At 70.9% G+C, this 55778-nt stretch carries 56 protein-coding genes and 1 pseudogene (2 of these 57 only partly in view); 19 read left to right on the forward strand and 38 right to left on the reverse strand.

Translation table 11 applies throughout. The features are described from left to right. From miaB to OB08_RS08490, 14 genes are all read right to left on the reverse strand, one after another. On the reverse strand, positions 1-773 hold the 5' portion of the coding sequence (miaB, locus tag OB08_RS08425; RefSeq protein ID WP_461473999.1) for a tRNA (N6-isopentenyl adenosine(37)-C2)-methylthiotransferase MiaB. It extends 778 nt beyond the left edge of the window; 773 of the gene's 1551 nt are visible here — the first part of the coding sequence; the start codon lies at positions 771-773; the stop codon falls past the left edge of the window. 47 nt (positions 774-820) lie between these two features. Beyond that, positions 821-1492: a regulatory protein RecX gene (locus tag OB08_RS08430; protein WP_461474000.1), complete on the reverse strand. Its 672-nt coding sequence runs from the start codon at positions 1490-1492 to the stop codon at positions 821-823. Between the two features lie 119 nt (positions 1493-1611). Then, a complete protein-coding gene (recA, locus tag OB08_RS08435; RefSeq protein WP_461474001.1) occupies positions 1612-2661 on the reverse strand; it encodes a recombinase RecA in 1050 nt (349 codons plus the stop codon). 249 nt (positions 2662-2910) lie between these two features. Continuing rightward, positions 2911-3132: a DUF3046 domain-containing protein gene (locus tag OB08_RS08440; RefSeq protein WP_461474002.1), complete on the reverse strand. Its 222-nt coding sequence runs from the start codon at positions 3130-3132 to the stop codon at positions 2911-2913. Between the two features lie 29 nt (positions 3133-3161). Next, positions 3162-3470 (reverse strand): helix-turn-helix domain-containing protein, encoded by a 309-nt coding sequence (locus OB08_RS08445; RefSeq protein ID WP_461474003.1) that lies wholly within the window; start codon positions 3468-3470, stop codon positions 3162-3164. Between the two features lie 168 nt (positions 3471-3638). Beyond that, a complete protein-coding gene (locus tag OB08_RS08450) occupies positions 3639-4100 on the reverse strand; it encodes a CinA family protein (RefSeq protein ID WP_461474004.1) in 462 nt (153 codons plus the stop codon). Beyond that, positions 4097-4669 (reverse strand): CDP-diacylglycerol--glycerol-3-phosphate 3-phosphatidyltransferase, encoded by a 573-nt coding sequence (gene pgsA, locus OB08_RS08455; protein ID WP_461474005.1) that lies wholly within the window; start codon positions 4667-4669, stop codon positions 4097-4099. The genes OB08_RS08450 and pgsA overlap by 4 nt, the downstream gene beginning before the upstream one ends. A gap of 26 nt (positions 4670-4695) precedes the next feature. Next, positions 4696-7377, reverse strand: coding sequence for a DNA translocase FtsK (locus OB08_RS08460; protein ID WP_461474006.1), 2682 nt, complete (start codon positions 7375-7377; stop codon positions 4696-4698). Between the two features lie 64 nt (positions 7378-7441). Further along, positions 7442-7936, reverse strand: coding sequence for a GNAT family N-acetyltransferase (locus tag OB08_RS08465; protein WP_461474007.1), 495 nt, complete (start codon positions 7934-7936; stop codon positions 7442-7444). Between the two features lie 115 nt (positions 7937-8051). After that, a complete protein-coding gene (locus OB08_RS08470) occupies positions 8052-9728 on the reverse strand; it encodes a ribonuclease J (protein WP_461474008.1) in 1677 nt (558 codons plus the stop codon). A gap of 79 nt (positions 9729-9807) precedes the next feature. After that, entirely contained in the window at positions 9808-10785 is a 978-nt protein-coding gene (gene dapA, locus OB08_RS08475) for a 4-hydroxy-tetrahydrodipicolinate synthase (RefSeq protein WP_461474009.1), read from the reverse strand. A 40-nt stretch (positions 10786-10825) separates the two neighbouring features. Continuing rightward, complete coding sequence (locus OB08_RS08480; RefSeq protein WP_461474010.1) at positions 10826-11590, reverse strand: SDR family NAD(P)-dependent oxidoreductase; 765 nt, start codon at positions 11588-11590, stop codon at positions 10826-10828. Positions 11591-11600: 10 nt separating this feature from the next. Then, entirely contained in the window at positions 11601-12122 is a 522-nt protein-coding gene (locus OB08_RS08485) for a dihydrofolate reductase (RefSeq protein ID WP_461474011.1), read from the reverse strand. Next, positions 12119-12928, reverse strand: coding sequence for a thymidylate synthase (locus OB08_RS08490; RefSeq protein WP_461474012.1), 810 nt, complete (start codon positions 12926-12928; stop codon positions 12119-12121). The genes OB08_RS08485 and OB08_RS08490 overlap by 4 nt, the downstream gene beginning before the upstream one ends. Before the next feature lie 108 nt (positions 12929-13036). On the opposite strand from OB08_RS08490, the gene OB08_RS08495 reads away from it, so the two are divergent. The 4 genes from OB08_RS08495 (at position 13037) to OB08_RS08510 (ending at position 15529) form a co-directional block, all read left to right on the forward strand. Then, the gene (locus OB08_RS08495) at positions 13037-13474 is read left to right on the forward strand and encodes a TlpA family protein disulfide reductase (RefSeq protein ID WP_461474013.1); all 438 of its coding nucleotides are present in this window, start codon (positions 13037-13039) and stop codon (positions 13472-13474) included. Further along, positions 13467-14078 carry a DUF4395 domain-containing protein gene (locus tag OB08_RS08500; RefSeq protein WP_461474014.1) on the forward strand — a complete coding sequence of 204 codons (612 nt, stop codon included), beginning with the start codon at positions 13467-13469 and terminating at the stop codon, positions 14076-14078. Before OB08_RS08495 ends, OB08_RS08500 begins: the two co-directional genes overlap by 8 nt. Positions 14079-14157: 79 nt before the next feature. Next, a complete protein-coding gene (locus OB08_RS08505; RefSeq protein ID WP_461474015.1) occupies positions 14158-14583 on the forward strand; it encodes an OsmC family peroxiredoxin in 426 nt (141 codons plus the stop codon). Next, positions 14576-15529, forward strand: coding sequence for a TIGR01777 family oxidoreductase (locus OB08_RS08510; RefSeq protein ID WP_461474016.1), 954 nt, complete (start codon positions 14576-14578; stop codon positions 15527-15529). The genes OB08_RS08505 and OB08_RS08510 overlap by 8 nt, the downstream gene beginning before the upstream one ends. 2 nt (positions 15530-15531) lie before the next feature. On the opposite strand, the gene OB08_RS08515 is transcribed toward OB08_RS08510, so the two are convergent. Both OB08_RS08515 and OB08_RS08520 read right to left on the reverse strand, forming a co-directional pair. Next, complete coding sequence (locus OB08_RS08515; protein ID WP_461474017.1) at positions 15532-15981, reverse strand: hypothetical protein; 450 nt, start codon at positions 15979-15981, stop codon at positions 15532-15534. Continuing rightward, the gene (locus OB08_RS08520) at positions 15978-16796 is read right to left on the reverse strand and encodes a 4-hydroxy-tetrahydrodipicolinate reductase (protein WP_461474018.1); all 819 of its coding nucleotides are present in this window, start codon (positions 16794-16796) and stop codon (positions 15978-15980) included. Before OB08_RS08520 ends, OB08_RS08515 begins: the two co-directional genes overlap by 4 nt. A 72-nt stretch (positions 16797-16868) precedes the next feature. Here OB08_RS08520 and OB08_RS08525 point away from each other — a divergent pair, with 72 nt between their 5' ends. Then, positions 16869-17342 carry a GNAT family N-acetyltransferase gene (locus OB08_RS08525; protein ID WP_461474019.1) on the forward strand — a complete coding sequence of 158 codons (474 nt, stop codon included), beginning with the start codon at positions 16869-16871 and terminating at the stop codon, positions 17340-17342. Between the two features lie 12 nt (positions 17343-17354). On the opposite strand, the gene OB08_RS08530 is transcribed toward OB08_RS08525, so the two are convergent. The 3 genes from OB08_RS08530 to OB08_RS08540 form a co-directional block, all read right to left on the reverse strand. Beyond that, positions 17355-17957 (reverse strand): histidine phosphatase family protein, encoded by a 603-nt coding sequence (locus tag OB08_RS08530; protein WP_461474068.1) that lies wholly within the window; start codon positions 17955-17957, stop codon positions 17355-17357. Positions 17958-18055: 98 nt separating this feature from the next. Further along, on the reverse strand, positions 18056-19096 hold the full coding sequence (locus tag OB08_RS08535) for an aldo/keto reductase (RefSeq protein ID WP_461474020.1): 1041 nt from the start codon (positions 19094-19096) through the stop codon (positions 18056-18058). A 278-nt stretch (positions 19097-19374) separates the two neighbouring features. Beyond that, positions 19375-21669, reverse strand: a complete 2295-nt coding sequence (locus tag OB08_RS08540; RefSeq protein WP_461474021.1) for a polyribonucleotide nucleotidyltransferase — start codon at positions 21667-21669, stop codon at positions 19375-19377. Positions 21670-22003: 334 nt separating this feature from the next. On the opposite strand from OB08_RS08540, the gene OB08_RS08545 reads away from it, so the two are divergent. Genes OB08_RS08545 through OB08_RS08555 form a run of 3 tightly spaced genes read left to right on the forward strand, consistent with a single transcriptional unit; the run spans position 22004 to position 23126 of the window. Then, positions 22004-22186: a DUF5302 domain-containing protein gene (locus OB08_RS08545; protein ID WP_461474022.1), complete on the forward strand. Its 183-nt coding sequence runs from the start codon at positions 22004-22006 to the stop codon at positions 22184-22186. A 14-nt stretch (positions 22187-22200) separates the two neighbouring features. Continuing rightward, positions 22201-22386, forward strand: coding sequence for a hypothetical protein (locus tag OB08_RS08550; RefSeq protein ID WP_461474023.1), 186 nt, complete (start codon positions 22201-22203; stop codon positions 22384-22386). Further along, positions 22383-23126: a YrhK family protein gene (locus OB08_RS08555; RefSeq protein ID WP_461474024.1), complete on the forward strand. Its 744-nt coding sequence runs from the start codon at positions 22383-22385 to the stop codon at positions 23124-23126. Before OB08_RS08550 ends, OB08_RS08555 begins: the two co-directional genes overlap by 4 nt. Before the next feature lie 27 nt (positions 23127-23153). Here OB08_RS08555 and OB08_RS08560 read toward each other — a convergent pair whose 3' ends face one another. Beyond that, complete coding sequence (locus tag OB08_RS08560; protein WP_461474025.1) at positions 23154-24605, reverse strand: cation:dicarboxylate symporter family transporter; 1452 nt, start codon at positions 24603-24605, stop codon at positions 23154-23156. Between the two features lie 147 nt (positions 24606-24752). Here OB08_RS08560 and OB08_RS08565 point away from each other — a divergent pair, with 147 nt between their 5' ends. After that, the gene (locus OB08_RS08565; protein ID WP_461474026.1) at positions 24753-26012 is read left to right on the forward strand and encodes a sensor histidine kinase; all 1260 of its coding nucleotides are present in this window, start codon (positions 24753-24755) and stop codon (positions 26010-26012) included. After that, positions 26009-26689 (forward strand): response regulator, encoded by a 681-nt coding sequence (locus OB08_RS08570; protein ID WP_461474027.1) that lies wholly within the window; start codon positions 26009-26011, stop codon positions 26687-26689. Before OB08_RS08565 ends, OB08_RS08570 begins: the two co-directional genes overlap by 4 nt. On the opposite strand, the gene OB08_RS08575 is transcribed toward OB08_RS08570, so the two are convergent. Beyond that, positions 26686-28659: a glycosyltransferase gene (locus OB08_RS08575; protein ID WP_461474028.1), complete on the reverse strand. Its 1974-nt coding sequence runs from the start codon at positions 28657-28659 to the stop codon at positions 26686-26688. The genes OB08_RS08570 and OB08_RS08575 overlap by 4 nt on opposite strands. 151 nt (positions 28660-28810) lie before the next feature. On the opposite strand from OB08_RS08575, the gene OB08_RS08580 reads away from it, so the two are divergent. Both OB08_RS08580 and OB08_RS08585 read left to right on the forward strand, forming a co-directional pair. After that, on the forward strand, positions 28811-29425 hold the full coding sequence (locus OB08_RS08580; RefSeq protein ID WP_461474029.1) for a DedA family protein: 615 nt from the start codon (positions 28811-28813) through the stop codon (positions 29423-29425). 32 nt (positions 29426-29457) lie between these two features. Continuing rightward, complete coding sequence (locus OB08_RS08585) at positions 29458-30273, forward strand: DNA/RNA non-specific endonuclease (protein WP_461474030.1); 816 nt, start codon at positions 29458-29460, stop codon at positions 30271-30273. Between the two features lie 3 nt (positions 30274-30276). Here the strand turns inward: OB08_RS08585 and OB08_RS08590 are convergent, their stop codons facing one another. From OB08_RS08590 to OB08_RS08600, 3 genes are all read right to left on the reverse strand, one after another. Next, positions 30277-30924 carry an FMN reductase gene (locus OB08_RS08590; protein WP_461474031.1) on the reverse strand — a complete coding sequence of 216 codons (648 nt, stop codon included), beginning with the start codon at positions 30922-30924 and terminating at the stop codon, positions 30277-30279. A gap of 1 nt (position 30925) precedes the next feature. After that, positions 30926-32125: an LLM class flavin-dependent oxidoreductase gene (locus tag OB08_RS08595; RefSeq protein ID WP_461474069.1), complete on the reverse strand. Its 1200-nt coding sequence runs from the start codon at positions 32123-32125 to the stop codon at positions 30926-30928. 158 nt (positions 32126-32283) lie between these two features. Beyond that, positions 32284-33165 carry an alpha/beta fold hydrolase gene (locus OB08_RS08600; protein ID WP_461474032.1) on the reverse strand — a complete coding sequence of 294 codons (882 nt, stop codon included), beginning with the start codon at positions 33163-33165 and terminating at the stop codon, positions 32284-32286. Between the two features lie 101 nt (positions 33166-33266). On the opposite strand from OB08_RS08600, the gene OB08_RS08605 reads away from it, so the two are divergent. The 3 genes from OB08_RS08605 to OB08_RS08615 all read left to right on the forward strand — a co-directional run bounded on the left by OB08_RS08605 (position 33267) and on the right by OB08_RS08615 (position 37746). After that, complete coding sequence (locus OB08_RS08605; RefSeq protein ID WP_461474033.1) at positions 33267-34475, forward strand: acyltransferase family protein; 1209 nt, start codon at positions 33267-33269, stop codon at positions 34473-34475. 53 nt (positions 34476-34528) lie between these two features. Beyond that, positions 34529-36652 carry a RecQ family ATP-dependent DNA helicase gene (locus tag OB08_RS08610; protein WP_461474070.1) on the forward strand — a complete coding sequence of 708 codons (2124 nt, stop codon included), beginning with the start codon at positions 34529-34531 and terminating at the stop codon, positions 36650-36652. Positions 36653-36726: 74 nt separating this feature from the next. Then, positions 36727-37746, forward strand: a complete 1020-nt coding sequence (locus OB08_RS08615; RefSeq protein WP_461474034.1) for an isopenicillin N synthase family dioxygenase — start codon at positions 36727-36729, stop codon at positions 37744-37746. Between the two features lie 123 nt (positions 37747-37869). On the opposite strand, the gene rpsO is transcribed toward OB08_RS08615, so the two are convergent. After that, on the reverse strand, positions 37870-38139 hold the full coding sequence (gene rpsO, locus OB08_RS08620; RefSeq protein WP_056121136.1) for a 30S ribosomal protein S15: 270 nt from the start codon (positions 38137-38139) through the stop codon (positions 37870-37872). 200 nt (positions 38140-38339) lie between these two features. Here rpsO and OB08_RS08625 point away from each other — a divergent pair, with 200 nt between their 5' ends. Together OB08_RS08625 and OB08_RS08630 are read left to right on the forward strand one after the other, a co-directional pair. Beyond that, positions 38340-39647 (forward strand): MFS transporter, encoded by a 1308-nt coding sequence (locus OB08_RS08625; protein WP_461474035.1) that lies wholly within the window; start codon positions 38340-38342, stop codon positions 39645-39647. Positions 39648-39730: 83 nt separating this feature from the next. Then, positions 39731-40726, forward strand: a complete 996-nt coding sequence (locus OB08_RS08630) for a DMT family transporter (RefSeq protein ID WP_461474036.1) — start codon at positions 39731-39733, stop codon at positions 40724-40726. A 21-nt stretch (positions 40727-40747) separates the two neighbouring features. On the opposite strand, the gene OB08_RS08635 is transcribed toward OB08_RS08630, so the two are convergent. From OB08_RS08635 to OB08_RS08650, 4 genes and pseudogenes are all read right to left on the reverse strand, one after another. Next, a complete protein-coding gene (locus OB08_RS08635) occupies positions 40748-41314 on the reverse strand; it encodes a YceI family protein (RefSeq protein ID WP_461474037.1) in 567 nt (188 codons plus the stop codon). 116 nt (positions 41315-41430) lie between these two features. Continuing rightward, positions 41431-41562, reverse strand: a pseudogene (locus OB08_RS08640) (helix-turn-helix domain-containing protein); the annotation flags it as partial. Positions 41563-41761: 199 nt separating this feature from the next. After that, complete coding sequence (locus OB08_RS08645) at positions 41762-42130, reverse strand: FKBP-type peptidyl-prolyl cis-trans isomerase (RefSeq protein WP_461474038.1); 369 nt, start codon at positions 42128-42130, stop codon at positions 41762-41764. Between the two features lie 185 nt (positions 42131-42315). Further along, complete coding sequence (locus tag OB08_RS08650; RefSeq protein WP_461474039.1) at positions 42316-43533, reverse strand: PrsW family intramembrane metalloprotease; 1218 nt, start codon at positions 43531-43533, stop codon at positions 42316-42318. A gap of 64 nt (positions 43534-43597) precedes the next feature. Between OB08_RS08650 and OB08_RS08655 the strand changes: the two genes are divergently transcribed. Further along, complete coding sequence (locus tag OB08_RS08655) at positions 43598-44461, forward strand: fumarylacetoacetate hydrolase family protein (protein ID WP_461474040.1); 864 nt, start codon at positions 43598-43600, stop codon at positions 44459-44461. Positions 44462-44515: 54 nt separating this feature from the next. Here the strand turns inward: OB08_RS08655 and OB08_RS08660 are convergent, their stop codons facing one another. The 5 genes from OB08_RS08660 to OB08_RS08680 form a co-directional block, all read right to left on the reverse strand. Further along, positions 44516-44974 (reverse strand): DUF4190 domain-containing protein, encoded by a 459-nt coding sequence (locus OB08_RS08660; RefSeq protein WP_461474041.1) that lies wholly within the window; start codon positions 44972-44974, stop codon positions 44516-44518. A gap of 123 nt (positions 44975-45097) precedes the next feature. Beyond that, positions 45098-46570, reverse strand: coding sequence for an aspartate ammonia-lyase (locus OB08_RS08665; protein WP_461474042.1), 1473 nt, complete (start codon positions 46568-46570; stop codon positions 45098-45100). A gap of 135 nt (positions 46571-46705) precedes the next feature. Next, positions 46706-47674, reverse strand: a complete 969-nt coding sequence (locus tag OB08_RS08670) for a phosphodiesterase (protein WP_461474043.1) — start codon at positions 47672-47674, stop codon at positions 46706-46708. A 32-nt stretch (positions 47675-47706) separates the two neighbouring features. After that, positions 47707-48039, reverse strand: coding sequence for a peptidase (locus tag OB08_RS08675; RefSeq protein ID WP_461474044.1), 333 nt, complete (start codon positions 48037-48039; stop codon positions 47707-47709). Beyond that, positions 48036-49331 (reverse strand): inorganic phosphate transporter, encoded by a 1296-nt coding sequence (locus tag OB08_RS08680; RefSeq protein WP_461474045.1) that lies wholly within the window; start codon positions 49329-49331, stop codon positions 48036-48038. The genes OB08_RS08675 and OB08_RS08680 overlap by 4 nt, the downstream gene beginning before the upstream one ends. Positions 49332-49521: 190 nt before the next feature. Between OB08_RS08680 and OB08_RS08685 the strand changes: the two genes are divergently transcribed. Next, positions 49522-51645, forward strand: coding sequence for a S9 family peptidase (locus OB08_RS08685; protein ID WP_461474046.1), 2124 nt, complete (start codon positions 49522-49524; stop codon positions 51643-51645). A gap of 99 nt (positions 51646-51744) precedes the next feature. Here the strand turns inward: OB08_RS08685 and OB08_RS08690 are convergent, their stop codons facing one another. The 4 genes from OB08_RS08690 to OB08_RS08705 form a co-directional block, all read right to left on the reverse strand. After that, entirely contained in the window at positions 51745-52695 is a 951-nt protein-coding gene (locus OB08_RS08690) for a hypothetical protein (protein ID WP_461474047.1), read from the reverse strand. A gap of 290 nt (positions 52696-52985) precedes the next feature. Further along, the gene (locus OB08_RS08695) at positions 52986-54014 is read right to left on the reverse strand and encodes an ATP-dependent 6-phosphofructokinase (RefSeq protein ID WP_461474048.1); all 1029 of its coding nucleotides are present in this window, start codon (positions 54012-54014) and stop codon (positions 52986-52988) included. A 90-nt stretch (positions 54015-54104) separates the two neighbouring features. Further along, positions 54105-55211, reverse strand: a complete 1107-nt coding sequence (locus OB08_RS08700; protein WP_461474049.1) for a hypothetical protein — start codon at positions 55209-55211, stop codon at positions 54105-54107. A gap of 111 nt (positions 55212-55322) precedes the next feature. Continuing rightward, positions 55323-55778, reverse strand: the 3' portion of a protein-coding gene (locus tag OB08_RS08705) for a DEAD/DEAH box helicase (RefSeq protein ID WP_461474050.1). Its footprint extends 1701 nt past the window's final position; the window shows 456 of its 2157 coding nt (coding positions 1702-2157); its start codon lies off the right edge, out of view; the stop codon is at positions 55323-55325.

Consider the following 55778-nt stretch of genomic DNA (forward strand, 5'->3'; position numbering starts at 1 on the left):
GGGCTGGTGAAGCGGATGCGCTCGAGGCCGGGGATCTCTCCGGCGGCGCGCAGCAGCTTGCCGAACGCCTGCCGGTCGCCGAACTCGACACCGTACGAGTTGACGTTCTGCCCGAGGAGCGTCACCTCCATCGCGCCGTCCTCGACGAGGAGGCGGATCTCGTTCAGGATGTCACCGGGGCGGCGGTCCTTCTCTTTGCCGCGGAGGCTCGGCACGATGCAGAACGTGCACGTGTTGTTGCATCCGACCGAGATCGACACCCAGCCGCTGTAGACGCTGTCCCGCTTGGTGGGAAGGGTCGACGGGAAGATCTCGAGGGACTCGAGGATCTCGAGCTCGGCCTCGCCGTTGTGCCGGGCGCGCTCGAGGAGGCTCGGAAGCGAGCCCATGTTGTGCGTGCCGAAGACGACGTCGACCCAGGGTGCCTTCTGCTGGACGGTGTCTTTGTCCATCTGCGCGAGGCATCCGCCGACGGCGATCTGCATGCCCTCGTGCTTGTCCTTGCGGGACTTGAGATGACCCAGCGTGCCGTAGAGCTTGCCCGCGGCGTTGTCGCGGACGGCGCACGTGTTGATCACGACGACGTCGGCCTCTTCGCCGGCCTCGGCGCGGACGTAGCCGGCGCTTTCGAGCGACCCGGACAGTCGCTCGGAGTCGTGGACGTTCATCTGACAGCCGAAGGTGCGCACCTCGTAGGTGCGAGCGTGGCCGTCGACGCCACGCGCGGCCTCGGAGGGCGCGATGTGCGTCGGGGTGTGGGACGGGGTGGTCATGATGGGTGCCATTCTACGAGCCGCGAATGTGACGCCGGCCCGGGGCGTCAGCGGAACCCGACTCCACTCGAGTGGCCCGGCGACTCGTCCAGCGCGGCGCGCGCAGCCCGGGAGGCGACCGAGCCGCCGTAGCCGCGACGGGCGAGCTGACCCGTGAGGCGGCGCAGAGCCGTGTCGCGATCGAGGCTGCCGAGTGAACGGGCCTTCGTGCGCGCGAATTCGAGCGCACGCTCGAGGTCGTCGTCGGGAAGGGCCGCGATCGCCGCGTCGGCGACATCGCGTGGGATGCCGCGCTTGGCCATCGTCTGAGCGATGACCTGTCGCCCCTGCCCTTTGCGCTCCACGCCGGCGTGAACGAGCTGTTCGGCGAGCGCCGCGTCGTCGAGGTACCCGTAGTCCTCGAGCGAGGCGAGTACCTGGTCGGTGGCGGCGGCGTCGAGCTCGTGCTCGCGCAGCACCGACCGAGCCTCCGACACGGACAGCGATCTGGTGCGAAGCTTCTTGAGCAGTGCCTTCTCGGCCGCGTCGACGCGCACCGCACGGTCGGGATCGTCGTCAGCGCTCGCAGGGCGATCGGCCGCCCAGGTCGGGTGCCACGAGGTTTCGGCGCCGTCGCCGTCGCTCTCGTCGGAGGGACCGGCGCTCCCCTGCGCCGGGGTGCCCTCGCACGGGCTTTCGTCGCCACTCCCGCTCCCGCCCGCGTCCGCACTGTCGGACACGACCGCACCGGCGCCATCTCCGCCTTCGGGGCGCCGTGTCTGCGGCCGCTGAGGGGCCGGTCCGCCGAACAGAGGGATCACGGGGGCGAGCTTCTCCCGCTCGCCCCCGTTCCCGTCACTCATGCCGGACGGCGCGCGGCCAGATCGTCGGCTGGCGCCTCGACGACCTTGGGCTGTCCGATACCGAGCTTCGCCTTGATCTTCGACTCGATCTCGGCCGCGACGTCTTCGTTCTTGATGAGGAAGTTGCGCGCGTTCTCCTTGCCCTGCCCGAGCTGCTCGCCGTCGTAGGTGTACCAGGCACCGGACTTCTTCACGATGGCGTGCTCGACGCCGAAGTCGATGAGGCTTCCTTCGCGCGAGATGCCGACGCCGTACAGGATGTCGAACTCGGCCTGCTTGAAGGGCGGCGCCATCTTGTTCTTCACGACCTTGACGCGCGTGCGGTTGCCCACCGCGTCGGTGCCGTCCTTCAGCGTTTCGATGCGGCGGATGTCGAGCCGGACCGACGCGTAGAACTTCAGCGCCTTGCCGCCGGCCGTGGTCTCGGGCGAGCCGAAGAAGACGCCGATCTTCTCGCGCAGCTGGTTGATGAAGATCATCGTGGTGTTGGTCTGGTTGAGACCACCCGTGAGCTTGCGGAGGGCCTGCGACATGAGGCGAGCCTGCAGACCGACGTGCGAGTCGCCCATCTCGCCTTCGATCTCGGCCTTGGGAACGAGCGCGGCGACCGAGTCGATCACGACGAGGTCGATCGCGCCGGAGCGCACGAGCATGTCGGCGATCTCGAGCGCCTGCTCACCCGTGTCAGGCTGCGACACCAGCAGCGAGTCGATGTCGACGCCCAGCTTCTGCGCATAGTCGGGGTCGAGCGCGTGCTCGGCGTCGATGAACGCGGCGATGCCGCCCGCGCGCTGCACGTTCGCGATCGCGTGGAGCGTCAGGGTCGTCTTACCCGACGACTCAGGACCGTAGATCTCAATGATGCGGCCGCGCGGGAGTCCGCCGATACCGAGGGCGACGTCGAGCGCGATCGACCCGGTGGGCACGACCTCGACGGGAGCGCGCTCGTCGCTGCCGAGCCGCATGACCGAGCCCTTTCCGAACTGCCGGTCGATCTGGGCGAGGGCCGACTCGAGGGCCTTCTCGCGGTCAACTGCTGAGGGCATGGCGTGCTCCTTATGCTCGCGTTCCGTCGCCTGTAGGCTGTCGCGCTCCGACCCCGGTGGGACGGATGCTGCGACAAGGCGTGAGGTGTCGTTCGACGTGGTTCACGCTAGGGGTGGGCTCCGACATTCCGTCTTCGCTCCTCTCCGACCGTGGAAAGACACGCTCTCGACACCTGCTGTGCGGGAGCCTACGCGGGTATCGAACAGACGTTCGACGACACGCCGCGCAGCGGCGGGCGTGCGACGGGTTCAGCGCTTGGGTTCGAGCCGGCCGACGCCGTAGCGCCGCTCGCCGGGAACATCCATCTCTTCGCACAGGGCGAGCCAGACGTCGCGCGGCGAATATCCGGCGTTCAGAGCCTGATCGGCGGTGAGCCCGCCGGCTCGGGTGAGGACGAGGTCGCTGATCAGCGAGCTGCCGTACGTTCCGAACTCATCGCGCACGGCGCGCTCGAACTCACTGCGCCTCATGCGTGTGCGGATTCCGGAAGGGTGCGCGCTCAGCGCAGCGACAGTTCGGCGTCGACGGCGGCGACGAGCTCGTCGGGGACGACGTCGGGGAAGGTCTGCAGACCCTCGAGGACCGAGATGCGATCGCCGACCTCGCGCATGATCGTCGAGATGGGCACATCGAGGGCTTCCGCGACCGACGCGAGGATCTCGCTCGACGCTTCCTTCTGCCCCCGCTCGACCTCGCTGAGGTAGCCGAGCGCCACGCTCGCGCGGCTGGCGACCTGCCGGAGGGTACGACCCTTCTGCTGGCGGAAATCGCGAAGCACTTCACCGATCTCTTGACGTACCAGGATCATTGTGGGCCCCCTCCTCACTTCTGATTCCGCTGTCCGGGTGTATGAGAGTACCGCACCGGATGATGCCAATCTAATCCCGCGAACTGGGGAATGGGTGGGAATCACCGAATGTAACCGAGAAGAAACACCGCGTGTTCCCGGGCGGGCGGAATCGATCGGATGCCGCGGTCACAGCGCGGCGAGGCACGCCTCCAGCGCGGCTACGGCGACGGCCGATCGGATCTCCGCGCGATCGCCCGGGAACGATCCGATCGACGAGGACTCGCCCTCGGGGGTGACGACCGCGATGCACGCCGTTCCGACCGGCTTGCCGTCCTGCGGGTCGGGGCCGGCGACACCCGTGGTGGCGATGCCGACGTCAGCGCCGAGCAGGGTGCGGACGCCCTCGGCCATCTGTGTCGCGACGCCGGGGTCGACGGCGCCCGTCGAGGCAAGGAGGTCGGCGTCCACGCCCAGCACGCTGCGTTTGACGTCGGTCGCGTAGGCGATCACTCCCCCGCGGAACACCGCCGAGGCACCGGGGACGTCGACGAGGGTCGCCGCGACCAGTCCGCCGGTCAGGGACTCGGCCACCCCGACGGTCCAGCCGCGCCGCCCGAGGGCCTCCAGCACGTCGGCGGAGAGCGTCACGCGGCGCCCTTCGCCCTGCGCGCGCCGCGGGCCTCGGTGACGACGTAGTCGATTCCGCTCGCCACGGTGAGGATCACGGCGATGGTCATGGCGACGCCGTTGACCCAGAAGATCCAGTCGCCCACGACCGTCCACAGCGGCAGGAGCGCCAGCGACAGGGCGATGCCCTGCGCGAGGGTCTTCAGCTTGCCCATCCACGCCGCCGCCACGACGTGGTCGCTCGCGACGATGAGACGGTGGATCGTGATGCCGATCTCGCGGACGAGCACGAGGACCGTGATCCACCAGTCGAGTTCGCCGAGGATCGACAGGCCGATGAAAGCGAACCCGGTGAGCACCTTGTCGGCGATCGGGTCGAGGAGCTTGCCGAGATCGGTGACGATCTCGTATCTGCGAGCGAGGTAGCCGTCGATGCCGTCGGTCGCGATGGCGACGATGAACAGCACCGCGGCCCCCCAACGCAGCGGTCCGTCGGCGCCGCCGTCGGCGAGCAGCATCCACAGGAAGACGGGTGCGCAGAGGATGCGCACGATCGTGATCGCGTTCGGGAGCTGCCTCGGGATCGCCATGCGCCGAGCCTATCGCCGGGCCGCGCTCAGTCGCGGCCGGTGAGGCCCCACGCGTCCTCGTCGCCCTCGCTCTCGACGACGGGGTAGCCGTCGAACTGCGACGACACCGCGTCGGACCCGTATGCGTCGGACGCCGGCGCAGACTCGCCGGGGACGTCTTCGCCGCGCAGCTTGGCGAGGATGGTCGGAAGCTGCTCGACCGTCACCAGCACGTCACGCGCCTTCGAGCCCTCGGAGGGGCCGACGATCTCGCGCGACTCGAGCAGGTCCATGAGGCGACCGGCCTTGGCGAACCCGACGCGGAGCTTGCGCTGCAGCATGGATGTCGATCCGAACTGCGTGGAGACGACGAGCTCGGTCGCCGCGAGCAGCAGCTCGAGGTCGTCTCCGATGTCGGCGTCGATCTCCTTCTTCTCGGCGGCGACCGCCACGTCGGCGCGGTACTCGGGCCGCGCCTGGGCCGTGACGTGCTTCACGACCTTCTCGATCTCCTGCTCACTCACCCACGCGCCCTGCACGCGCAGCGCCTTGGAGGCGCCCATCGGCAGGAACAGCCCGTCGCCCTGACCGATCAGGCGGTCGGCACCGGGCTGATCGAGGATGACGCGCGAGTCGGTCACGCTCGTCACCGCGAAGGCGAGACGAGACGGCACGTTGGCCTTGATGAGACCGGTCACGACGTCGACGGACGGACGCTGGGTCGCCAGGACCAGATGGATGCCGGAGGCGCGGGCGAGCTGGGTGATGCGGACGATCGAGTCCTCGACGTCGCGCGGCGCGACCATCATCAGGTCGGCGAGCTCGTCGACCACGACAAGGAGGTACGGGTAGGGCTTGAGGACGCGCTCGCTGCCGGCCGGGAGCTTCACCTCGTCGGCGACGACGGCACGGTTGAAGTCGTCGATGTGGCGGAAGCCGAACGACGCGAGGTCGTCGTACCGCATGTCCATCTCCTTCACGACCCACTGGAGCGCCTCGGCGGCCTTCTTCGGGTTCGTGATGATGGGCGTGATGAGGTGCGGCACGCCGGCGTAGGAGGTGAGCTCGACGCGCTTCGGGTCGATCAGCACCATGCGCACATCGGCGGGCTTGGCGCGCATGAGGAGGCTCGTGATCATCGAGTTGACGAAGCTCGACTTGCCCGAGCCGGTGGAGCCCGCCACCAGGAGGTGCGGCATCTTCGCGAGGTTCGCCACCACGTACCCGCCCCCGACGTCCTTGCCGACGCCGATCGTCATGGGGTGGGTCGACTGCTGGGCGTTCTGCGAGCGCAGCACGTCGCCGAGCGTGACGATCTCGCGGTCGGTGTTCGGGATCTCGACGCCGATCGCGCTCTTGCCCGGGATGGGCGCGAGGATGCGGACCTCGTTGGAGGCGACGGCGTAGGCGATGTTGTTCGTGAGCGCCGTGATGCGCTCGACCTTGACCCCGGGCCCGAGCGAGATCTCGTACTGCGTCACGGTCGGTCCGCGCGAGAACCCGGTCACGCGGGCGTCGACCGAGAACTGGTCGAGCACGCTGGTGATCGCCTTCACGGTGTCGTCGTTGGCCTGCGACCGCGCGACGTGCGGGGTTCCCTGCGCGAGGGCGTTGACCGACGGCAGGCGGTAGGGCGCTGCGGGCGCCGACGGCGACAGGTCGGAGCCGATCCCCGAGAGCCCGGGAAGGAAGTCGTCGCCCGTCGCGTCGTCGCTGTCGTCGCGCAGCGAGGTGCCGCCGGCGGTCGAAGCCTTCGCGGCGGAGAGCACCGAGGGATCGATGACCTCGGTGAGCGCGTCCGCTGCCACGGCCGCCGGCACCGTCGGCGGCTCGAGCACCTGATCGAACCCGCCCTGCACCGCTCCCGGCGGGAGCAGCGCCGTCAGGTCGTCCGAGGCGAGTCCCCCGTCGGGATCCTCCTCGCGACCGGTCTTGTTCCGTCGCCACCACGGCAGGGCCGGGTCCGCGTCGTCGTCGGAGTCGGCGGATGCCGCGGCATCCGCTGCGCTGTGCTCGGGCCGCGGTTCGGCGCCGAACATCCACGCGTACAGCTCGCCGAGCCGGCGGCCGATGCGGTTGGGAGGGGTCTTGGTGATGATGAGCACGCTGAGGACGGCCAGCAGTGCGAGAGCGACATAGGCGCCCACGTTCGTCAGCACGAGCGCCAGGGGCTCGCCGATCATCCAGCCGAAGAGCCCGCCGGCCTTGCTGAGCTCGGGCAGACCCTCGTTGGGCTGCGGACGACCGCCCGCGACGTGGCAGAAGCCGGCGATCGTGAGCACGAGCAGCCCGAAGCCGATGCCGATCCGCCCGTTGTCGTGGACCGACGACGGATGCCGGAACATCCAGCCGGCCAGCAGGAGCAGCAGCACGGGCAGGATGAACGCCTCGCGCCCGATGAGGCCGCCGACCGTGTAGGCGCTGATGTTGGCGGCCACCGGGCTGCCGATGAAGAACCACTCGTTGACGGCGCCGGCGATCGCGAGCAGCACCAGCAGGAAGGGGAACCCGTCGCGGCGCTGCTCCTTCTCGAGCGTCTCGGGCCCGAAGGCGCGGAACAGACCGCCGGTCGCATGGGCGAGGCCGAGCCAGGCCCGCACGATCACCGGCGGCCGGTCGGACTCGCCGACGTACTTCTTGGGTGCCGGTTCCGGCTTCTTGGCGCGCGACGAAGACGCGGTGCGCGAAGGCGCGCGACCGCCCTTGGTCGGACTGGTGCTCCTGGCCATTCCCCCACGGTAAGCCGGACCGCCGACTTTTCCCCGGAACCACGCGGCGCAGCGGACCGCTTGCTCAGCGCAGGCGCTTGACCATCGTGTCGCGCCCGTGGCCCGCCTCGACGACGGCGAAGCCCTCGCTGCGGTACAGCGTGGCGGCGAAGTTGCCCCGCTCGACGCTCAGGCTGATCCGCGCGAAGCCCTGCGAGCGGGCGTGGTCGCACAGCCGCTGCAGCAGCGCGCGGCCGACGCCGTGCGCACGCCAGATCGGCCGGACGCCGATGATCAGCTCGGGCACCCCCGTGCCGATGTAGCCGAAACCCGGGTCGGTGCGCGGCAGCATCCGGTACCACGCGGCCCCGATCGGCTGGCCGTGCGCGTCCTCCGCGACGAAGCCGGCGTCGCCGGGCTGCTTCCACCCCGAGACGTACCGGCTGTGCTCGGACCCGGCGATCAGCTGATGCTTGGGCCGCGCGGCGCCCGGCCGCCAGTTCGCGGCCTCGACCACCATGTCGCCCAGGAACGCGCCGTCCGCCTGCGTGGCGTCGCGAACACGGAAGGCTGCGGGCATGCGGCGAGTCTAACGACGACGGGCGGATGCCCCGTCCCCGACATGGGAGTGTGCCATCCCCCTCCGCCGACCACGACAGCGCCGTCGAGGCGCCGACGACGTCGGCGCCTGATCCTCACGCCTCGATGACGAGCGGCACGATCATCGGCCGGCGGCGCAGGGACTGGTTCACCCAGCGCCCGATCGTGCGGCGGACGATCTGCGAGAGCGCATGCTGGTCGCGCACACCGGACCTCGCGGCCTCGGCGAGCGCGGCGGCGATCTTGGGCTTGACGTCCTCGAAGACCTTGTCGTCCTCGGCGAAGCCGCGCGCGTGGATCTCCGGGCCGGAGATGATGTTCCCCGTGGACGCGTCGACGACGACGATCACCGAGATGAACCCCTCCTCGCCGAGGATCCGGCGGTCCTTGAGGTCGGCGTCGGTGATCTCGCCCACCGTCGAGCCGTCGACGTAGACGAAGCCGAGGTCGAGCTGGCCGACCACCTGCGCGTCGCCGTCTTCGAGGTCGATGACCGTGCCGTTCTCGGCCAGGATCGTGCGTTCGGGATCGATGCCGGTGTCCTGGGCGAGCCGCGCGTTCGCCATCAGGTGCCGGTACTCGCCGTGGACCGGCAGCACGTTCTTCGGCTTGAGGATGTTGTAGCAGTAGAGGAGCTCGCCCGCGGCTGCGTGACCCGAGACATGAACCTTCGCGTTCCCCTTGTGCACGACGTTCGCACCGAGCTTGGTGAGGCCGTCGATCACGCGGTAGACGGCGTTCTCGTTGCCGGGGATGAGGCTCGAGGCAAGGATGACCGTGTCGCCGGGGCCGGGCTCGATCGCGTGGTCGAGGTTGGCCATGCGGCTGAGCACGGCCATCGGCTCGCCCTGCGAACCCGTCGACATGTACACGATCCGGTCGTCGGGCAGATCCCGCGCCTTCTTGTAGTCGATGAGGACGTTCTCGGGCACGTTGAGGTAGCCGAGGTCCTCGGCGATCGTCATGTTGCGCAGCATGCTGCGGCCGAGCAGCGCCACGCGGCGCCCGTGGGCGGCCGCGGCATCCAGCACCTGCTGCACGCGGTGCACATGACTCGAGAAGCTGGCCACGATCACACGACGGGGAGCCTTGCCGATCACCTGGTCGAGCACCGGGCCGATCGAGCGCTCCGGAGTCGTGAAGCCCGGGACGTCGGCGTTCGTCGAGTCGACGAGGAAGAGGTCGACGCCTTCCTCTCCGAGACGGGCGAAGGCCCGCAGGTCGGTGAGGCGTCCGTCGAGCGGGAGCTGATCCATCTTGAAGTCGCCGGTGGCCAGCACCATGCCGGCCGGGGTGCGGATCGCGACGGCCAGCGCGTCGGGGATCGAGTGGTTCACCGCGATGAACTCGAGTTCGAACGGACCGAGGTTCTCGCGCTGCCCCTCGGTCACCGTGAGGCTGTACGGCTTGATGCGGTGCTCCTTGAGCTTCGCCTCGATGAGGGCCAGCGTGAGCCCCGAGCCGACGATCGGAATGTCGGACTTGAGCTTGAGGAGGTACGGCACCGCACCGATGTGGTCCTCGTGCCCGTGCGTGAGCATGACGCCGACGATGTCATCGAGGCGACCCTTGATCGGCTCGAAGTCGGGGAGGATCAGGTCGACCCCCGGCTGGTGCTCCTCGGGGAACAGCACACCGCAGTCCACGATCAGCAGCTTCCCGCCGTACTCGAATACGGTCATGTTGCGGCCGACTTCGCCGAGACCGCCGAGCGGGGTCACCCGCAGGGTGCCCGGCTCGAGGGCGGGCGGGTCGAACGGGGTGATGGGCATGGTCAGCCTCCTCGGGATGCCGCGGCATCCGTTCGCTCGTGACGCCGCCGCCCGGGTGCGGGCGCAACGGCGCGCGTTGTCATCTCGTGGTGCCCGACACCTTCGGCAGAGCGCCGCCGGCGGCGGCGTTGCGGTCGGGGCGGAAGTTGGAGAAGTCGGCTCCGGGGACGCCCGTGACGAGCGCGAGCTCGTCCTCGATCTTCGCGGCCTCCCACTCTTCGGGGCCGACCAGGGGCAGGCGCACGCGCGGGCTGCCGATGCGACCCAGGCCGTGGAGGATGTACTTGGCCGACACTGTGCCGGGCACGTGCGTCATCACTGCGCGCACGAGCGGCTCGAGCTGACGATGCGCGGCCGTGGCCGTCGTGAGGTCGCCGGCGTTCACGGCGTCCACGATCGCCCGGTACGGCGCGGGGGCGATGTTGGCCGTCACGCCGATGAGCCCGGTCGCGCCGATCGCGAGGTGGGGAAGCACGTTGGCGTCGTCGCCCGAGAAGTACAGCAGGTCGGTCTGGTTCAGCACGCGGCTGACCTCGCTGAAGTCGCCCTTGGCGTCTTTGATCGCGAGGATGTTCGGGTGCTTCGCGAGACGCAGGATCGTCTCGTAGCGGATCGGAACCCCGGTGCGACCGGGGATGTCGTAGAGGATCACCGGCAGGTCGGTGGCGTCGGCGACGAGGCGGAAGTGCGTCAGGATCCCTGCCTGGGTCGGCTTGTTGTAGTACGGCGTGACGATCATGATGCCGTCGGCGCCGGCCTTCTCGCTCGCCTTGTAGAGCTCGATCGCGTGCGCCGTCTCGTTGGATCCGCCGCCCGTGATGATCTTCGCGCGACCGGCCGAGACGTCCTTGCCGATCTCGACCAGCCGGATCTTCTCGCCGTCGGTGAGCGTCGACGTCTCGCCCGTGGTGCCGGTGACGACGATGCCGTCGGCGCCCGCGGTGATGACGTCGTCGATGTGCTTCTCGACGGCGGGCCAGTCGACTTCGCCGTCGGCCGTCATGGGGGTGACGAGCGCGACGAGCACCTGACCGAAGGGGTTGCCCGAATGCGTCATGGACTCAGGTTATCGGGATGCCGCGTCCTGCGCCGCGCGGTCAGCGCCCCGTGGCGGCGGCCCGCGCGACCAGCCGGGACGGTGCGAGCCGGGTCAGGGCGACCAGCAGCCTGTACTTCGCCGACGGAACCGATACCGCCTTGCCGCGGGCCGCGTCGCGCAGGGACTCCGCGACGACGGTGCGCGCGTCGAGCCACATCCAGTCCGGCACTCCCTCCTCACCCGGCGGCAGGCCCGCGCGCTCGTGGAAGTTGGTGTGTGTGAAGCCGGGACAGGCGGCGGTGACGGTCACCCCCCGGTCGGCGTAGGCGCCGTTCGCCCAGCGGCTGAAGCTGATGAGCCAGCCCTTGCACGCGCCGTAGGTGGAGCGCGGTGTGAATCCCGCCACCGACGCGACGTTGATGATGCGGCCGCGACCGCGCGCCAGCATCGGCCCGAGGGCGGCATGGGTGAGGCGCATCGGCACCTCGACGTGCAGATCGAGGTGGCGCACCTCGTCGTCGATGTCGTTCTTGTCGAAGGCGAGGGGCAGGCCGAACCCGGCATTGTTGACGAGGAGCTCGACGGGGTGCTCCGGGTCGGCGAGACGCCGCTCGACCTTCTCGCGCTGGCGCGGCTTGAGCAGGTCTGCCGGCAGCACCTCGATGCGCACGCGGTTGCGCGCGCGCAGGCCGCGGGCGAGCTGCTCGAGCGCGTCGCGGTCGCGGGCGACCAGCACGAGGTCGGCGCCCTGCGCGGCGAGCTGGCGGGCGTACTCGGCTCCGAGGCCCGAGCTCGCGCCGGTGATGAGTGCCGTCTTCGCCATGCGCGCCAGCCTAGGACGCGGGCACGAGAGTGAGGAATCGGTAGCGGATGCCGCTGCTCGACGTGCTCCACCCCTCGGCGGGTTCGACCGCCGCGATGCGCCAGTCCGAGCGGTCGGGTGCGAACGTGTCGCCGTCGACGCGCACGTCGAGCTCGGTCACCTCGAGCCGGTCGGCGAGGCCGATGCCCTCGCGGAACAGCGCGCCGCCGCCGATGATCCAGACCCGTTCCGGCGCGGCCGGGGACGAGGCATCCGTCGCCAGCGCGAGCGCCGCGTCGAGCGACGCCGCCCGCTCGGCGCCGTCGGCCGCCCAGTCGTCGTTGCGGGTGATGACGATGTTGCGACGTCCGGGCAGCGGGCGGAAGCGGTCGGGGAACGACTCCCACGTACGGCGCCCCATGATCACGGGCGCGCCGATCGTGACGGCCTTGAAGTGCGCCAGGTCTTCGGGGACGTGCCACGGCATGCCGCCGTCGGCGCCGATCACGCCGCCGCGCGCCTCGGCCCAGACCAGGCCGATGCGTGCCGTCATACCGCGACCGCCCCGCGGATCGCCGGGTGGTGCTGGTAGTCCTCGATGACGAAGTCGTCGTATGCGTAGTCGAAGATCGAGTCCGGCGTGCGCGCGAAGCGGAAGGTCGGGTACGGGTAGGGCTCGCGGGTCAGCTGCTCCCGCACCTGCTCGACGTGGTTGTCGTAGATGTGGCAGTCGCCGCCGGTCCAGACGAACTCGCCGGGCTCGAGGCCCGTCTGCTGGGCGACCATCAGCGTCAGCAGGGCATACGAGGCGATGTTGAACGGGACGCCGAGGAACAGGTCGGCGCTGCGCTGGTAGAGCTGGCACGACAGGCGTCCGTCGGCGACGTAGAACTGGAACATCGCGTGGCAGGGGGCGAGCGCCATGTCGGGGATGTCGGCGGGGTTCCACGCCGAGACGAGCAGGCGGCGCGAGTCGGGGTTGGAGCGGATCTGGTCGATGACCTGCGAGATCTGATCGATGTGCGCACCGGAGGGGGTCGGCCAGGACCGCCACTGCACGCCGTAGACCGGCCCGAGCTCGCCGTCGGCGTCGGCCCACTCGTCCCAGATCGTGACGCCGTTCTCCTGCAGCCAGCGCACGTTCGACTCGCCGCGCAGGAACCAGAGCAGCTCGTACGCGATCGACTTGAAGTGCACGCGCTTGGTCGTGATCAGCGGGAAGCCCTGCGAGAGGTCGAAGCGGATCTGCCGGCCGAAGGCGCTCGTCGTGCCGGTCCCCGTGCGATCGTCCTTGTGCGTGCCGGTCTCCAGCACGTCTCGCAGGAGGTCCTCGTAGGGGGTGGGGATCGCCGTCGTCACGGCTGCCACGATACCCGCGCCCTCCCCCACGAGGGCCGGTTACGAGCGGAGCGTCATATTCGCGGCATCCGGACTCCATTCAGGTGAACAGGATTACCCTGATCAGTTGTGGACCTGCTGGCCGTCTTCGTCACCATCGCCGCGCTGCTCGCGCTGACGGTGGCCGTCGGCGTCTTCCTGCGGTGGCGCGAGAGCCGCCCGCAGCGGCACATCGCGCACGAGGTCGTCGAGCCGCACCGGCTCGGCGCCGACGGGCTGGGCGAGGTCGCGACGCTGCTGCAGTTCAGCACCGAGCTATGCGCCCGCTGCCCGGGCGTCCACCGCACCCTCTCATCGATCGCCGACTCCCACGAGGGCGTGCGACACCTCGACGTCGACCTCACGCACCGGCCCGACATCGCCAGGCACTTCAACGTGCTGCAGACGCCGACCACTCTGGTGCTCGACCGGCACGGCGCGATCCGCACGCGGTTCGGCGGCGCGCCGAGCCGCGAGGTGCTCGAGCTCGAGCTGAACAGGCTCACCTCGGACGGCGCGCATGTCTGAAAGAGCGGATGCCCCGGCACCGCGCGGCATCGACCCGCGCGGTCCGCGCTTCGTCGCCGGCGTCACCGCGCTCCTGCTGCTCATCGACGTGTTCCTGGGTCTGACGGGCCTCTCGACCGCACATGTCTCGGCGGGCGACGCCGAGGCCGCCTTCGGGTGGTTCGCATATCAGCCCCTCGCCGATGAGAGCTTCGTCCCCCTCGGCTGGGCGATCACCTACGCGTCGGTCGCCGCGCGGGTCCTCGATCCCGCGTTCCTGCTCCTCCTCACGATCGCCCTGCTCTTCCTGTGGGGCGTACTCTCGCCGCGCACCGCGCCGTGGGCGGTCCTCTACCGCTCGGCGGTCGCGCCGCGCCTGAGTCCCCCCAGCGAGCTCGAGGACCCCCGCCCTCCCCGCTTCGCACAGGGTGTCGGCCTCATCGTGGCCACGATGGGACTGCTTCTCCAGCTGTTCGGCGTCCCGTGGGCTCTCACGATCGCCGCGATGATGGCGTTCATCGCCGCGTTCCTCAACGCCGTGTTCGGACTCTGCCTCGGCTGTCAGCTGTACCTCCTGCTGCAGCGTCTCGGCCTGATCGGCCGCGCGCGCCCCGCCGCAGCCTGACCGTCGCGCGGCGGCACGCCTCGCGGTTAGGCTGACCGCGAGACGCCCGGAACGCGGGCGCGGCGAAACGGAGGGCCCCATGACCGTCACGAGCGAAGCCACCACCGCCTGGCAGGGCGGCCTGTTCGACGGCTCCGGCGAGGTGACCTTCGTGTCGTCCGGCCTCGGCACGTTCGACGTCAACTGGAAGGCGCGCAGCGAGGGCTCGACCTCGGTCACGACGCCCGAGGAGCTCATCGCCGCGGCGCACTCGTCCTGCTTCAGCATGGCGTTCTCGCTCGCGCTCGCCGAGAACGGCACCCCGCCGGAGTCGATCGACACCACGGCGTCGGTGACCTTCAAGCCCGGCACGGGCATCACCGGCAGCCACCTGAACGTCAACGCGGTCGTGCCCGGCCTCGACCCCGAGGAGTTCGAGCGCCTCGCGCAGGCGGCGAAGGCCGGCTGCCCCGTCTCTCAGGCGCTCGCGGGCGTGGAGATCACCATCGAGGCGACGCTTGCCTGACCCCGACACAGCACGTCCCGGCACGCGCCGGGTCGTCGTCGCCGGGGCGTCCGGGCTCATCGGCTCGGCGCTCGTCGAGAGCCTGCGCGCGGACGGAGTGACGGTCACGACGCTCGTCCGCCGACCGCCCGAGGCGCCGGACGAGGTGGAGTGGCTCACCGACGCGACTCCCCTCGACCCGGCGGTCCTCGCCGGCGCCGACGCCGTCGTTGGACTCAACGGGGCCAGCATCGGCCGGTTCCCGTGGACCGAGCACTACAAGAGCACGCTCTTGTGGTCGCGCATCACGCCGACGCAGGCGATCGCCCGCGCGGTGCGCGAGCTCGGGACGGATGCCCCGGCTTTCGTCTCCGCGTCGGCGGTGGGGTATTACGGCTCGGCGCCCCGCAAGCGCCTCGACGAGACGTCACGGCGGGGCGAGACGTTCCTCGCCGACCTGTGCGGGGAGTGGGAGGCGGCTGCTCGCGCGTCCGGCGAGCACGCGCGCGTCGCGCTGCTGCGGACCGCGCCGATCATCCACGCGCAGGGCGTTCTGAAACCCCTTCTGCTGCTGACGAAGCTCGGCGTGAGCGGACCCATCGGTCGCGGAACCCAGGTCTGGCCGTGGATCACGCTGGACGACGAGGTGCGGGCGATCCGCCATGTCATCGACAAGGGGCTCGACGGCCCGGTCAACCTCACGGGCCCGACGCGCGCGACGGCGAACGACCTCGGCTTCGCGCTCGCGGTGCGGCTCAACCGGCCGTTCCTGGTGCGGGCGCCCGTGTGGGCGATGAAGCTCGCGCTCGGCGAGGACGCGACCGAGGCCGTGCTGACGACCGACGCCCACGTCGAGCCGGCCGTGCTCGAGGCATCCGGATTCTCGTTCCTCCACCCGACCGTCGAGGACGCCGTCGCCGCGGCCGTGCCCGCAGCGGGCGAGACCCCCGTCGGCGCGCGAGCCTGACCTCAGCGGCGGCGCTCGGCGCTCTCGAGCCCGATCGCCTTCCGCACGGCCTCGCGCGCACGGCGCCTGTCGCCGGACGCGTCGTAGGCGAGCCCGAGGCGGTACCAGGCGCGCCAGTCGTCGGGGTGCTCCTCGACGTCGGCCCGGTAGGCGGGGAACACGGCGTCCGCATCGGCGCGCACCACGCGACCGCTCGGCCGCACCGCCACCTGCTCGTCGGGCAGCCGTCCCTCCTCCCCGAGCCGGCGACCGAGCTGCTCGGCGCGCACGCCGAACCAGAGCTCGCGACCGACGGCCCACGTCGCGATCAGCGGAAGGACGACGAGCACGACGCCCATCAGGACGCCGACGGCGTCGCCGCTCGTGAGCAGCAGCCACGCGCGCTGACCGACGAGCGCGATGTACAGCGCGAGGAGCACCGCCATGACGGCGACGCCGAGGCGCGCGCTCATGCGCCTGTGGTCCTCGCCACCTGTCCGGGCACGCCGCCCTCGTCGACCGGCGCCGCAACCGGTGCGGCGGCGCCGCGCGGACGGATGCCGATGTCGAGGAAGCTGTCGAGGCCCACGGTGACGCCCGTCGCGTCGCGCGCCGCCGCGAGGGCGAGGCGGATGCCGGGGGCGTACGCCAGCGCCGGTTCGACGGTGTCGTGGGTGATGGTCAACGACTCCCCCGCACCGGCGAGTATGGTGTCCTGCCGTGCCATGACCCCCGGACGGCGCAGGGAGTGGATCGGGACGCTCGCCACCTGCTGCCCGCGAGCGCGCTGGTCGACGTGCGGGGACTCGACCGGGCCGACGCCGGCGCGGGCCGCGGCGATCAGTTCGGCGGTGCGCACGGCCGTGCCGCTGGGCGAGTCGATCTTCGTCTCGCGGTGGGCCTCGACGATCTCGATCGACGGGAAGAACGGGGCCGCCGCGGCGGCGAGCGCCGACCCGAGGACCGATCCGAGCGAGAAGTTCGGGATGAACACGACGCCGACGCCCGCGGCGTCGACGAGCGGCCGGACGAGGGCGATCCGCTCGGCGGACCAGCCCGACGTGCCGACGAGCACGTTGATCCCGCGCTCCACGGCGGCGCGGACGACGTCGATCGACACGGCGGGCACGGACGCGTCGACGACCAGGTCGGCCCCGTCGAGCTCGTCGAGCTGCGACCGCGACGAGAGCGTCGCGTAGACCTCGAAGCCGTCCTCCTGCTCGACCACGTCGCGGATGATCCCGCCGAGCTTGCCGGTGCCGCCCACGATGGCCACGCGCGTCGTCATGCGGTCCATCCTAAGTGGCGACGGATGCCGCGCACGGAGCGTGTGACGGCGCCGGGAGCCTACGCTGGAACCGTGGCCGACCTTCGCGAATCCCCCGTCGACGCCCCCGATGCGCACGAGCTGCTGGACGAGTACTTCCGTGCCCGCACCGCCGGCTTCGTCGCACAGGACGTCGTCTACACGACGACCTTCCCGCAGCCTGCGACCTTCGTGCCGCCCGCCGGCGTGTTCCTCGTCGTGGACGACGACGAGGGCCGCCCGGTGGGCTGCGGAGGAATCCGTCTCATCGCCCACGGCGCCCACGGCACCCGCTACGAGGTGAAGCACCTCTACCTGCGTCCGCAGACCCGGGGCCGCGGGTGGGGACGGCTCCTGCTCGACGGACTCGAGGCGCGCGCGCGAGACCTCGGCGCCCGCGAGCTCGTGCTCGACACCCACCACTCGCTCGAAGCAGCCGGGGTCCTCTACGCGCGCTCCGGCTTCACGACCATCGAGCCGTACAACGACAACCCCAATGCGAGCCGCTGGTACGGCAAGGTGCTCTGAGCGCGCCGCAGGTCAGACCGGGTAGACCTCGGGCAGGCCGGTGCGCAGCTCGACGGGGAGGTGCGCCATGTCGTTGTGCGACAGCAGCGTCCACGGGCGACCCTGCTTCTGAGCGATGACGGTCAAGCCGCAGTGCGCCTGGTTGAGGGTCATCCAACGCCAGGCCGGCGCCCCCAGCACCTCGCGCACGAACCACGCGATCACGAAGTTGTGGGTGATGAGCAGCTCGTGAACCTCGCCGCGCTTGCGCACCAGGTACTCGCTGACGGCGTCGGCCATCTGCGCGCCGCCGGCCTCGATCTCGGCCTCGGTCACCGAGCCGAAGAAGGGCTCGAACGCCGACGGCGTCTCGTCGGTCATACCCGTCGGCACGCAGTCGAACAGGAGCGCGGACGGTTCCGGCTCGAGCGAGGGCATGCGCTCCTTGACCGCCTGGGCGGTCTGGCTCGCCCGCTCGAGCGGTGAGTGCCACACCGCGTCGAACGGCACGCCCGAGAGCCGGTCGGCCAGCAGCGCGGCCTGGCGGCGGCCGCGCGGCGAGAGCCGCCCGTCGACCAGTCCGTGCTCGGCGTCCTGGTGCTCGCCATGCCGCACGAGGTAGATGTAGTGCGTCACGCAGCTCACTCCGTCGGGGGTCACGTGCCCCGACGGGACACGCCTTCCACCCTACGTCACGGACAGGTCACGACCCGTCTGCGCGACGCGGGTGGGGACTACTCCGAGGCGCGCGCGATGTCGGAGAGCTGGACGCGGCTGAGTCGCACGCCGACGCCCTGCACGAGCTCCTCGACGTGTTGGGGCGCGTACGCGTTGACGATCGGCGCGGTGACGAGCTTCTGCGCGAGCAGCCACGCGACGGCGACCGCCGCATCGGGCACGCCGAGCTCGGAGCCGACCGCGTCGAGCGCGCGCAGCGTGCGGCTGCCCCGACGGTTGAGGTTCGCGGCGAGCTGGGCGCCGCGCACGGAGAGCGCACCGCGGATGCGCGTGCGCTGACGGCCGGCGAGGAAGCCGTGCTCGAGCGCGTGCGACGGTGTCACTGCCATGCTCTGCGCTCCGGCGACCAGTCGCAGATCGGCGTCGAACTCGTGCCTCCGCAGCACGTTGAAGGGAACGTCGAGCACCGTGATCCGCGGGAACCCGGCCGACGAGAAGATCCGAGCCTCGACGAGCTGCGCGGCGGTGTAACCGATCGCGCCGAGCGCGCGGACCTTGCCCGTCTCGACCAGCCACTCCGCCGTGGCGAGGGTGTCCTCGAGCGCCGTCGAGGAATCGGTCGAGGCGTCGAGGTACAGCACGTCGATGCGATCGGTCCGCAGGCGGGTGAGGGATGCCTCGACCGAGCGGATGAGGTTGACCGGGCCGAGCCCGGGGTTGTCGGGGTGCCCGCCGACCCGCACGGCCAGCACGACGTCGTCGCGCAGACCGCGGGAGTGCAGCCACTGCCCGATGATGTGCTCGCTGCGGCCCGCCGCGAAGCTGTCGGAGGTGTGGACGACGTTGCCGCCCAGTTCGACGTACGTGTCGAGGATGTCGTGGCTCGACTCGAGGTCGACGTTCCAGCCGAACTCGGCGCCGCCGAGGATGAGCGGGAACACGTCGAAGCCGCTCTCGCCGAGAGGCGAGCGCACGTTCTGCCCGACAGCCGGTCCCTGGACGGGGATCGGTGCCGACGGGTGCACGCCGGGCGACACCTCGGTGGCGATCTGGGGGCTCGATGAGGAGAGCGTCGAGTCAACGCCGAAGAAAGCCATGTGTCACCCCCTCACGACGACTCCCTCTGGAGGTATCGTGATCGCCTTGTCCGCACCCCCCGGCGCGTACCTACGAGGGTAGGGCAGTCCGGACAATCCCCTGACCACCGGCGCGTACAGTCGGTAAACATTGCATAACGCTTTGATCACGCCGCGGCGCGTGCGCGCTCGACCTGTCCCCCGTTCGGCGGACGGGTCGCGCCGTGGGATCGCCCGGACGACGGATGCCCGCCCCCTCCGCACAGGAGAGGACGGGCATCCGGACAGTGATGTCAGGCTCAGCCTTCGGCGGGCGCGTCTCCCGGGCCCTCGCTGGAAGCAGCGGAGCCCTCCTGGTCGGCGGCCTCTTCGAGCACGGGCTCGAGCGACAGCTTGCCGCGGTCGTCGATCTTGGTGATCTTGACGAGCAGCTTCTGGCCGACGCCGAGGACATCCTCGACGTTCTCGACGCGCTTGCCACCGGCGAGCTTGCGGACCTCGCTGACGTGCAGCAGGCCGTCCTTGCCGGGCAGGAGCGAGATGAACGCACCGAACGTGGCGATCTTCACGACCGTTCCGAGGAACTGCTCGCCGACCTCCGGGTTGGTGGGGTTGGCGATCGCGTTGACCTGCGCACGCGCGGCCTCGGCCGACGGGCCGTCGGTCGCGCCGATGTAGACGGTGCCGTCCTCCTCGATGGAGATCTGCGCGCCGGTCTCGTCCTGGATGGCGTTGATCGTCTTGCCCTTGGGCCCGATGAGCTCGCCGATCTTGTCGACCGGGATCTGCACGCTGATCACGCGCGGGGCCGTGGGCGCCATCTCGTCGGGGCCGTCGATCGCGGCGTTGAGCACGCCGAGGATCGTGAGGCGCGCCTCGTGGGCCTGCTGCAGCGCGGCGGTCAGCACCGACGACGGGATGCCGTCGAGCTTCGTGTCGAGCTGGATGGCCGTGACGAACTCGCTCGTGCCGGCGACCTTGAAGTCCATGTCGCCGAGGGCGTCCTCGGCGCCGAGGATGTCGGTCAGCGCGGCGTAGCGCGTCTGCCCGTCGACCTCGTCGGAGACCAGGCCCATCGCGATGCCTGCGACCGGGGCGCGCAGCGGCACACCGGCGTTGAGCAGCGACAGGGTCGAGGCGCACACCGAGCCCATCGACGTCGAGCCGTTGGAGCCGAGGGCCTCGGACACCTGGCGGATCGCGTAGGGGAACTCCTCGCGGCTGGGCAGCACCGGCACGAGCGCGCGCTCGGCGAGGAAGCCGTGCCCGATCTCGCGACGCTTGGGGCTGCCGACACGGCCGGTCTCACCGGTCGAGTAGGGCGGGAAGTTGTAGTGGTGCATGTAGCGCTTGCTCGTGACGGGCGACAGCGAGTCGATCTGCTGCTCCATCTTGAGCATGTTCAGCGTGGTGACGCCCAGGATCTGGGTCTCGCCGCGCTGGAAGATCGCCGAGCCGTGGACGCGCGGGATGACCTGCACCTCGGCGTCGAGCGGGCGGATGTCGGCGAGACCGCGGCCGTCCATGCGGACACCCTCGGCGAGGATGCGGCCGCGGACGATCTTCTTCGTGACGGACTTGTACGCGGCCGCGAACTCGAGGGTCGCGGCAGCCTGCAGCTCGCCGGACTCGACGGCCGCGAGGAGCTCCGCCTTGACGGCATCCTTCAGCTCGTCGTCGGCGTTCTGACGGTCCTGCTTGTCGGCGATCTGGTAGATCGGGACGAGCTTGTCGTACGCGCGGCCGGCGACGAAGTCGTAGGTCTCCTGGCTGTAGGGCAGGAAGACCGGGAACTCCTTGACCTCCTTGGCGGAGGTGCGGGCGACCTCGTTCTGCGCGGCGACGAGCTGCTTGATGAAGGGCTTCGAGGCCTCGAGGCCCTCGGCCACGACCTGCTCGTTCGGCTTGGTCGCGCCGCCCTTGATGAGGTTCCACGAACCCTCGGTCGCCTCGGCCTCGACCATCATGATCGCGACATCCTCGTTGCCCTCGGCGTCCGTGATGACGCGGCCCGCGACGATCAGGTCGAAGACGGCGTCCTCGAGCTGGGTGACGGTGGGGAACGCGATCCACTGGTCGGCGTTCTCGCCGTGGCCCGGGATGAGCGCGAGGCGCACGCCGGCGATCGGACCCGAGAACGGCAGGCCGGAGATCTGGGTCGAGAGCGAGGCCGCGTTGATCGCGAGCGCGTCGTAGAACTCGCCCGGAGCGATCGAGAGCACGGTCACGACGATCTGGACCTCGTTGCGCAGGCCGTCGACGAACGACGGGCGCAGCGGACGGTCGATGAGACGGCAGACGAGGATCGCCTCGGTCGAGGGGCGGCCCTCGCGACGGAAGAACGAGCCGGGGATCTTGCCGGCGGCGTACGAGCGCTCCTCGACGTCGACGGTCAGCGGGAAGAAGTCGAAGCCTTCGCGCGGGTGCTTGCCGGCGCTGGTGGCCGAGAGGAGCATCGTCTCCTCGTCGAGGTACGCGGCGACGGCACCCTGTGCCTGCTGCGCGAGTCGGCCGGTCTCGAACCGGACGGTGCGGGTGCCGAATCGTCCGTTGTCGAGGACGGCTTCGGCGGCGGTGATTTCAGGACCTTCCAAGAGGTCTCTCCTTCTTTGTTTAGCCTCGCGCGGCCGTGTGCCGAGCGAGGGTCAGTCGAAGGAGCAGGAACAGGCAGATCTCGGCGCGCGGCGATGGCCGCGGATGTCGCCAGCACTGGCCACCAGTAGAAATCCACCCGGCGCGATGCGACGAGGAGACCACCACAGGGGACCAGCTAGCTGCCGGCCTGCTCCGTGAGCTCATGTTGAATTGAGCGGATGCCGCAAGGGCAACCTTTCAGATCCTATCAGTCGCGCCCGCTCCTCCCCCGCCGGAGCCGGCCGCCCGCGAATCACCGATGACATCGCGCGCAGGCCTGCGTAGGGTGGGGGCATGAGCACCGACGAGAAGCCGGCGGGCGCGGCATCCGATGAGATGAAGCGCAAGTTCAAGGAAGCCCTCGACAAGAAGAACTCGCAGCACCGCGAGGGCGAGTCGCACCTCGACGGCGACTCGGCTGTCCACGGCACCCACGGCGCCGTGACCAAGCGCGAGTTCCGCCGCAAGAGCGGCTGAGCCCGGGAGGCGGGATGAGCGATTTCCGGGAGCGCATTCCCGACGACGAGCGCGACGTGCCGCTCGACGACGACATCGAGCTGGAGCTGCCGCCCGCGACGCTCGACCCGATGGAGTCCGTCGAGCAGCAGATGGACGAGCTCGACCTCGAGGAGCGCGAGTCGGCGATCGAGTCCGGCGAGATCGACCCCGGAGCGTGAGCGGGCGACCCACCGGGCGAGAAGCCGCGGGCGGTGACGCGGGCACCGGCGCTTCACGCGCGCCTGACCGCGTCACGCGACTGCGGCGCGAGGCGTGGGGCTTCGCGATCGGCTCGCTGTGCTTCCTCGCCGGCTCGCTTCCCTTCTACGCGGAGTGGGCGGGGACCGTCTGGACCAACGTCACGTTCTTCGTCGGCTCGATCTTCTTCACCCTCGCCGCCCTGATCCAGCTCGTGCTGAGCGGTCGCCGGCCGCCGCGCGGCGACACGGCGCGCGCGGACCGCGCGGACTGGTGGGCGGCGGCGATCCAGTTCGCCGGCACCCTGATGTTCAACCTGTCCACCGCGGGGGCTCTGCTCGCGGCGATCGCTCGTCCCGACGCGGTCGGCGTCGGCTGGCGCCCCGACGCGTGGGGCTCGGTCGCGTTCCTCGTCTCGAGCGCCCTCGCCGTCGTCGCCACGCGTGACCGCGAGCGGCTGTGGGACCGCGACGCCCGCACGTGGCACGGCACCGGGCTGAACATGCTGGGCTCCGTCGCGTTCGGCGTCTCGGCCGTCGCGGCGTACGTCGTCCCGGCGACCGGTGAGCTCGTCAGCGTCGAGTGGACGAACCTCGGGACGGCGATCGGCGCGCTGTGCTTCTTCACGGCCGCGGTCCTGTCGCGCCGCGAGATCCACCCGGCCGAGCTGCGCCGCCGGCTGGAGCGCCACCGGGGCGCGAACGAGGGCCCGCCCGCCTGACGGCGGACGGGCCCGTGTCCTCGGTGCTCAGCGGCTGAGGACCGCCTCGCGACGCCGCGCCCGCTCCTCCTTCTCGGAGGCCTCGGCCACCGCGGCCTCTTCGAGCCCCTGGACGCCCACGGCGTCGGCGGAGGCCGACATGCCGTCGTGCGCGTCGCCGGAGAGGGTGGTCTCGTCGAACGGCAGGTCGCCGGCGAGCACGCGGCGTGCCCGGGCCGCGTCGAACTCCTTCGTCCACGATCCGATCAGGACAGTGGCCACGGCGTTGCCGGTGAAGTTGGTGAGGGCGCGTCCCTCCGACATGAACCGGTCGATGCCGACGATCACCCCCACGCCGTTCACCAGATCGGGACGGTAGGCCTGCAGGCCGCCCGCGAGCGTCGCCAGACCCGCGCCGGTGACACCGGCCGCGCCCTTCGACGCGATGATCATGAAGACCAGCAGCCCGATCTGCTCGCCGATCGACATCGGAGCGCCCATGCCGCTCGCGATGAAGAGCGACGCCATGGTCAGGTAGATCGCGGTGCCGTCGAGGTTGAACGAGTACCCGGTCGGAACGGTGATGCCGACGACCGGCTTCGAGACGCCGAGGTGCTCCATCTTGGCGATGAGCCGCGGCAGCGCGGACTCGGATGACGACGTGCCGACGATGAGCAGGTACTCGCGGGCGAGGTACTTCACGAGGCTGAAGATGTTCACGCGGGTCGCCGCGTACAGCAGGGTGCCCAGGACGCCGACGATGAAGACGACGCACGTGATGTAGAAGGCGACCATCAGGGTGCCCAGGGCCCAGATCGCCGCGACGCCCGTGTTGCCGACGACCGCCGCGATCGCGCCGAACGCGCCGATCGGGGCGAGCCAGAGGATCATGCCGAGGATGCGGAACACCAGCGCCTGAAGGTGCTTCACGGCGTTCATGATCGGCTGCCCCTTGTCGCCCATCTGCTGCAGGGCGAAGCCGACGAGGAGGGCGATGAAGAGCACCTGCAGCACGCTCTCGCCGGTGAAGGCCGAGAAGAACGTCGTCGGGATGATGCCGAGGATGAACTCCTGCGTGGTCTTGGCCTCCGCCGTCGCCTCGTAGGTGGCGTTCGCCATGTTAAGGCCCTCGCCCGGGTGGAGGAGGTTGCCCACGACGAGCCCGATGGCGAGAGCGAACGTCGACATGACCATGAAGTACAGAAGGGCGAGCCCGCCGATCTTGCCCACGGTCGCCGCCTTCGCGATGGAGCCGACGCCGACGACGATCGTGCAGAAGATGATGGGCGCGATCATCATCTTGATGAGGCCGACGAACGCCTCGCCGAGCGGCTTGAGCGACACCCCGACCTCGGGCCAGACGAGCCCGACGATCGCGCCGAGCACGACGGCGAGGATCACCGAGATGTACAACCAGGTGTGCTTGTCCCAGGCCTGCTTGCCGCGTCTCCAATTGAAGCCCGGCAGGGTGAACGAGGTCGTGCGTGTCGAGAGAGCCATCATCGCCTCCAGTGGGGAACATCTGCGTTCGATTCCGCCGGACCGGTGTCCTGCGGTGGCATCCAGCGTGCGGCTCATCGCAGACCGCGACGAGTTGTGGTCGTATTGGTCGCAGCGGATGCCGCGGCATCCGTCCGAGGAGGACTCATGGCCGAGGCGACCCGACGCACCAGCGCAGCCTCCCGCGTCTTCCTCATCGTGGCCGCCGCGGTGACGGTGCTCGTCGCCGTCCTCGCCGTCGTGCTCGTGCTCGACGCGCAGCGATCCGCCCGTACCGAGGCCGAGGAGGTCACGCGCGCGGTCGCGGCCTCGCTCGCGGTGATGCCGGGCGTCGTGGACGGGGTGGGCGAGCCGGATGCCTCGACCCTGCTGCAGCCGGTCGCGGTGCAGGTGATGGACGGCGCCGGCGTCGACTTCGTGACGATCATGACCCCGGACGGCGTGCGGATCACGCATCGGGATCCGGCGGAGATCGGGCGCCCGTACCTCGGCACCGTCCCGGATGAGCCAGTCGCCGTCACGGAGGAGTTCGCCGGCACGCTCGGCCCCTCGGTGCGCACGATCGCGCCGATCGTCCGCGACGGCGAGATCGCCGGCTGGGTGTCGGTCGGCGTCACGATCGGCAGCATCGCGTCGGACATCGTGCCGCGGCTCCCCTCCGTGCTCGCGATCACCCTGGCGGTGCTCGGCGCGGGCCTCCTGGGCGCCTGGCTCGCGCGCCGCACGACGCGCGCCGTCGCCGGCGACCTCCCCGCCGGCGCGATCCGCGACGCCGTCGCGTCATACGAGTCGGTGCGCACGCTCGGCGAGGCGCTGCGCGCGCAGACCCATGAGCACGGCAACCGCATGCACACCGCGGTGTCGCTTCTCGAGCTCGGCCGCACGCGCGAGGCGATCGAGATCCTCACCGAGACCTCGCGGCAGAGCCAGGCGCTGGTCGACCAGGTCGCCGCCCGGCGGGAGGGCGACCCGACGGTCGGCGCGCTGCTGCTCGGCAAGGCGGCGCAGGCGCGCGAACGCGGCGTCGACTGGAGCGCCGACATCGATCCGGCCGCTCCGCGCAGCGCGCTGTCGCCGGTGGACGCCGTATCGGTGGTGGGCAACCTCATCGACAACGCTCTGGACGCCGCGGCGGCGGGACCGTCCCCGCGCTGGGTGCACGTGCGCTTCGCGCCCACGGGTGAGCGGATGCTGCGCATCGACGTCTCCGACAGCGGGGCGGGCATTCCGGCAGAGCTGCGCGAGCGCGTGTTCGAGCACGGATTCTCCACCAAGCCCGCCGATGCGGCCGGGCGCGGCGTCGGCCTGGCCCTCGTGCGCTCGATCGCGGAGAGCGCCGGCGGCGCGGTGTCGCTCGCCGCCGCCCCCACGACGTTCTCGGTGACCCTCCCCGGACGGTCGTCGTGATCGGCGTGCTCCTCGTCGACGACGACGCGCTCACCCTCGAGCTGCACCGATCGTACGTCGAGCGGCTCGAGGGGTTCGAGGTCGTCGCCGAGTGCACGGGTGCGCGGGCCGCGGCATCCGCCATCCTCGAGCGCTCCGACGCGATCGACCTCGTCCTCCTCGACGTGACCATGCCCGACGGCACGGGGGTCGACGTGCTGCGTCACGTGCGCGCGCACGGCGCCCGCGTCGACGTCATCGCCGTATCGGGCGTGCGCGAGGCGGAGGTCGTGCGTCAGATGGTCGGCCTCGGCGCCGCCCAGTACCTCGTCAAGCCGTTCACGTTCGCGATGTTCCGCGAGCGGCTGGAGGGCTATCGTGAGTACCGGCGGCGGGCGGAGGAGAGCGCCGGCACGACGACGCAGGCGGAGATCGACGCGATGCTCGTCGCCCTCCGGCCGACGGCGCCGGTGGCGCTGCCCAAGGGACTGTCGGCCGACTCGCTCGAGCGCGTCACGAAGGATGTCCGCGAGCACGGTCCGGTCTCGGCGGGCGAGGCCGCCGAGCGGCTGGGGATGTCGCGGGTCTCCGTGCGGCGTTACCTCGAGCACCTGGCCGACGCCGGGCGCGTGGCCCGCTCGCCGCGTTACGGCACGCCGGGGCGCCCGGAGTCGGAGTACGCCTGGCGGGGCGTCTAGGTCGTCCGGGCGCGGGAGCGCACGTCGCCGCGGCCCCCGATCACGACGTAGCCCGAGTGCTTGGGGGCTATGCCGTCGCCGGCCGTGCGACCGTGGAGCCGTCGCCACACCCAGGGCAGGGCATCGCGCCGCAGCCAGGAGCCGGCCGCCGGCACGTCGTCGTCGGCGTGCAGCGCGGCATCCAGTCCGCCCAGCGCCTCGGCATCCGGCACGCCGAGAGCGTCCGCGGCGCGGTAGGCGAGGAACCGGTGACCCCGTGAGCGCAGGTGCACCTTGTCGGACGCCCACAGCTCGAGCTCCCCGATCGCCGGCACCGCCTCGAGGTCCAGCAGGATCGCGCCGGTCTCGGAGGCGATGAGGCGCAGCTCCGAGGCGAACGCGGCGAAGCGCCGCGCGAAGAGGAGCGCCGCACGCCGGCGCGGGAGGAAGGGCGTGACCAGGAGCACGTCGACGCCGGCTGCCCGCAGCGTGCGCACCGCGGTCGACAGCTCTGCGGCGATCGCGGCGACGTCGACCCGGCGACCGACGAGATCGTTCGCCCCGATCAGGATCGAGACGAGCTCGGGGCGCAGCGCGAGCGCGGCGGGCAGCTGCTCGCTCGTCAGGTGGCGCACCCGCCGGCTGCGCACGGCGAGGTTGGCGTACCGGAACCCTTCCGCGCGCGCCGCCTCGTGGGCGAGCAGGTGGGCCAGGCGATCCGCCCAGCCGCGGTACTCCCCCGGCGCCATGCGCGAGGTGTCGCACAGGCCCTCGGTGAGCGAGTCGCCGAGGGCGACGTACCGCGACCACCGCGGCCGCTCCGTCGAGACGGCCGGCGCGGCGGCCGGCCGGATCGCGGCGCGCTGCAGCAGCGCGTCGTCGATGGGTCGGAGCATCCGTGCGTCCTCGTAGTGACCCACCAGCTGGCGGCAGACGGCCTCCCAGCTGCGGTGGCGGACCGACGCGTGCGCCGCGACCGAGAACGCCCGGCGCTTGCCCTCATCGCCGAGGAGGTCGGCCACCCGGCCGCGCAGGTCGCGCAGGTCGCCGGGGCGGTAGAGCCACCCGTCGATGCTGGAGCGCACCAGGTCGACGGGTCCGCCCACGCCGGTCGCGACGACGGGGACACCGCTCGCGAGCGCCTCCTGGATCGTCTGCCCGAACGCCTCGCTCTCGCCGGGGTGCACGAAGACGTCGAAGCTCGCGAGCGCCTCGGCGAGCGCGAGCCCGCCGAGATGACCGGTGAAGACGGCAGACGGAAGGGCGCGTTCGAGGGCGGGCCGAGACGGCCCGTCGCCCACGACCACGAGCCGGGTTCCGGGGATGCCGGCGAGCGCGGCGAGATCCTCCACCTGCTTCTCGGGAGCGAGGCGCCCCACGTAGCCGATGATCGTGTCGCCCGGCGCGATGCGGGCCCGCCACGCGTCGGAGCGGCGGTGCGGGGCGAACCGCTCGCTGTCGACCCCGCGACCCCACCAACGGAGGCGGTCGACGCCGAGATCCTCCAGCTGACGCATCGAGGCGGAGGAGGGCGCGAGGGTGAGCGTGGCGCGCCGGTGGAGGCGCGCGACATGGCTGCCGACGAGGGCCGTGGCCCGCGGCATCCCGTACTTCTGCGCGTAGGCGATGACGTCGGTCTGGTAGACGGCGACGGCGGGGACGCGCAGCGCGTCTGCGGCGGCGAGCCCCTGCCACCCGAGCACGAAGGGCGACGCGAGGTGGACGACGTCGGGGCGGAAATCGCGCAGGATCGCCGTGAGGCGTGCGGCGCGGGCGAACACCACCCGCACGTCGGGATAGCTGGGCAGCGGCACCGAGCGCAGCAGCTCGGTGCGTGCGCCGTGGAGGTCTCCGAGGACCTCTCCGGCGCGCGGGGCGATGACGAGCGTCTCGTGTCCTCCGGCGGCCAGGTGGCGCAGCACGTGGAGCACCGATCCCGTCACCCCGTTCATGTGGGGCAGGAACGATTCGGCGAGCAGTGCGACTCTCACGCTTCCAGCGTGACCGGCCGGGGGCGAGCGGATGCCGCGAACCGGCCACGCTCGCGGACTGTTCATCCGATCCCCGCCCGCGCGTCACCTGCGCGTCCGATCGGCGCCGTCCGTTCTCCGGCGGTTCATCCCGCGGTGATAGTCAGGGGCGGTGACCGAGGACATGCTGGCCGGGCTGGGCGCCGGTCCGTGGGCGCTCCCGCTGCTGTTCGCCCTCGTGCTCGGGGATGCTTTCCTCGTCGTCGTGCCCGGCGAGGCCGCCGTCACTGCGTTCGGCGCCCTGTCGGTGACGACGGGTGCGCCGCCGCTCGCCGCCGTGATCGCGGTCGCCGCCGTCGCCGCCGCGTCGGGCGACGCCTGCTGCTACGCCATCGGACGCACGGTGGGACTGGAGCGCTGGCGGTGGATGCGCACGCGCCGCGCACGGACGGCGTTCGCGTGGGCACGCGCGCGGCTGGACCGCAGCACCGGCACCGTCGTGTTCACGGCGCGCTTCATCCCGTTCGCCCGTTTGGCCGTCAACATCGTCGCCGGCGCGACACGCGTCCCCGCCCCGCGCTACTCCGCCGTCGTCACAGCGGCGGCCTGCGCGTGGGCGGCGTACCAGGCGCTGATCGGCGCCGTCGTCGCCCGGCTCCTCCCCGGCGGGCCCGCGGTCGCCGTGGTCGTCTCGATCGTGGTCGCGCTCGCGCTCGGCCTCGGCCTGGACGCCGTCCTGTCGTGGGCGTGGCGCCGACGCGACACGCCCACGGGGCCCGACCGATGAGCGACGTCGGCGCCGCACGCCAGGATGGAGCGGTGGCAGACGCGACCTGGTCCGGATACGACCCCGGCTTCCTCGGCATCCCGCTGCCGATCCCCCGCCCCCTCGGCGGCACGGCGGTGCGTGGCCTCGCGTACCCGCGGTTCACGGTGCTCCTCGACCCGCACCGCCGGCTCGCCGCGGTGACGGCCGTCAACATCGACGGCGCGTCCCTGCGCGACGTGCCGCGCACCGGCGAGTGGCAGCTCGACCCGCGCGTGCCTGCGGCCGAGCAGACCGGGCCGGCCGTCTACGCCGACAACGACCTCGACCGCGGTCATCTCGTGCGGCGGCGCGATCCGGGCTGGGGCACGGCCGCCGAGGCGAGGGAGGCCACCGAGGCCACTTTCTTCTACACCAACGCCGCGCCCCAGGCGGGCGCCTTCAACCAGTCGAAGGAGCTCTGGCTCGGCCTCGAGGACCACGTCCTCGCGTACGCCGACACCACCGACCAGCGGATCAGCGTGTTCACGGCACCGGTGCTGGCGCCCGACGATCCGCCGTACCGGGGTGTCGGCATCCCTCGCCGGTTCTTCAAAGTCGCCGCGTGGGCGCCCTCGGACGGCGGGCGACTCGAGGCGGCCGGCTTCGTGCTCGACCAGTCCGAGCTCATCGACACCGCGCAGGGCATCATGACGGTGTCGCGCCTCGGCGGGTTCCGCACCTTCCAGGTGCCGATCGCCGACGTCGAGACGCTCGCCGGCATCGACCTCGGCCCCCTCGTCGAGGCCGACGTGCTCGCGCCGACGCCGGCGGCGCGCCCCGCGGTGTGGAGACCGCTGAGCGCGCCGTCGGACATCGAGCTCGGCTGAGGACTACTCGCCGGCGAGCCCGCCGAGCAGGTGGCCGAACGAGCGGCCGTCGCCCAGGTAGTTGGCGGGATCGAACGGATCCTCGTTCTTGGCCGGCTCACGGCGCATGATCGCCTCGGCGAGCTCGCGCGCCCCGCGCTCGACGCGCTCCCCGAGGGGTGCGACCTGGTCACCCGCGGCGCCCCAGTCGCTCGACGCGGCGAACACGCCCGTCGAGACCGGCTCGGCGTGCAGGTAGGTGAACAGCGGGCGGATGGCGTAGTCGATCGCGAGCGAGTGGCGTGCGGTGCCCGCGTTCGCTCCGATGAGGACCGGCTTTCCGGTGAGCGCATCGGGGTCGAGCACGTCGACGAACGACTTGAACAGCCCCGAGTAGCTCGTCGAGAAGATCGGCGTGACCGCGATGACGGCATCGGCGGAGACGACCGCGTTGACCATCGACTCCAGCGCCGGCGGCGCGAAACCGGTGAGGAGGTTGTTGGTGATGTCGTGCGCGTAGTCGCGCAGCTCGAACGTGTCGACCTCGACCTGGATGTCGCGCTCTGCGAGCTGCTTCGCCGTGGCCGCGGAGAGGCGGTCGGCGAGCAGGCGCGTCGAGGACGGGTTGGACAGTCCGGCCGAGATGACGGCGATGCGGCGAGCGCCGGTCATGTCACGCCTCCTTCCGGCCGAGGCCGAACGCCGCGCCCGCGGGGGCTGGCGCGTCCTGGTACGGGCTGTCGCCGACGAGGTTGTCGCCCCGGTTGGCGCCGGGGATCGCCTGGCGCGGCGCCTCGTCGCCGTACGCTGCCTTCACGAGGCCGGCGTGGGTCGGGGCATCCGGAACCTCCGCCGGACGGTTCTGCGCGAGCTCCTTGCGGAGCACGGGCACGACCTCGCCTCCCAGGATGTCGAGCTGCTCGAGCACCGTCTTGAGCGGGAGTCCTGCGTGGTCGATGAGGAACAGCTGGCGCTGGTAGTCGCCGTAGTAGTCGCGCATCGACGCGTACCGGTCGATGACCTGCTGCGGCGAGCCGACGGTGAGCGGAGTCATCTCGCTGAAGTCCTCCAGCGACGGGCCGTGGCCGTAGACCGGCGCGTTGTCGAAGTACGGCCGGAACTGCGCCACGGCGTCCTGCGACTTCGCGGCCATGAACACCTGTCCGCCGAGGCCGACGATCGCCTGCTCGGGCGTGCCGTGACCGTAGTGCGCGTAGCGCTGGCGGTACAGCGCGATGAGGCGCTGGTAGTGCTCCTTGGGCCAGAAGATGTTGTTCGCGAAGAAGCCGTCGCCGTAGTAGGCGGCCTGCTCGGCGATCTCGGGTGTGCGGATCGAGCCGTGCCACACGAACGGCGCGACGCCGTCGAGCGGGCGCGGCGTCGACGTGAAGCCCTGGAGGGGCGTGCGGAACTGGCCCTCCCAGTCGACGACGTCCTCGCGCCACAGGCGGTGCAGCAGGTTGTAGTTCTCGATCGCGAGCGGAAGCCCCTGGCGGATGTCCTTGCCGAACCACGGGTAGACGGGGCCGGTGTTGCCGCGGCCGAGCATGAGATCGACGCGGCCGCCCGACACGTGCTGCAGCATCGCGAAGTCCTCGGCGATCTTCACCGGGTCGTTCGTGGTGATGAGCGTGGTCGCGGTGGAGAGCACGAGGCGCTCGGTCTGGGCCGCGATGTACGCGAGGGTCGTGGTGGGCGACGACGACCAGAACGGCGGGTTGTGGTGCTCACCCAGCGCGAAGACGTCGAGACCGACCTCCTCCGCATGCTTGGCCACGGTGATGGTGTTGCGGATCTTGTCCGCCTCGCTGGGGGTGGTGCCGTTCGTCGGGTCCTCGGTGATGTCGCTCACCGTGAAGATGCCGAACTGCATCCCCGGCCACGTGGTGCTCTCGCTCACGATCTCTCCGCTTCTGCGTCTCGTCGGGATCACCGACCGGGACGGTTCTATGCAAATGAATGTATTTCGTGCAACGTGTGCCCGTCCAGGTTATTCCCGACCGGATGCCGCGGCCTGCGGCATCCCCTCCATCATGCGCTCGCGAACAGCGCCAGCATGTCGCGCACGAGCTGATGCGGCGCGGTCTCGCACGGCGCGTGCCCGGTCGGGTACACGGCCAGGCGCGCGCCGATCCGCTCCGCATAGGACGCGTGCTGCTCGGTGGGCCAGAGGTCCTGCTCGCCCACCGCGATGAGCTTCGGGATGCCGATGCCGGCCACCTGATCGGCGACGTCGGGCATCGCCATCATGAGGCCCACGACGTCGTCGATGACGGGCCGCCCGGTCACGGCCATCCGCTCGCGCACGAACGAGATGCGCAGCGGAGGGGTGCGATTGAGGTTGTAGCGGATGCCCCACAGGATGAGCCCCGCCGCACGATGCGGCGGCATGTCCGAGATCGGCCCGATGTGCTTGACGCCGCGGAACACCTGACCGGTGGCAGGCGGCGCCGCCATGAGGGTGAGACTGGCGAAGAGGTCCGGGCGTTCGATGAGAGCGAGCTCGGCCAGCAGGCCGGCGAAGCTGTACCCGAGCACATGGACGGGACCACGCCCGTCGTCGAGGACGGCGATCAGGTCGTCGAGGAACAGCCGGTAGTCGTAGTGGGCCCGCGGAGGGACCAGGTTCTGCGGCCCGGCGTTCGCCGAGCCGTAGTGGCCGGCGAGGTCGTACGACTCGACGCGGAACCCCGCTGCGGCGAACAGCGGGAAGAGCAGGACGAAATCCTCCTTCGACCCCGCCACCCCTGACAGGAGCAGCACGCGCGGGGCGTCCGGGTCGCCGAGGCGAACCCGGGCGAGGTCGCCGCTCGGCGCGGCGAACAGGTCGCGCTGCGTGCCCGGCGGGAACACTCGCCAGTCGATGTCGGGGATGGCGCGATCCCTCGCCCGCGCCTCGTCGATCGTTGTCATCGCGCCGCAGACTACCGCGCCGGCGCGCGCGCACGCGCCTCCCCGCACGGCGCGTGGTCTCCGCGGCCGTCGACACCGCACAGGATAGGGTGGCTGGCGCCATGACCGATCGCGCGCAGGCCGCCGACGCGGCATCCCCCGCTCCTCCCGCTCCCCCTGCGACCGGGAGCACCGGGGCGGTGCGCGTCAAGCGCCGCGTGCCGTTCTGGGACAACGCCCGCTTCGCGTGCATCGTGCTCGTCGTCCTGGGCCACGCGGTGCAGCGCCTGACGTACGACTCCGACATCGCGCTCGGGCTGTATCTGCTCGTCTACGCCTTCCACATGCCCGCGTTCGCGATCATCTCGGGCTACTTCTCGAAGTCCGACCCGCCGAACCGTCGCCAGATGGCGCGTGTCGTGACGGACATCCTGCTCCCGTACGTCATCTTCGAGGGTCTGTGGACCCTCACGAAGTGGCTCGTCGAGGGGCGCGCGAACCCGAATCTCACCGAGCCGTCGTGGACACTCTGGTTCCTGCTCGCCCTCGGCATCTTCCGTCTCGTGCTGCCCTACCTCGCGCTGCTGCGCTGGCCGCTGCTGTGGACGGTCGCGATCTCGATCGGGGCCGGCTACCTGCCGAACATCGACTCGACCTTCTCGCTGTCGCGCACGCTCGGCCTCCTGCCGTTCTTCACCCTCGGGTGGTGGCTGCGCGAGCACGACGTCGTCGAGCGCTTCGGGCTGTTGGCACGCAGACGGTGGTCGGTCACGATCGCGGCGATCGGCGTCTTCGCGATCGCCGGCTGGTCGGCGTGGTTCTTCGTCGACGGCTGGCGCGCGATGAACCTGCGCGAGTGGCTGTTCTACGACGACAATTACGCGGCGCTCGGCGGCACGGAGTGGTGGGCGGGCGGCGTGCGCCTCGCGCTCATGGTCGTCGCGCTCGTGCTGAGCGCGGCGTTCTTCGCCCTCCTGCCCCGGGGCACGCACTGGTGGACGCACTTCGGCCAGTACACGATGTACGTCTACCTGCTGCACTCGTTCGTGCTGTACCCGTTCCGTGAATCCGGCATCCTGCGCGACCTCGATCCCACGTGGCTGTGGCTGCCGATCGTCATCGTCGCGTCGGTGCTCATCGCGCTAGGGCTTGCGACCAAGCCCGTGCGCCGCGTGTTCCGGCCCCTCGTCGAGCCCCGGCCGACGTGGCTGTTCGCCGATCGCACGCTCGCCGGGCGGGAAGGCCGGCGCAACGACCCGACCGGGTCCCGCCGTCCGCGCGAGCAGCCGCGGGCGTCGCGCCCGCGCGCGGATCCCCGGCAGAACGGCTGATGGCCCGAGCGGTCGCGGCGGCGGACGTCGATGGCGACGGGTACGGTCGCGTGATGGGCGACGACACCACCGAGGATCTGCGGGCCGAGTCTCTCGCGGCGCTGCGCCGCCTCGTCGACCGCGAGGACGCCGCGTTCCACGACGGGCAGTTCGAGGCTGTCGCGGCGCTCGTACGCGACCGCTCCCGGGCGCTCGTGGTCCAGCGCACCGGCTGGGGCAAGTCGGCCGTGTACTTCGTGGCGACGCTGCTCCTGCGACGCCGCGGCTCGGGCCCGACGATCCTCGTCTCGCCGTTGCTGGCGCTCATGCGCGACCAGGTCGCCGCTGCCGAGCGCGCCGGCGTCCGGGCGGCGAGCATCAACTCCGCCAACCCGCTCGAATGGGACGACGTGCTCGCACGCCTCCACTCCGACGAGCTCGACGTGCTCCTGGTCAGCCCCGAGCGCCTCAACAATCCGCGGTTCCGCGACGAGCAGCTGCCGGCGCTCGTCGCGCGCGCCGGGCTGCTGGTCGTCGACGAGGCGCATTGCATCTCGGACTGGGGGCACGACTTCCGGCCCGACTACCGCCGCCTGCGGGACCTCATCGCCGGCATGCCCGCAACGGTGCCCGTGCTGGCCACCACCGCGACCGCCAATGAGCGTGTCGTGCACGACGTGGAGGAGCAGCTCGGCATCGGCGGCGTAGCCGTCCTGACCATCCGGGGTCCTCTTGCGCGGGCGTCGCTGCGCCTCGGCGTGCTGCGGCTCCCGGATGCCGCGACGCGCCTGGCGTGGCTGCTCAGCCACCTCGGCGACCTGCCCGGCAGCGGGATCATCTACACCCTCACCGTCTCCGCCGCCGACGACACCGCGCGGCTCCTGCGCGAGGCGGGCCACGACGTGCGCGCCTACACGGGGCAGACGGACCCCGCCGAACGCGAGGAGTCCGAGCGGCTGCTCAAGGAGAACCGGCTGAAGGCGCTCGTGGCCACCAGCGCGCTCGGCATGGGGTTCGACAAGCCGGATCTCGCCTTCGTCATCCACGTCGGCGCGCCGTCGACGCCCGTCGCGTACTACCAGCAGGTCGGCCGCGCCGGTCGCGCGACCGAGCGCGCCGACGTCCTGCTGCTGCCGGGGCCCGAAGACCGGGCGATCTGGCAGTACTTCGCGACGTCGTCGATGCCGGACGAGGCGAAGGCGAACGCGGTGCTCGAAGAGCTCGCGCACGAGCAGGCGCCGCTGTCGACCGTCGCGCTCGAGGCGCGCGTCGACATCCGCCGCAGCCGCCTCGAGCTGCTCCTGAAGGTGCTCGACGTGGACGGCGCTGTGGATCGTGTGCAGGGCGGCTGGGTATCCTCCGGCGCACCCTGGACCTATGACGCCGAGCGGTACGCGCGGATCGCCGAGGCCCGCGTCCGCGAGCAGGAGTCGATGATCGAGTACGAGACGACCTTGGGATGCCGCATGGAGTTCCTGCAGCGCGCCCTCGACGATCCGGCCGCCGAGGCGTGCGGTCGCTGCGACAACTGCGCGTCTCCCTGGTATCCGACCGATCTCGACCCGGCGACGACCGCCACCGCCGGAGCGGCGATGGCTCGGGTCGGCGTGCTGGTCGAGCCGCGGGCGCAGTGGCCGAGCGGCATGGCCCGGCTCGGACTCGACGTGCGGGGCAACATCGCGCGCGAGGAGCGCCTCGAGCCGGGAAGGGCGCTCGCACGCCTGACCGACCTGGGGTGGGGCGGGCCTCTCCGCGACCTGTTCGCCCCCCGCGCGCCCGACACCGAGGTTCCGCCGGCCATGGCCGCCGCGTGCGTCCGGGTGCTCGCCGACTGGGATTGGGAGGCGCGGCCTGCCGCAGTGGTCGCCATGCCCTCTCGCGCCCGCCCCCTGCTGGTGGGGTCGCTCGCGCGCACGCTCTCCGAGGTCGGCCGCCTGCCGCTGCTGGGGTCGCTCGATCTGACCGGGACCGGCCCGGGCGGCAGCGGCGGCAACAGCGCCTACCGGCTCGCCGGCGTGGCGAGCAGCTTCGTCATCGGACCGGACCTCGCGGCGGCGCTGACGGCGCTCGACGGCGGCCCGGTCCTGCTCGTCGACGACCTCGTCGACAGCCGGTGGTCGCTGACCGTCGCGGGGCGTCTGCTGCGTCGCGCGGGCGCGGGGCCGGTGCTGCCGTTCGTCCTCGCCGCGCGGGCCTGAGCACCGGGCGCGGCCGCCGCTCAACAGTGCGCAACAAAGGAGCGGATGCCGCGGCATCCGCCTACTCTCAGGACATGAGCGACCTGAACCTGCCGATCCTGGATCTCTCGCAGCTCGACGAGGGCCCCGAGGCTGCGGCGCGATTCCGCGACGAGCTCCGGGCAGCGACGCACGACGTGGGCTTCTTCTACCTGACCGGCACCGGCGTGACGCCCGAGCTCGAGACCCGGCTCCACCGCGCGGCCCGGGACTTCTTCGCCCTGCCCGACGCCGACAAGCTCGCGATCGAGAACATCAAGAGCCCGCACTTCCGCGGTTACACGCGGATCGGCGGCGAGCGCACGCAGGGCAAGGTCGACTGGCGCGAGCAGATCGACATCGGCCCCGAGCGCGAGGCGATCGCCGACGCCGAGGCCGCCGACTTCTTCCGCCTGGTCGGACCGAACCTGTGGCCCGACGCCCAGCCCGAGCTGCGCGACGTCGTGTCGGAGTGGCATGACCACCTGTCGGGCGTCGCCCGCAAGCTGCTGCGCGCGTGGGCGCTCTCGCTCGGCGCCCCGGAGAACTACTTCGACGAGCACTTCGGCGAGCCCTCGACCCTCATCAAGATCGTGCGCTACCCCGGCAAGGAGGACCCGACCCCGCAGCAGGGCGTCGGCGCGCACAAGGACTCCGGCGTCCTCACGCTGCTGTGGGTCGAGCCGGGAAAGGGCGGCCTCCAGGTGCAGCGCGACGGCGAGTGGGTGGACGCGCCGCCGGTGCCGGGCGCCTTCGTCGTCAACATCGGCGAGCTCCTCGAGTACGCGACTCAGGGCTACCTCGTCGCGACGAACCACCGGGTGATCTCGCCGCGATTCCCCGACGACCGGATCTCGGTGCCGTTCTTCTTCAACCCCGCCCTCGACAAGCGCCTCCCGCTCATCGAGCTGCCCGCTGAGCTCGCCGGCGAGGCGCGCGGGGTGACCCAGGACCCGTCGAACCCGATCCACGCCCTCTACGGCGAGAACGCGCTCAAGTCGCGCCTGCGGGCCCACCCCGACGTCGCCGAGATCCACCACGCCGACCTCGTTGCCGCTCGGGCCGCCACCGCCTGAGGCACCGGATCGGCGGCGACGGGCGGACGAGAAGAAGGCCGCCCCACACCTGGGGCGGCCTTCTCAAGAAGTTCTCTGCGCGATTGAACGCTGGGTTCGCGATGCGCTTTCGACGGGTGCGCCTTAGCGGCGCAGGCCGAGACGCTCGATGAGCGAGCGGTAACGGTTGATGTCGATGTCCTGGAGGTAGCCCAGGAGACGGCGGCGCTGACCGACCATCAGGAACAGACCACGACGCGAGTGGTGGTCGTGCTTGTGCTCCTTCAGGTGCTCTGTGAGGTCCTTGATGCGCTGCGTCAGCATCGCGACCTGCACCTCGGGGGATCCGGTGTCACCGGGGTGCGTCGCGTACTCTTCGATGATCGCCTTCTTAGCGTCTGATTCGAGTGGCATAGATGGGATCCCCTTTCTCGTCGTTGCGCGGTGCCCGACGCCTGGTGCGTGAGCTCTCTTTATCCGCGGCCGATCAAACGGCAACCTCAAGAGTCTACCAGCCGGATCGACACCCGCGGTAACCGGCGGGACCGCACACGGTCGGCCCGGGTTTAGCCTCGAAGGATGCCTCTCCCGTCGTCCGCCGAGCACGCGCTGTGATGCCGCGATTGCGCCGCGATCACTTCCTCGATCTGCGGCCATTCACGACGAGCCCCGCGTTCACGCGCATGTGGATCGGATCGACGCTCGCGGGGCTCGGCGGGCAGCTGACGATCGTCGCGATCATGCTGCACATGTACGAGCTGACCGGCTCGACGTTCGCGGTCGCGATGATCGCAGTGGCGGGTCTCGTGCCGATGATCATCGCAGGTCTCTACGGCGGGATGCTCGCCGACGCGTTCGACCGGCGCACCGTCGCGCTGATCGCCGCGACGGTGACCTTCGCATCGACGGTGCTCCTGGCGGTGCTCGCGTGGGGCGCGCTCGAGACGGTGTGGTGGCTCTACGTCCTGAGCATCGTCAACTCCTCGGCGAACTCGATCGTCATGGCTGCCCGCCAGGCGATCGTGCCCCGACTCATCCCGCGCGAACTGCTGCCCGCGGCATCCGCTCTCGGCGGCATCACCGTGGGGATCATGGTCATGGCCGGACCGGCGCTGGCGGGCGTGATGGTGGCGCTCGTCGGCTACGCATGGACGTACACGCTCGACGTGGTGCTCATGCTGTCGCTCTTCCTCGGCCTGTGGACACTGCCGAAGCTTCTCCCCGAGGGCGACATCGTCCGCCCTGGATGGGAGTCACTCAAGGACGGCGCGCGGTTCCTGCGCCGGGCGTCCAACATCCGGCTGCAGTTCGTGCTCGACATCGTCGCAATGACGTTCGGGCAGCCGCTGGCGCTCTTTCCGGCCATCGGCGCGGTGCTCCTCGGCGGAGGCCCGATCACGACCGGCATCCTCACGGCGTCGATCGCCGCCGGCGCCTTCTTCTCGAGCCTGTTCTCCGGGCCGGTCGGGCGCGTGCGGCACCACGGCCTCGGGATCGAGCGCGCCATCCTCGTCTACGGCGGCGCGATCGCAGCGCTCGGGCTCGTGCTCGGAGCAGCGGCCCTCGGCTGGTTCGCACCCGAGGTGGTCAGCGAGGACTCCCCCAATCTCGTGCTCATCGCGCTCGCGTGCGCGACGCTCGCCGTCGCGGGCGCGGCCGACAACGTCAGCTCGATCTTCCGCAACACCATGGTGCAGGCCGCCGTCCCCGACGCGATCCGCGGGCGGCTGCAGGGCATCTTCATCGTCGTGGTCGCCGGCGGGCCGCGCCTCGGCGCGTTCTATGCGGGAACGCTCGCCACCGTGACGGCGCTGTGGTTCCCGCCGCTGCTCGGCGGATTCGTCATCGTCGCACTCGTGGCCTTCCTCGTGCGGCTCAGCCCCCGGTTCCGCGCCTACGACGCCGAGCACCCGGAGCCGTAGCCGAACGGCCGCACATCGGCGGATTTCGGACGTCGCGCTCCCTCCGCGCCTTCGGCGTCCGAGCCGCGGCGTAGAGTTCCCGGGTGTCCACCGCCCCCGCCTCCGTCGAGACCGCAGCCGCCGACGCCCCGCCGCCCGGCACGTCGCAGCTCTCGATCGCGGTCCAGTTCACGCTCGCGGGCGTCGTGTGGGGTGCGAGCTTCCTGTTCATGAAGGTCGCGCTCGGCGGCATCTCGCCGGCGCAGGTGGCATGGTCGCGCCTCATCCTCGGCGCCCTCGCCCTCGGCCTGTTCGTGCTGATGCGGCGCGAGGCGCTGCCTCGCTCGCTCAGGATCTGGGGGCACATGACCGTGCTCGCGGTCTCGTTCTGCGTTGTGCCGTTCCTGCTGTTCTCCTGGGCGCAGCAGCACGTCACCTCGGGCCTCGCCAGCATCTACAACGCCACGACGCCGATCATGACGGCGATCATGGCCGGCCTGCTGTTCCGCGTCGAGAAGCTCAAGCCGCTGCAGATCGCCGGCATCGGCCTCGGCATCGCGGGCGTCATCGTCATCATCGGCCCCTGGCAGGGCCTCGACCTCTCGCAGAGCCTCGTCGCCCAGCTGGCGATCCTCGGCGCCACGGCCTGCTACGGCTTCAGCCTCGCCTACATGCGCAAATTCGTGTCGAACACCGGCATGAGCGCTCTGATGTTCTCGTTCCTCAACATCGGCATCGCGGCGGCGATCATGGCGGTGTTGACCCCGGTGCTCGTGCTCACACCCGTCCGGCTCAACCCCTGGATCGTGGTCAGCGTGGTGCTCCTGGGCTGCCTCGGCACCGGCATCGCCTACATCTGGAACCAGAATGCCGTCCGTGCGTGGGGTCCCACCCGCGCGTCGACGGTGACCTACATCACGCCGCTCGTCGGCGTCGTGCTGGGTGCGCTCATCCTGGGCGAGCGCCTGAGCTGGAACGAGCCCGTCGGCGCGCTCGTCGTCTTCCTCGGCATCCTGCTCGCCCAGGATCGCCTGCGCAGGGTGCGCAGGAACGACGAAGGGACGGACGCCGTGGCATCCGTCCCCTCGCGATCTCGCTGACCTGCCGGCCTCGCGCGGTCGTCAGTCCTGCTGGAGCGCGCCCTGGAGGTCCAGGGTGATGGTGATGTCCTTGCCCACGAGCACGCCGCCGGTCTCGAGCGCGGCGTTCCAGGTAAGACCGAAGTCCTCCCGGTTGACCACGGCCTTCGCCGTCGCGCCGGCCTTGTAGTTGCCCCACGGGTCGGTGCCGAAGCCGCCGAACTCGAAGTCGAAGGTGACCGGCTTGGTGATGCCGCGGATCGTGAGGTCGCCGTCGACGAGGAAGTCGTCGCCCTCGATGCGCGCACCCGTCGAGCGGAACTCCATCGTCGGGTGGTTCTCGACGTCGAAGAAGTCGGCCGAGCGGAGGTGGTTGTCGCGGCCCTCGTCCTTGGTGTCGACGGAGGTCACGTCGACGCTGGCCTCGACCTTGGCGTCCAGCGGATTCTCGGGAGCGATGAGCGTGGCGCTCTTCATGCCGAACGTGCCACGCACCTTCGAGATCATCATGTGGCGGACGCTGAAAGTCACCTCGCTGTGCGCGGGGTCGAGCACCCAGGTGCCCGTCTTGTAGCCGGGGATGTCGATGGTCGAGGCGGTGTCGGTCATGGTGGTCCTTCGTGTCGGTGGCCGCCGCGGTCTGGGGCGGGCATACCGGGTCCAACGCGCGGGACGAACCGATCTATTCCCGTGAATGCAAAATCCCGATCAGCGGATGCCTCGCCTCACGCCGCCACGGACCGCCGTACCCGTCCGGGGGTGCGCCCCGTCGTCCGCGTGAACGCGCGACTGAACGCCGCCTCCGAGCCGTAGCCGTACGCGGCCGCGACGGCGGCGACGCTCTGCCCGGTCGCAAGCGATCCATGCGCCGCACCTGATGATCAAGCCGCAGATCTTCGACACCGAGCTGCAGGAGATGCTGCTGCGCGGGTCCGGCCTCGATTGGACGATCGTGCAGCCGGCGCGACCGTTTCGGTGTCGGGCTGAGCACCCGCGCCCGACGCGAAGAGGGGGCGGATGCCGCAGCATCCGCCCCCTCGTTCACATCGCCTCGGATCAGCCGACCGCGATGAGGTCGATGATGAAGACGAGCGTCTTGCCGCCGAGGAAGTGGCCGCCGGCCGGGCCGTACGCCAGGTGCGGGGGGATGACGAGCTCGCGGCGGCCGCCGACCTTCATGCCGGGGATGCCGTCCTGCCAGCCCTGGATCAGACCGCGCAGGGGGAACTGGATGCTCTCGCCACGGTTCCACGAGGAGTCGAACTCCTCGCCGGATTCGTACTCTACTCCGGCGTAGTGGACGGTGACGGTGTCGCCCGGCTTGGCCTCGGCGCCGTCTCCGACGATGATGTCGCGGATGACGAGGTCGGTGGGAGCGGGACCCTCGGGGGCGTCGAATTCGGGCTTGGTGCGGTCGTCAGTCATGGTTCCATCCAACCCGAGCGGGTGCCGCGGGTCAACGCGAGCGACTCCCTGCGACAAGACTCAGCGCTCGGTGCCGCGGCGATGCCTGCGTGACTCCCGAGCGCTGAGTTGATCTGCCCCCAGGATGCCGGGGACGCCACGAGCGTGTCAAGACCCGGGGCGGTGAGGGGTGCGGGGCTCGTAGCTCAGGGTGCGAAGAGCGCCGACCGCGCCGTCGCAGTCCGCTGCAGCAGCACGTGCTCGTCCTCGGCGGCCTGCGGGTCGCGCCCCGTGATCGCCCGCTGCCGCGCCGCGGCGAGCGCGGTGGCGTCGGCGATGAAGCCCTTCATGAGCGGCGTGCGGTCGCCCCGCAGCGTGCCCGCCCACGCCAGACCCGCCTTCCGGCCGGCGCCCGTGGCGAGCATGTCGGCCTCCTGCATGGTGAACCACCCCGCCTCGGCGTACTCCCCCAGCCGGCGCCGCGTGAGCCGTGACTCCTCGCGTCGAAGCGCGATGACGCCCAGGATGAACCCGACGAACAGCGGCACCTGGAGTGTCAGGTAGAGGCCCCAGAAATCGCCGAGCACGGCGGAGGCGTTCCAGATCGCGTGCAGGATCGTCGCCCCGATCATGCCGACGATCCACGGTCCGATCGCGCGTCCCGCGCTCGCGCCGCGGCGGGCGGCGAGGCCGAGTGCGAATCCGGTGACGCTCGTGAACATGACGTGCGCGAAGGGAGACAGGATGCCGCGCATGAAGAACGTCACGGTCGTGTCGGCCGCGCCGCCCTCGAGGAAGCTCACGGCGAAGTACTGGATGTTCTCGGTGAAGGCGAACCCCGCACCGATGAGCGCGCCGTACACGATGCCGTCCACGGGCCCGTCGAACGCCCGCCGCGCCGTCACGAAGATGATGTAGACGCCCAGACCCTTGCCGAACTCCTCGACGATCGGCGCCTGCACGATCGCCGACACGGCTTCCGCCTGCGGGGTCGAGGCCGTGCCGAACACGATCGACAGCACCAGGTCGACACCCAGCGCGATGCCTACCGCGGCGATCGCTCCCCACGCCACGGCGAACACGATGAGACCCCGCGGCTCGGGCTCCCACCGGTCGACGATCCGGACCGCGAGCAGGACGCCGGCGAGCGGGATGAGCGCCAGGACCATGCCGATGAGGGATGCCGCGGGCCCGAGGGCGTTGAGGAAGTAGCCGACCAGCGCGACGAGCACCAGCACGAGGATCCCGGCGATCCAGATGGGCGCCGTGCGACCGCGACGGGGTGGCACCGGCATCGCCGCGGGCGACGCCGGTGCCACCGGGATCACGGAGGGTGCGGCGTGCCGTGGCTGAGCCAGCGCGGAGGGGAACGAGGGCGGCATCAGTCCGGGCCGCGGGCGCCCGTAGGGCTGATCATGCGTCATGCGCACAGCATATGGCTGCACTGCCCGCCCGAACGTGCGGCGCTGCGGCCGGTAAGTTGGAGGGATGCGCTTCGCCCATGTGATCCCGCCTGGGTCGGACGACCCCCGGCTCGTCCTCGTCGAGGGCCAGCACGTCGTCGTCGTCGCGGAGCTCTTCGAGGGAGCGCCCCGCGTCCTCGAAGAGCTGATCGCAGGCGGCGACGCCCTGCTCGATCGCGTCCGCGATGCGGCACCCGGTGCGGCGCGGCATCCGCTCGACGGACAGCGGTACGCGTCGGTCGTGCTCACTCCCCCGGTGATCCTCGCGATCGGACTGAACTACGCCGCGCACTCGAGCGAGCTGGGGCTGAAGACCGACTCCAACCCGACCGTCTTCGCGCTGTGGCCGAACTCGCTGAGCGGGCACGACGGCACCACGACGTGGCCGCGCTCGCTGAGCGAGTCGATCGACTACGAGGCCGAGCTGGGGGTCATCATCGGCACTCCCGCCAAGGACGTCGCGCCCGAGGACGCCCTCGACCACGTGTGGGGCTACACCGTGGTCAACGACATCACCGCGCGCGACATCCAGTACTCCGAGGCGCAGTGGTCGCGGTGCAAATCGTTCGACGGCTTCACCCCGACGGGTCCGTTCGTCGTCACCGCCGACGAGATCCCCGACCCGCAGGACCTCCACATCTGGACGGTGCTCGACGGGCACACCATGCAGGACGCCTCGACGGGCCAGATGGTCCGGACCGTCGCGACGCTGATCTCGCACCTGTCCAAGTCGGTCACGCTCCTGCCCGGCACGCTCATCTCGACCGGCAGCCCGGGTGGCGCCGGCTACTCGCGCGACCCGCAGGTGTTCCTGCGCGACCGGTCGACCGTGACCGTGGGAATCGACGGCATCGGCGCGCTCACCACGCACTGCCGCATCCTGGGCTGACGCCCGCACGACGAAGCCGCACGGTGGATCACCGTGCGGCTTCGTCGTGTGCGTCTACCGGTTGATGTTCGAGCAGTCGACGGGGAGGCCGCCGACCGTCACCGTTCCCTCGAAGCCGACCGCCTGGCACGCCTGGAGCGCCTCGGACGAGAAGGTGATGAGCGGGATGACGACCGCGAAGAACAGGATCGCGCCGAGCACCATCAGCACGGCCGAGATGATGATCGCCGCGACGGCCCAGCCGTTCTTGTGGCCGGCCTTCCTGCTTTGAACGAGGGCGACGATGCCGAGGATCAGGGCGATCAGCTGCACGAAGAACGACAGGATGAACGCGACGATCCCCATCGTGCGGCCGGGGACGGACGTCGAGGCGGGGGCACCGTACGATGCGGCCGGCGCGGAGGCGTACTGCGGCTGGCCGTAGGACGGCGCCGCGGGCGGCGTCGTCGAGTAGCCGGGCGGCGGGGGCGGGACGGAGCCGTCGCCGGGTGCAGGGGTCTGCGGATCGGTCATGTCATTCCTCTCATGGGACTGGCACGAACGTATCGGTCGGCGGCGGGCCGGGGCAATCGGCCGCGCCGATGAGGCCGCGGCGGGTGCGGCATCCGCTCGGCTCCTCCTGGCGCGAAGCGGCCGTCAGATCTGTGGGTCGTCGACGACGGCGACCTCGGCGTCGACGATCGGGATCGCGGCCGTGATCGTCTCGAGGCCCGACAGGCGCGCCGGCGACAGCTGCTTGGTGACCTCTTCGCGCGACATGAGCTCGGCCTCGACGACGAGGTCGGCGACGTTGCGCCCGGTGAGGAGCGCCGTCTTGGCGAGCGCCGCGGCGGCCGCGTACCCGATGAAGGGCGTGAGCGCGGTGATGACGCCGACGGATGCTCCGACCATGGTGCCCAGCCGCTCGCGGTTGGCGGTGATGCCCTCCACGCAGTTGATGCGCAGCGTGTGCATTCCGCGGCGCATCCAGGTGATGGACTGGAAGATCGAGTGGGCGATGACCGGCTCGAAGGCGTTGAGCTGGAGCTGGCCGCCCTCCACCGCCATCGTCACCGTGAGGTCGGCGCCGGCCACCGCGAACGCGATCTGGTTGACGACCTCGGGGATGACGGGATTGACCTTGCCGGGCATGATGCTCGACCCCGCCTGGCGTGCGGGCAGGTTGATCTCGCCGAAGCCGGCCTGCGGACCCGACGAGAGCAGTCGGAGGTCGTTGCAGATCTTCGACAGCTTGATGGCGTTGCGCTTGAGCGACGAGGAGAACGACATGAACGCGCCGGTGTCGCTCGTCGACTCAACGAGGTCGGTCGCGAGGTCGAGGTCGAGTCCGCTGATCTGGCGCAGGTGCTCCAGGACCGCCTTGCTGTAGTCGGGGTGGGTCGTGATGCCGGTGCCGATGGCCGTCGCGCCCATGTTGATCTCGTACAGCAGGTACGCGTTCTCGTTCAGGCGGCTGTAGTCCTCGCCGAGGGTCGTGGCGAAGCCGTGGAACTCCTGGCCGAGCGTCATCGGCACCGCGTCCTGCAGCTGCGTGCGTCCGACCTTGAGGACGTCATGGAACTCGACGGCCTTGTCGAGGAAGGCGCGGCGGAGCAGGTCGAGCTCTTCGAGGAGCGTCTGCAGGTCGAGGCCGAGGCCCACCTTGATGGCGGTCGGGTAGACGTCGTTCGTCGACTGACTGCGGTTGGTGTCGTCGATCGGCGACAGGAACGCGTAGTCGCCCTTCTCGCGCCCGGCGAGTTCCAGCGCGATGTTGGTGATGACCTCGTTCGCGTTCATGTTGGTCGACGTGCCCGCGCCCCCCTGGATCACGCCGACGACGAACTGGTCGTGGTACTCGCCGTCGATCACGAGCTGCGCGGCGCGGTCGATCAGATCCGCCTTCTCGGCCGAGAGCACGCCGATGTCGCGGTTCGCCCGCGCGGAGGCCTGCTTGACCATGGCGAGCGCCTTGACCAGGTCGCGGTACACCGAGATCGGTCGCTTCGAGATCGGGAAGTTCTCGAGCGCGCGGGCGGTGTGGATGCCCCAGTAGGCATCGGCGGGGATCTCGAGGGATCCGAGGGAGTCGGTCTCGGTGCGGGTGCGCGTCATTGCGTCCAGAGCCATGGTGTTCGTCCTCGTGGGTAGGTCACGGCGGTGTGCGGGATGCCTCTCACCCTACGCTCGCGGTGAATCGCGCGGGGTGTACTCCGGGTACATGGCAACGGCGCCGGTGTACGCGGCGTCTATCGCGGGTGGGTGTCAGGCGCGCTTGCGCGAGAACTCCTCGAGCCGCTCCTCCGGGGTCAGGCGGGCCATGTGCGCGACCCACTCGGCCGAGAAGTAGTCGCCGGTGGGCGCATCGACGACCGGCACCACGGCGTGCGTGACGGTGTCGTCGTGCACGTGGACGAGGTGGAACGACTGACCGGCGTCCATGCCGTTCACCTCGGCCGCGGGGCGCGCGAGGTTCATCGTGTAACAGGTCGCCGCGGCCACGCTCACCGGGACTCCCGCGAACGTGCCGCTCGTGGAGTAGTGCAGGTGCCCGGCGAGGATCGCCCGCACGTCCGAGCCGGCGATCACGTCGGCGAGGCGGCCCTGATCGCGCAGCTCCAGGATGTCGAACAGCGGCACATGCGACGGCAGCGGCGGGTGATGGAGCGCGAGGATCGTGCCGAGCGGCGCGGGGGTGGCGAGCTCGGCGCGGAGCCACTCCAGCTGCGCGGCGTCGAGATCGCCGTGGTGCCAGCCGGGTACGGTCGAGTCGAGCGCGATGAGCCGCAGGCCGCCGAGGTCCCACACGCCGGTGACGGGCTCCTCCGTCGCGTCGAGGCCGAGCAGGTCGCGGCGCAGCGCCGGGCGCTCGTCGTGATTGCCGGCCACCCACACCACGGGCGCCTGCAGCCGTGCGGCGAAGGGCTCGACGGCTTCGCGCAGAGCGGCGTAGGCCTCGGGCTCGCCGAGGTCGGTCAGGTCGCCCGTGAATACGATCGCGTCGGGCCGGATGCCGGTCGCCTCGGCGGCCTCGAGGGTGCGCGTGAGGTTCGCCGCCGTGTCGAAGCGCCCGCCCAGGGCGCGGTTGCCGGCCAGCAGATGGGTGTCGCTGAGGTGCAGCAGCGTCCGCCGCGCGGGCGGGTACTGCCCGAACTGGACGGATGCCGCGCCCCGCCCGGGTGCGGAGGCACCGGATGCCGCGCCCGCGGCGTCGGAGGAGGACGGTGCGGTCATGTCCTCAGCCTACGGCGCGGGGCCGACGCGGCTCAGTGGTTGAAGACGATGAGCAGCAGACCGCCGAGGACCGCGGCCCCCGCGATCGCGAACGACAGGTAGGCGCCCACGAGGGCGACGCGCTTCTGCCCGTCGGTCAGCGGGCTCTTCTTCGCCGCCTTGGCCGCCGCCTTCTCTGCGCGGCGCGCCTCCTTCTCGGTGATCACCGTGATGGCGTCGGTGAACTCGGCGGGCGCGACGACCGGCGCGCGTCCGGCGCGCACCAGCAGACGCAGGCCGAGCGCGTAGGCGCTGACGACGATGGACGCGGAGACGAAGGCCGCCACGAAGACCTGGACGAAAGCCAGCCAGTCGATGGTGATCACGCCGCGCCCCCGTCCTTCGGGCCGCGCCCGGATCGCTCGGCGGCCTTGGCCGCCTTCTTCTCGGCCGACTCGCGCGCAGCGCGAGCGCGGGCCTCCTCGCGGGCGATCGCGCGCTGGCGGCGGGTGGGCGGCGGATTGCGCTTGACCTTGACCGCCTTGCCGGAGTCAGCGACCTCGCTCATGGCGTTGCCGGCGTTCACCTCGTCGCGGCGCGAGCGCATGAACAGCCCGAGGATGATCACGACCGCGATGATCGCGTCGATCACGACGCCCCACACCGGGAGGACCACCACGAGCAGCGCGGCGAGCGCGCCGACGGCGCCGGCCGCCGGAAGCGTCAGGATCCAGCCGATCATGATGCGGCCGACGGTGCGCCAGCGCACCTGCGAGCCGCGGCGGCCGAGGCCGGAGCCGATGACCGAGCCCGAGGCAACCTGGGTGGTCGAGAGAGCGAAGCCGAGAGCGCTCGAAGCCAGGATCGTCGCGGCGGTCGAGCTCTCGGCGGCGAAGCCCTGAGCGGGCTTGACCTCGGTGAGGCCCTTGCCGAGCGTGCGGATGATGCGCCAGCCGCCCATGTAGGTGCCGAGCGCGATCGTCACGGCGCAGGCGACGATGACCCACGTCTGCGGCTCGGGGTTCGATGCCGACTGCAGACCCGACGTGATGAGGAGCAGCGTGATGATGCCCATCGTCTTCTGCGCGTCGTTGGTGCCGTGCGCCAGCGCGACGAGCGACGACGTGAAGATCTGGCCTACGCGGAAGCCGTCTCGGCCGTCGGGCTTGCTGTCGTAGCGCCGCGTGATCACATAAGCGAGCTTGGTCGCGGCGTAGGCGATGATGCCCGCCGTGAGGGGCGCGATCACCGCCGGCAGGATGACCTTCGAGACGACGACGCTGAAGTTGATGGCACTCGCGCCGACGCCGACGAGCGTCGCTCCGATGAGACCGCCGAACAGCGCGTGCGACGACGAGGACGGGAGCCCGAGCAGCCACGTGAGCATGTTCCACGTGATGGCGCCGATGAGGCCCGCGAAGATGATCTCGGGGAAGATCGTCGCCGAGATGTCCTCCTCGTTGATCATGCCGCCCGAGATGGTCTGGGCCACCTCCGTCGACAGGAAGGCGCCGACCAGGTTCAGGATCGCCGCGAGCAGCACCGCGGTCTTGGGCTTCAGAGCGCCCGTCGCGATCGGCGTCGCCATCGCGTTCGCGGTGTCGTGGAACCCGTTGGTGAAGTCGAAGAACAGTGCCAGAGCGATGACCAGCACGATGATGAGGGTTGCGGCTTCCACCGTTCGCTTTCCGAGAGGGGGTGTGGAGAAGAGTGCCGACGGGATCGGCGTGACGAACGAACAGTTCACCGTGAGTTCAGGAACCGGCAACCGGCCAGAAGAATCCTTACACCGCCCACGCCTGCGGTCAACTTGAACGGGAGCGTGCGAACAGGTCCGTCGAAGCCCGCCGCGGGTTAGCGTTGACCCCGTGACCGTCCACGACACCCCCGCCGCAGCATCCGCCCCCGTCGCAGATCCCCGCCCGACCGTGCGCAGCCATCACGGCGACGAGGTCGAAGACCGCTACGAGTGGTTCCGCGCCAAGGAGGATGCCGCGGTGATCGCGCACCTCGAGGCCGAGAACGCGTACACCGAGGCCCGCACGTCGCACCTCGCGGGCCTCCGCGACCGCATCTTCGACGAGATCAAGGGGCGCACGCTCGAGACCGACCTCTCGGTGCCCACCCGTCGCGGCGACTGGTGGTACTACGGGCGCACCGTCGAGGGCAAGCAGTACGGGATCCAGTGCCGCGCGCCGCTCGCCTCGCCGGACGACTGGACGCCGCCGGAGCTCTCCCCCGACACCGAGGTGCCGGGCGAGCAGGTGCTGCTCGACAGCAACGTCGAAGCCGAGGGGACGGAGTTCTTCTCGCTCGGCAGCTTCGAGATCTCGACCGACGGCACGCTCATGCTCTACGGGGTCGACGTGGCGGGCGACGAGCGCTACACGGTGCGCGTGCGCGACCTCACGACCGGCGAGCAGCTGCCAGACGAGATCCCGGGCACCTTCGCCGGCGCCACCTTCTCCCCGGACGGCTGCTTCATCGTCTACACGACGGTCGACGACGCCTGGCGGCCGGACACCGTGTGGCTGCACGAGCTCGGCACGCCTGTCGACAACGACGAGAAGCTCTTCCACGAACCGGACGAGCGGTACTGGGTGGGCGCCGGGTTCACGCGCAGCGACCGCTACCTCGTCATCGAGATCGGCTCGTCGATCACCTCCGAGGAGTGGCTCGTGGATGCCGACGACCTGCGGGGCGAGGCCCGCGTCGTCTGGCCCCGCGTCGAGGGCGTCGAGTACGAAGCCGCCCACGCGGTCGTCGACGGCGAGGACGTGCTGTTCATCCTTCACAACGACGACGCCCTCGACTTCGAGCTGGTGCGGGTCTCGGCATCCGATCCCTCCGGCTCCCGCGACGTGGTGATCCCTCACCGTCCCGGCCACCGGCTGCTGGGCGTCTCGACCTTCCGCGACTGGGGTGTCGTCGGCTATCGACGCGGCGGACTCCCCCGGCTCGGCATGCTCGACTACGCCACAGGCGCCGTGAGCGAGATCGAGTTCGACGAACCGCTGTACGCGGCGGGCACCGGCGGCAACCCCGAGTGGGCTCCCCCGCTCCTGCGTCTGGGCTACGGGTCGTTCGTCACGCCGGGAACAGTCTTCGACTACGACGTCGCGACCGGCGAGCGGATGCTGCGCAAGCGGCAGCCCGTGCTCGGAGGCTACGACCCCGACGACTACGCGCAGGCGCGCGTGTGGGCCACCGCGCAGGACGGCACCCAGGTGCCGATCTCGCTGGTGTGGAAGCGCTCGTTCGGCGAAGCGGGCGCCGAGCCCCGGCCGGTCCACCTCTACGGCTACGGCTCGTACGAGCACTCGATCGAACCGGGCATGTCGGTGCCGCGGCTGTCCGAGCTCGACCGCGGCGTGATCTTCGCCGTCGCGCACGTGCGCGGCGGCGGTGAGATGGGGCGCCAGTGGTACGAGGACGGAAAGCTGCTCAGCAAGCGCAACACGTTCACCGACTTCGTCGACTGCGCCCGCCACCTCGTCGATGCGGGCTACACGACCCCCGACCGCCTGGTGGCCGAGGGCGGCTCGGCGGGTGGGCTGCTCATGGGCGCGGTAGCCAACCTCGCGCCGGAGCTGTTCGCCGGCGTCCTCGCCGATGTGCCGTTCGTCGACGCGCTGACGACGATCCTCGACCCGTCGCTGCCGCTCACCGTGATCGAGTGGGACGAGTGGGGCGACCCGCTGCACAACGCCGACGTGTACGCCTACATGAAGTCGTACTCGCCGTACGAGAACGTGCGTGCCGACGTCGCCTACCCGCGGATCCTCGCCGTCACCTCGCTCAACGACACCCGCGTGCTGTACGTCGAGCCCGCGAAGTGGGTCGCGCGCCTTCGCGAGGTCGGCGCCGACGCGCTCCTCAAGTGCGAGATGGTCGCCGGCCACGGCGGCGTCTCGGGCCGCTACAACGCCTGGCGCGAGCGGGCGTTCGAGCTGGCGTGGCTGCTCGACGTGCTGGGCGTCGCCGACGCCTGACGCCGCCCGCGCCGCGCGGCGCACCCCACCGCGCCCCCGACGCTGGATCGTGTCCCACTTTCCGCCGATCGTGTCCCACTTTCCAGCGAAAGCGTGGGCCTAATCGAATGAAAGTGGGACACGTGGAGCAGCGCCGGGCCGCCAGCCTGCCTTCATGAGGGCATCCCGCACCTTCCTGACGGCTGCCCGTCCGTCATCCCGCATGTGATGGTTGAGGATCCGGACGTGATCCCACCCGAGACCGCGGATGAGATCCCAGCGGTCGGCATCCCGCGCGAACTGCGTCGGGTTCTCGGCGTGCACCCGGCCGTCGTATTCCGGAGCGACGCACCACCGCGGGTACGCCAGGTCGAGTTCGGCTGCGGGAAGCCCGCGGTGGTCAAGCAGCGTCCAGTTGATGTGCGGCTCCGGGAGTCCCGCACCCACCAGAAGAAGCCGGAGGCTGGTCTCTCGGGGTGACCGCACACCGCCTCGCACATGCGCCAGGGCCGCGCGAAGGATGCCGCCGCGCACGTCGCCCATCGACTCGATTTCACCGGTGAGATCGGCGATCGATGCGATCGGCCTCCTGCCGCGGTCGCTGACAAGGAAGTCGGCCGCGGCGATGAGGTCGTGCAGACCCCACAGGGTGCCGGTCTGCCTCCAGGCACGGACCGGATGCTCGACAGGCAGGCCGCTGGGAAGGATGAGCAACGCGGGGTCGCGGATCTGGAGCCGATGGCCCGTGACTCCTGCGGTCCGGGGCTCGCGGCTCGGTCGATGGGCGGAGACGTGTACCGCGGGGTGGTAGGGCCATTCCGGGGTGGGCGCTCCGATCAGACTGAGCGCAGTCTCGTGGCTGAAGAACTGCCAGGGCGCAAGCCGAGGGGCGTAGTCCAAGCACGCGTCGAGCAGCGACGCGCCCGGAACGCCGTCGGTCGCACGGACGCCGTGGAACGGTCGGCGGATGTCGCGACGGCTGAGTCTGGACGGAGAGACACCGAGCCTGACGGCGTCGGCCACACTGAACCGAGGGGGCAGTTCGGGTGGAAGATGGGTGCGGCGCGGCATCCGCTCACTCTGTCGGCGCACGCACGGGGCTGACCCGCCGCGCCGCGGATCTGTCAGCGATGGCTCAGACGGTATCCCTGGTGAGGAACGTCCTCGGGCGCGAACGCCGGGTGCATGTCCCGATCTTTTTCATTCCGCCCCGCCGATGCGACCGAATCTGGGACACCAACGGCGGAAATCGGGACATGCCAAGCCTCCGCACCGTTCGCTGCGCAGCGGAGGCACAGCGAAGCAGAGGAACGAAGGAGCGGATGCCTCGGCCGAGGCATCCGTCGCGTGATCGCCGCGGCTCAGCCGAAGAGCGCCGCGGCCTCTTCGTAGCGGTACAGCGGGACGGTGTTCAGCTCGCCCAGGGCCTCGGCGAACGGCACGCGCACGATGTCGGTGCCGCGCATCGCGACCATCTGGCCCCACGCACCGTCGACGACCGCGTCGGCGGCGTGCAGGCCGAGGCGCGTGGCGAGGACCCGGTCGAAGCCCGACGGCGACCCACCGCGCTGGATGTGGCCCAGCACGGTCGCGCGCGTCTCGATGCCGGTGATGCGCTCGATCTCGGGGGCGATGATCTCACTGATGCCGCCGAGGCGCGGGCGGTTGAAGGCGTCGAGTCCCTTGTCGCTGTAGGCCTCGTCCATGCCCTTGAGGGTGAAGCCCTCCGACACGACGATGAGCGGCGCACGGCCGCGGTCGTGCGCGCGCGAGACGAGGGCCGCGATCTCGTCGATCGACATCGGCACCTCGGGGATGCAGATCGCGTGCGCACCGGCGGCCATGCCCGCGTGGAGGGCGATCCACCCGACGTGGCGTCCCATGACCTCGGCGACCATGCACCGCTGGTGGGAGTCGCCGGTCGTGCGAAGGCGGTCCATCGCGTCGGTGGCGATGTTGACGGCGGTGTCGAAGCCGAACGAGTAGTCGGTGGCGCGCAGGTCGTTGTCGATCGTCTTCGGCACGCCGAGCACGTTGATGCCGTCGTTCGAGAGGCGGTTGGCCGCCGCGAGGGTGCCTTCGCCGCCGATCGCGATGATGCCGTCGAGGCGGTGGCCGTACATCGTCTTGGCGATGTTCTCGGCGCCGCCGCGCGGGCCCTCGTACGGGTTGGTGCGCGAGGTGCCGAGGATCGTGCCGCCGGTCTTGGCGAGACCCTTCACCTCGTGACGCGTCAGCGGGAAGAAGTCGCCGTCGACCACACCGCGCCAGCCGTCGCGGATGCCGACGAACTCGAGGTCGTACGTCGTCGTCCCCTTGAGCACGACGCCGCGGATGACCGCGTTGAGTCCGGGGCAGTCGCCGCCGCTGGTCAGGATGCCGATCTTCATAGCTGTGGTCCTCGCTGTCGGGTGAAGAGGGTCGGCGACGCTGCCTCACCCGACATTAGTGCCGGATGCCGCCACCTGCCACACGAGCCGTCAGGGCGCCTCGCCCACCCAGCCCTCGTCGGCGCGCACCCAGCGCTGCTCGCCCGCCGGACGCGCCAGCGTCCCGCGGAACCAGAACGTCTCGTCGGGGTTCCAGCCCGCCAGCACCGTCGCACGCTCACCGTCGACGTCGATCGCGCGCGTCGCGGCGGTGAGGTACCCGAGCACGGTGAGGTGCACGGCATCCGCCTCGCCGGCGACGCCCCGCCAGTCGGGGATCACCCACGACCCGACGCGCCCGGTGACGCGGAACCAGTCGTGGCGGCGAGCGGCCGACACGTCGAGCGGATGCCGCCGGCACAGGTCCGCCCAGTCATCGGGTCCGGTGATCTCGATGACCCGCGCGGGGTGCGCCTCGACGGGGACGGCGACGGCGGCGTCGTCACGGAAGGAGTCCTCCTCGAACCACAGCCGGGCAGGACCATCCGCACCGAGCGCGCGCGTGGTGCGGACGAGGTCGTGAGCCGGCGGGATCGACCACCAGATGCCCGACCAGTTGGCGGTGGGGTCCGCGGCGCGCTCACGCGCGGCGCGTGCCTCGTCCGCGAGGGTGTCCCGATGCCACGCGGCGAGTGCGGCGTCGAGGTCGTCCGCGGGCCGCCCGCCGCCCTCCCAGGGCAGCGTCCATTGGTCTGCGAGCTCGACGCCGGTCGCCCACCACGCGGCCGCCGGCGACGCCGCGATCAGCTCCGCTGCAGGGCGCAGCGCCTCGCGCACCGCGGGAAGCGCCGCCAGCAGATCCTCGCCGTCGGGCGGCTGCCAGTACATGGCGCGGTCGACGCTCGCCTGAAGCGCGTCGCGCAGCCGTTGCGGGGTCGCGGCCGGAAGCGGGATGGACCGCAGGGCATCCGCCGCTTCGTCCGTGGTCGCGGTCGGGGGCTCGAACGCGGCGGCGGGGGTCTCGCCGCCGTCCTCACCGATCATGAGCACGACGCCGCGGTCGGCGGGATCGGTAAGCGCATGGGCCGCCCAGAACACCGCGGTCGAGGCATCCCGCCCCTCGTCGGTGTCGGCGTCGAGCGCACACGCTCGCACGAACTCGAGGCACACGCGCCGGCCGCGCGGACCGGCGAGCAGCAGGTCGGCGTCGAAGGTCATCAGGTCACCCTAGCGGGTGGCGCAGACGGCACCGTGGCCGGCCCGCCCTGAACGCGAACGGCGCCCGCCGCCGCGGGATGCGGGAGGGGCGCCGATCGAGGGACCAGCGGGTCAGCTGCCTCCGAGCGCCTGGCGCGTGAGGTGCATGAGCGCCGACAGCTGCACGGAGTCGCTCGACTGCGGGTCGACGGCCTCGCCGTCGAGCGCGCGGGCGGCGAGTCCCTGCTTCGAGTCGATGAGCTCGGCGATCTTGGTGTCGATCGTGTGGGCGGCGATGATGCGCCAAGCGGTCACGGGCTCGTCCTGGCCGATGCGGTGGACGCGGTCGATCGCCTGCGTCTGCTCGGCGGCCGTCCACGACAGCTCCGCGAGCACGACGTTCGACGACGCCTGCATGTTCACGCCGACGCCCGCCGCCGTGAGCGAGCAGACCGCGATGCCGACATCCGGATCGGTGTTGAACGCGTCGATCGCCTGCTGGCGGGCAGCGGTCGTCTGGTCGCCGCGCAGCGACACCGTCTTCAGGCCCGCGGCCGCGAAGTGCGCTTCGGCCGCGTCCATCACGTC

The organism is Microbacterium sp. HJ5 (assembly GCF_054824025.1).

What these genes read in the sequence shown, in the direction of transcription:
- pgsA (WP_461474005.1), bottom strand. Translation starts at nt 4,669, where the DNA reads ATGGCGATCCCGAGGCAGCTCCCGAACGCGATCACGATCGTGCGCATC.
- OB08_RS08535 (WP_461474020.1), bottom strand. Translation starts at nt 19,096, where the DNA reads ATGGCTTTCTTCGGCGTTGACTCGACGCTCTCCTCATCGAGCCCCCAG.
- rpsO (WP_056121136.1), bottom strand. Translation starts at nt 38,139, where the DNA reads ATGCCACTCGAATCAGACGCTAAGAAGGCGATCATCGAAGAGTACGCG.
- OB08_RS08445 (WP_461474003.1), bottom strand. Translation starts at nt 3,470, where the DNA reads ATGATCCTGGTACGTCAAGAGATCGGTGAAGTGCTTCGCGATTTCCGC.
- OB08_RS08610 (WP_461474070.1), top strand. Translation starts at nt 34,529, where the DNA reads ATGGGCGACGACACCACCGAGGATCTGCGGGCCGAGTCTCTCGCGGCG.
- OB08_RS08600 (WP_461474032.1), bottom strand. Translation starts at nt 33,165, where the DNA reads ATGACAACGATCGACGAGGCGCGGGCGAGGGATCGCGCCATCCCCGAC.
- OB08_RS08665 (WP_461474042.1), bottom strand. Translation starts at nt 46,570, where the DNA reads ATGGCTCTGGACGCAATGACGCGCACCCGCACCGAGACCGACTCCCTC.
- OB08_RS08440 (WP_461474002.1), bottom strand. Translation starts at nt 3,132, where the DNA reads ATGAGGCGCAGTGAGTTCGAGCGCGCCGTGCGCGATGAGTTCGGAACG.
- OB08_RS08700 (WP_461474049.1), bottom strand. Translation starts at nt 55,211, where the DNA reads ATGACCTTCGACGCCGACCTGCTGCTCGCCGGTCCGCGCGGCCGGCGC.
- OB08_RS08605 (WP_461474033.1), top strand. Translation starts at nt 33,267, where the DNA reads ATGACCGATCGCGCGCAGGCCGCCGACGCGGCATCCCCCGCTCCTCCC.
- OB08_RS08615 (WP_461474034.1), top strand. Translation starts at nt 36,727, where the DNA reads ATGAGCGACCTGAACCTGCCGATCCTGGATCTCTCGCAGCTCGACGAG.
- OB08_RS08520 (WP_461474018.1), bottom strand. Translation starts at nt 16,796, where the DNA reads ATGACGACGCGCGTGGCCATCGTGGGCGGCACCGGCAAGCTCGGCGGG.
- OB08_RS08645 (WP_461474038.1), bottom strand. Translation starts at nt 42,130, where the DNA reads ATGACTGACGACCGCACCAAGCCCGAATTCGACGCCCCCGAGGGTCCC.
- OB08_RS08670 (WP_461474043.1), bottom strand. Translation starts at nt 47,674, where the DNA reads ATGACCGCACCGTCCTCCTCCGACGCCGCGGGCGCGGCATCCGGTGCC.
- OB08_RS08660 (WP_461474041.1), bottom strand. Translation starts at nt 44,974, where the DNA reads ATGACCGATCCGCAGACCCCTGCACCCGGCGACGGCTCCGTCCCGCCC.
- recA (WP_461474001.1), bottom strand. Translation starts at nt 2,661, where the DNA reads ATGCCCTCAGCAGTTGACCGCGAGAAGGCCCTCGAGTCGGCCCTCGCC.
- OB08_RS08650 (WP_461474039.1), bottom strand. Translation starts at nt 43,533, where the DNA reads ATGACGCATGATCAGCCCTACGGGCGCCCGCGGCCCGGACTGATGCCG.
- OB08_RS08500 (WP_461474014.1), top strand. Translation starts at nt 13,467, where the DNA reads ATGTCTGAAAGAGCGGATGCCCCGGCACCGCGCGGCATCGACCCGCGC.
- OB08_RS08560 (WP_461474025.1), bottom strand. Translation starts at nt 24,605, where the DNA reads ATGGCTCTCTCGACACGCACGACCTCGTTCACCCTGCCGGGCTTCAAT.
- OB08_RS08460 (WP_461474006.1), bottom strand. Translation starts at nt 7,377, where the DNA reads ATGGCCAGGAGCACCAGTCCGACCAAGGGCGGTCGCGCGCCTTCGCGC.
- OB08_RS08690 (WP_461474047.1), bottom strand. Translation starts at nt 52,695, where the DNA reads ATGCCGCGCCGCACCCATCTTCCACCCGAACTGCCCCCTCGGTTCAGT.
- OB08_RS08695 (WP_461474048.1), bottom strand. Translation starts at nt 54,014, where the DNA reads ATGAAGATCGGCATCCTGACCAGCGGCGGCGACTGCCCCGGACTCAAC.
- dapA (WP_461474009.1), bottom strand. Translation starts at nt 10,785, where the DNA reads ATGACGCATTCGGGCAACCCCTTCGGTCAGGTGCTCGTCGCGCTCGTC.
- OB08_RS08655 (WP_461474040.1), top strand. Translation starts at nt 43,598, where the DNA reads ATGCGCTTCGCCCATGTGATCCCGCCTGGGTCGGACGACCCCCGGCTC.
- OB08_RS08485 (WP_461474011.1), bottom strand. Translation starts at nt 12,122, where the DNA reads ATGACGGCACGCATCGGCCTGGTCTGGGCCGAGGCGCGCGGCGGCGTG.
- OB08_RS08565 (WP_461474026.1), top strand. Translation starts at nt 24,753, where the DNA reads ATGGCCGAGGCGACCCGACGCACCAGCGCAGCCTCCCGCGTCTTCCTC.
- OB08_RS08470 (WP_461474008.1), bottom strand. Translation starts at nt 9,728, where the DNA reads ATGCCCATCACCCCGTTCGACCCGCCCGCCCTCGAGCCGGGCACCCTG.
- OB08_RS08590 (WP_461474031.1), bottom strand. Translation starts at nt 30,924, where the DNA reads ATGACCGGCGCTCGCCGCATCGCCGTCATCTCGGCCGGACTGTCCAAC.
- OB08_RS08480 (WP_461474010.1), bottom strand. Translation starts at nt 11,590, where the DNA reads ATGGCGAAGACGGCACTCATCACCGGCGCGAGCTCGGGCCTCGGAGCC.
- OB08_RS08545 (WP_461474022.1), top strand. Translation starts at nt 22,004, where the DNA reads ATGAGCACCGACGAGAAGCCGGCGGGCGCGGCATCCGATGAGATGAAG.
- OB08_RS08625 (WP_461474035.1), top strand. Translation starts at nt 38,340, where the DNA reads ATGCCGCGATTGCGCCGCGATCACTTCCTCGATCTGCGGCCATTCACG.
- OB08_RS08465 (WP_461474007.1), bottom strand. Translation starts at nt 7,936, where the DNA reads ATGCCCGCAGCCTTCCGTGTTCGCGACGCCACGCAGGCGGACGGCGCG.
- OB08_RS08515 (WP_461474017.1), bottom strand. Translation starts at nt 15,981, where the DNA reads ATGAGCGCGCGCCTCGGCGTCGCCGTCATGGCGGTGCTCCTCGCGCTG.
- OB08_RS08550 (WP_461474023.1), top strand. Translation starts at nt 22,201, where the DNA reads ATGAGCGATTTCCGGGAGCGCATTCCCGACGACGAGCGCGACGTGCCG.
- OB08_RS08595 (WP_461474069.1), bottom strand. Translation starts at nt 32,125, where the DNA reads ATGCAGTTCGGCATCTTCACGGTGAGCGACATCACCGAGGACCCGACG.
- OB08_RS08505 (WP_461474015.1), top strand. Translation starts at nt 14,158, where the DNA reads ATGACCGTCACGAGCGAAGCCACCACCGCCTGGCAGGGCGGCCTGTTC.
- OB08_RS08635 (WP_461474037.1), bottom strand. Translation starts at nt 41,314, where the DNA reads ATGACCGACACCGCCTCGACCATCGACATCCCCGGCTACAAGACGGGC.